The sequence below is a fragment of the Herbidospora mongoliensis genome, assembly GCF_001570545.1.
GTDB classification, from domain to species: Bacteria; Actinomycetota; Actinomycetes; order Streptosporangiales; family Streptosporangiaceae; genus Herbidospora; species Herbidospora mongoliensis.
This window is the reverse complement of record NZ_BBXD01000021.1, coordinates 110,623-166,829: the sequence shown is the minus strand read 5'-3', so window position 1 is coordinate 166,829 and position 56,207 is coordinate 110,623. Positions and strand designations below refer to the sequence as shown.

The 56,207-nt window shown below is 68.4% G+C and carries 49 protein-coding genes, 8 tRNA genes and 1 other RNA gene (2 of these 58 only partly in view); 26 read left to right on the top strand and 32 right to left on the bottom strand.

Annotated elements, in window-relative coordinates; translation table 11 throughout:
- A protein-coding gene (locus tag AW272_RS31395; protein ID WP_066373105.1) for an acetoacetate--CoA ligase crosses the window boundary here: on the top strand, window positions 1-1,828 show its 3' portion. It extends 56 nt beyond the left edge of the window; the window shows 1,828 of its 1,884 coding nt (coding positions 57-1,884); the start codon falls outside the window, past its left edge; it ends in the stop codon at window positions 1,826-1,828.
- Here AW272_RS31395 and AW272_RS31390 read toward each other — a convergent pair.
- The 5 genes from AW272_RS31390 to AW272_RS31370 form a co-directional block, all read right to left on the bottom strand.
- The gene (locus tag AW272_RS31390) at window positions 1,806-3,170 is read right to left on the bottom strand and encodes an FAD-binding oxidoreductase (RefSeq protein WP_066372934.1); all 1,365 of its coding nucleotides are present in this window, start codon (window positions 3,168-3,170) and stop codon (window positions 1,806-1,808) included. The two genes, AW272_RS31395 and AW272_RS31390, sit on opposite strands and share 23 nt — an antisense overlap.
- Window positions 3,171-3,232: 62 nt before the next feature.
- Window positions 3,233-4,693, bottom strand: coding sequence for an NADH-quinone oxidoreductase subunit NuoF family protein (locus tag AW272_RS31385; RefSeq protein ID WP_066372932.1), 1,461 nt, complete (start codon window positions 4,691-4,693; stop codon window positions 3,233-3,235).
- Window positions 4,694-4,696: 3 nt separating this feature from the next.
- Window positions 4,697-5,386 carry a hypothetical protein gene (locus tag AW272_RS31380; protein WP_066372931.1) on the bottom strand — a complete coding sequence of 230 codons (690 nt, stop codon included), beginning with the start codon at window positions 5,384-5,386 and terminating at the stop codon, window positions 4,697-4,699.
- A gap of 141 nt (window positions 5,387-5,527) precedes the next feature.
- The gene (locus tag AW272_RS43925; protein ID WP_066372928.1) at window positions 5,528-6,925 is read right to left on the bottom strand and encodes a DUF1996 domain-containing protein; all 1,398 of its coding nucleotides are present in this window, start codon (window positions 6,923-6,925) and stop codon (window positions 5,528-5,530) included.
- Between the two features lie 17 nt (window positions 6,926-6,942).
- Window positions 6,943-7,533: a DUF4142 domain-containing protein gene (locus AW272_RS31370; RefSeq protein WP_066372926.1), complete on the bottom strand. Its 591-nt coding sequence runs from the start codon at window positions 7,531-7,533 to the stop codon at window positions 6,943-6,945.
- A gap of 124 nt (window positions 7,534-7,657) precedes the next feature.
- On the opposite strand from AW272_RS31370, the gene AW272_RS31365 reads away from it, so the two are divergent.
- The 3 genes from AW272_RS31365 to AW272_RS31355 all read left to right on the top strand — a co-directional run bounded on the left by AW272_RS31365 (window position 7,658) and on the right by AW272_RS31355 (window position 13,514).
- Entirely contained in the window at window positions 7,658-8,218 is a 561-nt protein-coding gene (locus AW272_RS31365) for a sigma-70 family RNA polymerase sigma factor (protein WP_232320462.1), read from the top strand.
- On the top strand, window positions 8,218-8,400 hold the full coding sequence (locus AW272_RS31360; RefSeq protein WP_066372925.1) for a zf-HC2 domain-containing protein: 183 nt from the start codon (window positions 8,218-8,220) through the stop codon (window positions 8,398-8,400). Before AW272_RS31365 ends, AW272_RS31360 begins: the two co-directional genes overlap by 1 nt.
- Window positions 8,401-8,663: 263 nt before the next feature.
- Window positions 8,664-13,514, top strand: coding sequence for an NAD-glutamate dehydrogenase (locus AW272_RS31355; protein WP_066372924.1), 4,851 nt, complete (start codon window positions 8,664-8,666; stop codon window positions 13,512-13,514).
- A gap of 5 nt (window positions 13,515-13,519) precedes the next feature.
- On the opposite strand, the gene AW272_RS31350 is transcribed toward AW272_RS31355, so the two are convergent.
- The gene (locus tag AW272_RS31350; RefSeq protein ID WP_066372922.1) at window positions 13,520-14,527 is read right to left on the bottom strand and encodes a DUF8094 domain-containing protein; all 1,008 of its coding nucleotides are present in this window, start codon (window positions 14,525-14,527) and stop codon (window positions 13,520-13,522) included.
- A gap of 72 nt (window positions 14,528-14,599) precedes the next feature.
- Between AW272_RS31350 and prfB the strand changes: the two genes are divergently transcribed.
- The 8 genes from prfB to AW272_RS31310 all read left to right on the top strand — a co-directional run bounded on the left by prfB (window position 14,600) and on the right by AW272_RS31310 (window position 22,778).
- The gene (gene prfB, locus AW272_RS31345) at window positions 14,600-15,715 is read left to right on the top strand and encodes a peptide chain release factor 2 (protein ID WP_066372921.1); all 1,116 of its coding nucleotides are present in this window, start codon (window positions 14,600-14,602) and stop codon (window positions 15,713-15,715) included.
- Between the two features lie 346 nt (window positions 15,716-16,061).
- Window positions 16,062-16,751: a cell division ATP-binding protein FtsE gene (gene ftsE / locus AW272_RS31340; RefSeq protein ID WP_061299409.1), complete on the top strand. Its 690-nt coding sequence runs from the start codon at window positions 16,062-16,064 to the stop codon at window positions 16,749-16,751.
- Window positions 16,752-16,760: 9 nt separating this feature from the next.
- Window positions 16,761-17,660, top strand: coding sequence for a permease-like cell division protein FtsX (ftsX, locus tag AW272_RS31335; protein ID WP_066372919.1), 900 nt, complete (start codon window positions 16,761-16,763; stop codon window positions 17,658-17,660).
- 24 nt (window positions 17,661-17,684) lie between these two features.
- Entirely contained in the window at window positions 17,685-18,167 is a 483-nt protein-coding gene (smpB, locus tag AW272_RS31330; protein ID WP_066372918.1) for an SsrA-binding protein SmpB, read from the top strand.
- A gap of 3 nt (window positions 18,168-18,170) precedes the next feature.
- A complete protein-coding gene (locus AW272_RS31325; protein WP_066372917.1) occupies window positions 18,171-20,048 on the top strand; it encodes a penicillin-binding transpeptidase domain-containing protein in 1,878 nt (625 codons plus the stop codon).
- 88 nt (window positions 20,049-20,136) lie between these two features.
- Window positions 20,137-20,525: a transfer-messenger RNA gene (gene ssrA / locus AW272_RS31320) on the top strand.
- Window positions 20,526-21,233: 708 nt separating this feature from the next.
- Window positions 21,234-21,707: a hypothetical protein gene (locus tag AW272_RS31315; protein ID WP_157518914.1), complete on the top strand. Its 474-nt coding sequence runs from the start codon at window positions 21,234-21,236 to the stop codon at window positions 21,705-21,707.
- Between the two features lie 636 nt (window positions 21,708-22,343).
- Complete coding sequence (locus tag AW272_RS31310) at window positions 22,344-22,778, top strand: MmcQ/YjbR family DNA-binding protein (RefSeq protein ID WP_066372915.1); 435 nt, start codon at window positions 22,344-22,346, stop codon at window positions 22,776-22,778.
- Between the two features lie 415 nt (window positions 22,779-23,193).
- On the opposite strand, the gene AW272_RS31305 is transcribed toward AW272_RS31310, so the two are convergent.
- The 13 genes from AW272_RS31305 to AW272_RS31250 form a co-directional block, all read right to left on the bottom strand.
- On the bottom strand, window positions 23,194-23,913 hold the full coding sequence (locus AW272_RS31305) for a DinB family protein (RefSeq protein ID WP_066373104.1): 720 nt from the start codon (window positions 23,911-23,913) through the stop codon (window positions 23,194-23,196).
- Window positions 23,914-24,202: 289 nt separating this feature from the next.
- A complete protein-coding gene (locus AW272_RS31300) occupies window positions 24,203-24,388 on the bottom strand; it encodes a hypothetical protein (RefSeq protein WP_066372913.1) in 186 nt (61 codons plus the stop codon).
- A 304-nt stretch (window positions 24,389-24,692) separates the two neighbouring features.
- A complete protein-coding gene (locus AW272_RS31295; RefSeq protein WP_083958931.1) occupies window positions 24,693-25,211 on the bottom strand; it encodes an NUDIX hydrolase in 519 nt (172 codons plus the stop codon).
- Between the two features lie 95 nt (window positions 25,212-25,306).
- Complete coding sequence (locus tag AW272_RS31290; RefSeq protein WP_066372911.1) at window positions 25,307-26,038, bottom strand: alpha/beta hydrolase family protein; 732 nt, start codon at window positions 26,036-26,038, stop codon at window positions 25,307-25,309.
- A 135-nt stretch (window positions 26,039-26,173) separates the two neighbouring features.
- A tRNA-Arg gene (locus tag AW272_RS31285) sits at window positions 26,174-26,249 on the bottom strand.
- A 5-nt stretch (window positions 26,250-26,254) separates the two neighbouring features.
- Window positions 26,255-26,327 (bottom strand) — tRNA-Glu (locus AW272_RS31280).
- A 10-nt stretch (window positions 26,328-26,337) separates the two neighbouring features.
- Window positions 26,338-26,410, bottom strand: a tRNA-Glu gene (locus AW272_RS31275).
- Between the two features lie 5 nt (window positions 26,411-26,415).
- Window positions 26,416-26,507, bottom strand: a tRNA-Ser gene (locus tag AW272_RS42655).
- A gap of 11 nt (window positions 26,508-26,518) precedes the next feature.
- A tRNA-Leu gene (locus AW272_RS31270) sits at window positions 26,519-26,592 on the bottom strand.
- 1 nt (window position 26,593) lies between these two features.
- Window positions 26,594-26,669, bottom strand: a tRNA-Leu gene (locus AW272_RS31265).
- Window positions 26,670-26,673: 4 nt separating this feature from the next.
- Window positions 26,674-26,745: transfer RNA gene (locus AW272_RS31260), tRNA-Gln, on the bottom strand.
- Between the two features lie 5 nt (window positions 26,746-26,750).
- Window positions 26,751-26,821, bottom strand: a tRNA-Ala gene (locus AW272_RS31255).
- 347 nt (window positions 26,822-27,168) lie between these two features.
- Complete coding sequence (locus AW272_RS31250) at window positions 27,169-27,513, bottom strand: MerR family transcriptional regulator (RefSeq protein WP_066372910.1); 345 nt, start codon at window positions 27,511-27,513, stop codon at window positions 27,169-27,171.
- 50 nt (window positions 27,514-27,563) lie between these two features.
- Here AW272_RS31250 and AW272_RS31245 point away from each other — a divergent pair, with 50 nt between their 5' ends.
- Entirely contained in the window at window positions 27,564-28,268 is a 705-nt protein-coding gene (locus tag AW272_RS31245; RefSeq protein WP_066372909.1) for an SDR family oxidoreductase, read from the top strand.
- A 39-nt stretch (window positions 28,269-28,307) separates the two neighbouring features.
- On the opposite strand, the gene AW272_RS31240 is transcribed toward AW272_RS31245, so the two are convergent.
- Window positions 28,308-28,937: a DUF899 family protein gene (locus tag AW272_RS31240; protein WP_066372908.1), complete on the bottom strand. Its 630-nt coding sequence runs from the start codon at window positions 28,935-28,937 to the stop codon at window positions 28,308-28,310.
- A gap of 62 nt (window positions 28,938-28,999) precedes the next feature.
- Here AW272_RS31240 and AW272_RS31235 point away from each other — a divergent pair, with 62 nt between their 5' ends.
- Together AW272_RS31235 and AW272_RS31230 are read left to right on the top strand one after the other, a co-directional pair.
- Window positions 29,000-29,713, top strand: a complete 714-nt coding sequence (locus AW272_RS31235) for an SDR family oxidoreductase (RefSeq protein ID WP_066373099.1) — start codon at window positions 29,000-29,002, stop codon at window positions 29,711-29,713.
- Window positions 29,714-29,726: 13 nt separating this feature from the next.
- Window positions 29,727-30,596, top strand: a complete 870-nt coding sequence (locus AW272_RS31230) for an amidohydrolase family protein (RefSeq protein WP_066372907.1) — start codon at window positions 29,727-29,729, stop codon at window positions 30,594-30,596.
- Here the strand turns inward: AW272_RS31230 and AW272_RS31225 are convergent.
- The 3 genes from AW272_RS31225 to AW272_RS31215 form a co-directional block, all read right to left on the bottom strand.
- Window positions 30,569-31,408, bottom strand: coding sequence for an SAM-dependent methyltransferase (locus AW272_RS31225; RefSeq protein ID WP_066372906.1), 840 nt, complete (start codon window positions 31,406-31,408; stop codon window positions 30,569-30,571). The genes AW272_RS31230 and AW272_RS31225 overlap by 28 nt on opposite strands.
- Before the next feature lie 91 nt (window positions 31,409-31,499).
- Complete coding sequence (locus tag AW272_RS31220) at window positions 31,500-32,519, bottom strand: adenosine deaminase (RefSeq protein WP_066372901.1); 1,020 nt, start codon at window positions 32,517-32,519, stop codon at window positions 31,500-31,502.
- A 55-nt stretch (window positions 32,520-32,574) separates the two neighbouring features.
- A complete protein-coding gene (locus AW272_RS31215) occupies window positions 32,575-33,657 on the bottom strand; it encodes a S1C family serine protease (protein ID WP_066372900.1) in 1,083 nt (360 codons plus the stop codon).
- A gap of 246 nt (window positions 33,658-33,903) precedes the next feature.
- Here AW272_RS31215 and AW272_RS31210 point away from each other — a divergent pair, with 246 nt between their 5' ends.
- The 3 genes from AW272_RS31210 (at window position 33,904) to AW272_RS31200 (ending at window position 37,977) form a co-directional block, all read left to right on the top strand.
- Complete coding sequence (locus tag AW272_RS31210; RefSeq protein WP_066372898.1) at window positions 33,904-34,593, top strand: hypothetical protein; 690 nt, start codon at window positions 33,904-33,906, stop codon at window positions 34,591-34,593.
- A gap of 58 nt (window positions 34,594-34,651) precedes the next feature.
- Window positions 34,652-36,799 (top strand): acyl-CoA dehydrogenase family protein, encoded by a 2,148-nt coding sequence (locus tag AW272_RS31205; protein ID WP_066372896.1) that lies wholly within the window; start codon window positions 34,652-34,654, stop codon window positions 36,797-36,799.
- A gap of 77 nt (window positions 36,800-36,876) precedes the next feature.
- Window positions 36,877-37,977, top strand: a complete 1,101-nt coding sequence (locus AW272_RS31200) for an NAD(P)H-dependent flavin oxidoreductase (protein ID WP_066372894.1) — start codon at window positions 36,877-36,879, stop codon at window positions 37,975-37,977.
- Here AW272_RS31200 and AW272_RS31195 read toward each other — a convergent pair.
- Complete coding sequence (locus AW272_RS31195) at window positions 37,964-38,773, bottom strand: crotonase/enoyl-CoA hydratase family protein (protein ID WP_245657811.1); 810 nt, start codon at window positions 38,771-38,773, stop codon at window positions 37,964-37,966. The genes AW272_RS31200 and AW272_RS31195 overlap by 14 nt on opposite strands.
- 58 nt (window positions 38,774-38,831) lie before the next feature.
- On the opposite strand from AW272_RS31195, the gene AW272_RS31190 reads away from it, so the two are divergent.
- From AW272_RS31190 to AW272_RS31170, 5 genes are read left to right on the top strand one after another with little or no spacing between them, the layout of a single operon-like run.
- On the top strand, window positions 38,832-40,364 hold the full coding sequence (locus tag AW272_RS31190) for an acyl-CoA synthetase (protein WP_066372891.1): 1,533 nt from the start codon (window positions 38,832-38,834) through the stop codon (window positions 40,362-40,364).
- Window positions 40,354-41,205 carry a Zn-ribbon domain-containing OB-fold protein gene (locus AW272_RS31185; protein ID WP_066372890.1) on the top strand — a complete coding sequence of 284 codons (852 nt, stop codon included), beginning with the start codon at window positions 40,354-40,356 and terminating at the stop codon, window positions 41,203-41,205. Before AW272_RS31190 ends, AW272_RS31185 begins: the two co-directional genes overlap by 11 nt.
- Complete coding sequence (locus AW272_RS31180) at window positions 41,205-42,182, top strand: thiolase family protein (protein WP_066372889.1); 978 nt, start codon at window positions 41,205-41,207, stop codon at window positions 42,180-42,182. Before AW272_RS31185 ends, AW272_RS31180 begins: the two co-directional genes overlap by 1 nt.
- On the top strand, window positions 42,182-43,330 hold the full coding sequence (locus AW272_RS31175; RefSeq protein ID WP_066372888.1) for a thiolase family protein: 1,149 nt from the start codon (window positions 42,182-42,184) through the stop codon (window positions 43,328-43,330). The genes AW272_RS31180 and AW272_RS31175 overlap by 1 nt, the downstream gene beginning before the upstream one ends.
- A complete protein-coding gene (locus AW272_RS31170) occupies window positions 43,327-44,892 on the top strand; it encodes an acyl-CoA synthetase (protein WP_066372886.1) in 1,566 nt (521 codons plus the stop codon). The genes AW272_RS31175 and AW272_RS31170 overlap by 4 nt, the downstream gene beginning before the upstream one ends.
- On the opposite strand, the gene AW272_RS31165 is transcribed toward AW272_RS31170, so the two are convergent.
- From AW272_RS31165 to AW272_RS31155, 3 genes are read right to left on the bottom strand one after another with little or no spacing between them, the layout of a single operon-like run.
- Window positions 44,882-45,466, bottom strand: a complete 585-nt coding sequence (locus tag AW272_RS31165; protein ID WP_066372884.1) for a dihydrofolate reductase family protein — start codon at window positions 45,464-45,466, stop codon at window positions 44,882-44,884. The genes AW272_RS31170 and AW272_RS31165 overlap by 11 nt on opposite strands.
- A gap of 34 nt (window positions 45,467-45,500) precedes the next feature.
- Window positions 45,501-46,133, bottom strand: coding sequence for a LysE family translocator (locus tag AW272_RS31160; protein WP_066372883.1), 633 nt, complete (start codon window positions 46,131-46,133; stop codon window positions 45,501-45,503).
- 28 nt (window positions 46,134-46,161) lie between these two features.
- Window positions 46,162-47,016 carry a LysR family transcriptional regulator gene (locus AW272_RS31155; RefSeq protein WP_066373098.1) on the bottom strand — a complete coding sequence of 285 codons (855 nt, stop codon included), beginning with the start codon at window positions 47,014-47,016 and terminating at the stop codon, window positions 46,162-46,164.
- Between the two features lie 101 nt (window positions 47,017-47,117).
- Between AW272_RS31155 and AW272_RS31150 the strand changes: the two genes are divergently transcribed.
- Window positions 47,118-48,071, top strand: coding sequence for a threonine ammonia-lyase (locus AW272_RS31150; protein ID WP_066372882.1), 954 nt, complete (start codon window positions 47,118-47,120; stop codon window positions 48,069-48,071).
- 31 nt (window positions 48,072-48,102) lie between these two features.
- Here AW272_RS31150 and AW272_RS31145 read toward each other — a convergent pair whose 3' ends face one another.
- Genes AW272_RS31145 through AW272_RS31135 form a run of 3 tightly spaced genes read right to left on the bottom strand, consistent with a single transcriptional unit; the run spans window position 48,103 to window position 51,871 of the window.
- Window positions 48,103-48,774, bottom strand: coding sequence for a hypothetical protein (locus AW272_RS31145; protein WP_066372880.1), 672 nt, complete (start codon window positions 48,772-48,774; stop codon window positions 48,103-48,105).
- 37 nt (window positions 48,775-48,811) lie between these two features.
- The gene (locus tag AW272_RS31140) at window positions 48,812-50,473 is read right to left on the bottom strand and encodes a substrate-binding and vWA domain-containing protein (protein ID WP_157518912.1); all 1,662 of its coding nucleotides are present in this window, start codon (window positions 50,471-50,473) and stop codon (window positions 48,812-48,814) included.
- 57 nt (window positions 50,474-50,530) lie between these two features.
- Window positions 50,531-51,871 carry a M20/M25/M40 family metallo-hydrolase gene (locus tag AW272_RS31135; RefSeq protein WP_066372877.1) on the bottom strand — a complete coding sequence of 447 codons (1,341 nt, stop codon included), beginning with the start codon at window positions 51,869-51,871 and terminating at the stop codon, window positions 50,531-50,533.
- A 177-nt stretch (window positions 51,872-52,048) separates the two neighbouring features.
- Here AW272_RS31135 and AW272_RS31130 point away from each other — a divergent pair, with 177 nt between their 5' ends.
- A complete protein-coding gene (locus AW272_RS31130; protein ID WP_066372876.1) occupies window positions 52,049-53,428 on the top strand; it encodes an aspartate aminotransferase family protein in 1,380 nt (459 codons plus the stop codon).
- A 16-nt stretch (window positions 53,429-53,444) separates the two neighbouring features.
- Complete coding sequence (gene ald / locus AW272_RS31125) at window positions 53,445-54,560, top strand: alanine dehydrogenase (protein ID WP_066372873.1); 1,116 nt, start codon at window positions 53,445-53,447, stop codon at window positions 54,558-54,560.
- On the opposite strand, the gene AW272_RS31120 is transcribed toward ald, so the two are convergent.
- Together AW272_RS31120 and AW272_RS31115 are read right to left on the bottom strand one after the other, a co-directional pair.
- Complete coding sequence (locus AW272_RS31120) at window positions 54,557-55,957, bottom strand: SEL1-like repeat protein (protein ID WP_066372871.1); 1,401 nt, start codon at window positions 55,955-55,957, stop codon at window positions 54,557-54,559. The two genes, ald and AW272_RS31120, sit on opposite strands and share 4 nt — an antisense overlap.
- Window positions 55,958-56,015: 58 nt before the next feature.
- On the bottom strand, window positions 56,016-56,207 hold the 3' end of the coding sequence (locus AW272_RS31115; protein ID WP_083958882.1) for a sulfite exporter TauE/SafE family protein. It continues 627 nt past the right edge of the window; only the last 192 of its 819 coding nucleotides appear in the window; the start codon falls outside the window, past its right edge; its stop codon occupies window positions 56,016-56,018.

Below are 56,207 nucleotides of genomic sequence, written 5' to 3'. Positions count from 1 at the left end.
CCGGATCACCCGTTTCCAGGAGACGGTGGGCAGGCCCGGCTCCTACGACGGGCTGTGGTCGTGGTCGGTCGGGGAACCGGCCGCTTTCTGGACCGCGATCTGGGATTACTTCGGCGTCATCGGCGACCGCGCGGACGGGCCGGTCATTGATGGTGAAATGCCGGGAACGACCTGGTTCCCCGGCAGTCTTATCAATTACGCCGAAAATGCGCTAAAAGGCCCTGAAGATCGTCTTGCGGTGATTTTTCGGGATGAAACGGGCGTGCGGCGAACGTACACACTCGGGCAGTTGCGCGACGAAGTCGCGAAAGCGCGGGCCGGACTCGTCGAACTCGGAGTGGGGGCCGGGGACCGGGTCGCCGGTTATCTCCCGAACATCCCCGAAGCGCTGATCGCCTTTCTCGCCACCGCGTCGCTCGGGGCGATCTGGTCGTCGTGCTCGCCCGACTTCGGGGCGCCGTCGGTGATCGACCGGCTGACCCAGATCGAGCCGAAGGTTTTGATCGCGGTCGACGGCTACACCTACAACGGCAAGTACTTCGACCGGCGTGAGGTCGTCGCCGACATCGCGGCCCGGCTGCCCTCGCTCAACGCGACCGTCCGGGTCTCGGCGTGGGACTCCTTCGTCAGGCCCGGTGACCTGGCCTTCGACCGGGTCCCCTTCGACCACCCGCTCTGGATCCTCTACTCATCCGGGACGACCGGACTCCCCAAGCCCATCGTGCACGGCCACGGCGGGATCGTCGTGGAGCACCTGAAGGCGCTGACGTTCCACCAGGACCTCGGCGAGGGCGACCTGTTCTTCTGGTACACCACCACCGGCTGGATGATGTGGAACTACCTCGCCGGCGGCCTGCTGGTCGGCGCGACGATCGTCCTGTACGACGGTTCGGCCGCCCACCCCTCCACGAGCGCCCTGTGGGACATCGTCGCCGAGGAGGGCGTGACCTACTTCGGCACCGGCGCCCCCTACATCGTCGCCTCGATGAAGGCAGGCTTGAAGCCCGCCGGGCTCGACAGGTTGAAGGGCATCGGCTCGACCGGCTCCCCGCTCCCGCCCGAGGGTTTCGCCTGGATCTACGCCGACGTGTCGGATCGGGTCCAGCTCGGCTCGTTCTCCGGCGGCACCGACGTCTGCACCGGCTTCGTCGGCGCGGTCAGGACGCTCCCGGTCAGGGCGGGCGTCATTCCCTGCCGCTCCCTGGGCGCCCGGGTGGAATCCTTCGACGCCGAAGGGCGCCCCGTCATCGGTGAGGTCGGCGAGCTGGTCGTCACCGCGCCGATGCCCTCGATGCCGGTCATGTTCTGGAACGACCCCGACGGCCACCGCTACCGGGAGTCCTACTTCGAGGAGTATCCGGGCATCTGGCGGCACGGCGACTGGATCAAGATCCTCCCCGACGGGAGCAGCGTCATCTACGGCCGCTCCGACTCGACCCTCAACCGGGGCGGTGTTCGAATGGGCACCAGTGAGTTCTACCGCGTCGTCGAGCGCTTCGACGCCGTCGCCGACAGCCTCGTCATCGACACCGGCCGGCTCGGTCAGGAAGGCCGGCTGCTTCTGTACGTCGCCCTCACCGAAGGCCGCGAACTCGACGAGACCTTCGTCAAGGAGCTGAAAACCGCGCTCCGAACGGAACTGTCACCTCGGCATGTACCCGACGCGATCGTGGCGGTGCCGGGGATCCCGCGCACCCTGTCGGGCAAGAAGCTCGAAGTGCCGGTGCGCAAGATCCTTCAGGGGGTGCCGGTCGAGAAGGCCGCCAACCCCGACGCGATGGCGAACCCGGAGGTGCTGGCGTTCTTCACACCCCTTGCGGATGCCTGAAGAACCCGGCCGGGTCATAGGTCTTCTTCACTTGAGCCAGTCGAGGAGCGTTTGACCCGTAGTACTGGCTCTTATAGTCATTTATGCCTATATCGGGGTAGTTAATGTAGGCATGCTTGCCGAGCCTCGGAGTCATCGAATCGCGGGCCGAGCGCACCCACGGACTTGCGTTCTCGAAGTGGGCGTAGTACTGGAGGCTGAACAAAGCGTTGCGATGAGGGAAAGCGGTCGCGCCCGGAGCCACCCGGCCGACCGCTCCGCGCAGCGCGTCGATCAGAACGGTGTGCCGTCCGGGCCGGGCGACTTGGGCGATTAATGCCCGAATAGTCGAATCGCTCATTTCTGTGTACGCGAAATGCGAACTGGCGCTGAACCGGTCGCGCGGCCCGGTGTGGCAGGACGCCAAAGTCGAGCATCCGGCCATGAAATACATCGCCTGGAGATAACCCATGGATCTGACTGTTCGTGTAGGCGCGGTGAAACCCTTCAGGAGCGCCTCGCAACGCGATCTGGAGCCCAAATAGAGCCCAGTGATGGAGACGGAACGCCCAGGGTCCTGCGAGAGGTGCAAATTGGACCACAGCGCGTCAGGCGCCCCAGGAGCCCATTTCTGCCACTTCTTCACCACGGCGAACGCCTGCGACCAGGGCCAGCGCATCGTGAACACGGTGACGTCCTGGATGGGGTGGGTCTGGTAGGTGAAGGAGGTCGCGATGCCGAAGTTGCCGCCCCCGCCGCCTCGTAACGCCCAGAACAGGTCGGGGTGGCTGTTGGCCGAGGCCGTGATCAGCTTCCCGTCGGCGGTCACCAGGGAAACCGATTTCAGTACGTCGATCGTCAGCCCGTAGCGGCGCGAGACGACCCCGATCCCGCCGCCCAGCGTGAGCCCGGCCACCCCGACCGTCGGGCACGAGCCCGCCGGGATGCTGACGCCGCTCTTGGCGAGGGTCGAGTAGACGTCGATGAGCTTGGCCCCCGACCCGACGGTCGCCAGGCCGGCGGTGTGCTTCACGGCCTTGAGCTGCGAGACGTCCACGATCAGCCCCGAGCCGGTCGACCACCCGGCGTAGGAGTGGCCGCCCGATCTCGGGTGCACCACCAGGCCGTTGCGGCGGGCGAACCCCACGCACGCGGCCACGTCGGCGGCGGTGGCGCAGTAGGCGACGGCCCGGGGGGACGCGTTGTCGAAGGCCACGTTGAAGACGCGCTTCGCGGTGGCGTAGGTGGCGTCGCCGGGCCGTACGAGACGGCCCTTCAACGTCTTGTCCAGTGCGCGCCAGTCAGGCGCCGCGCCCGCGAACGGCGCGAGCGCCGCCGCGGACAGGAATACACGACGATCCACTGCAGATCACTCCCCGAGGTTCGGTACTACCTCGTGAGACGACCGCGAACATCACGAAACGGTCACCTTCGCGAGTCGACTCGCAGGGCGAGGGCCGGGCACATCTCGACTGCCCGCTGGGCCTCGCTCTTCGCCCAGGTCGGAACAGGGGCGTCCATGAACACCGGGAACCCGTGGTGGTCGAGTTTGACCAGGTCGGGCATGAGGTGCGCGCACAGGCCGTGGCCCTGGCAGCGGGTCCAGTCGACCACCATCCGCACATCGCTGGCCTCGGTGATCGGCATCGGCAGGGTGTTCTGCACACCCCGGCCGCACGAGCCGTTGATGATGTGCTCGTCGACGTCCTCGGCGAAGGCCTCCAGCGCCGACAGCACGAACCGGGTCGTCCCGTCGGGGTGGAAGCAGGCGCCGCGGCCCTTGACCGCGGTTGCCGCCGATTTCACCAGGTCGTGGGCCTGCGGGTCGCCCATCGTGAGGTCCGAGAGCGCCCTGGCCAGCGCCGGCAGGCCGATGCGGCACGGGCCGCACTGTCCCGACGACTGCTGGGCCAGGTACGCCGCGACCCGGACCGTCTCCCCGAGGGGACACGTGTCCGGGCCCAGCGGAACGATGATGCCCGCGCCGAGCTCACCGCCCGCCTGCTGCATGCCCCGGCGCGAGACGATCGCGCCGTAGGCGTCGGCCGCGCTGAGCCACTTGCCGTGGTAGCCGCCGATGAGGACGCCGTCGCCGACGTCCGCCTCGCACATGTCGAGCACCTGCGCCAGCGGCACCCCGGGCGTGACCTCCACGACCGACGGCGCCTTCACCGACCCGCTCACGCTGAGCAGGGTCGTGCCGGGCTCCTGCACGGTGCCGACCGCGCCGTACTCCTGCGGACCCAGCTCGGCCAGAAGCGCGAGCTGGGCGAAGGTCTCCGTGTTGGACAGCAGGGTGGGCAGGCCCCGGACACCGGCGTCGCTGGTCCGGACCTTGCGGCCGGACGGCTGACCCAGTTCGCCGTTCACCGCCCGGACGAGGGACCCGCCCTCGCCGGAGATGAACCGCTCCTGGATGCCGGCCACCCGGACGTACCCGATGAGCCCGCGCTCGGCCACGGCCGCGCGCATCGAGCCCTCTGCCAGCTCACCCGCGGGGGTGGCGATGACCACCTCTTTGGCGTCCAGCGCACTGGCCGCCAGCAGCGCGCCCTCGAGAACGAGGTGCGGCTTGCGGGTGAGCAGCATCTTGTCCTTCATGCTGGCCGGCTCGCCTTCGGCGGCGTTGACCAGCACGATCGTCTCTGAGTTGCGCGCGTTGGCCTGGACGGCCCTGAGTTTGCGCGCGAACGGGAAGGCAGCCCCACCGCGTCCCCGCAGGTCGACCTCTTCAGCCAGCGAGATCAGTGATTCGACGGTCTGGCCGTCGAGTTTGCCGTGGACCTCGTAGTGCGTGTCGAGGTCCATGCGGCGGTGCTCGTCCAGACCGGCGGTGAGCCGGGCCGGGCCGAGCCTGCGGATCTTGGAGACGCGGTAGGGAATCATGTCTTAGACAACCCTCCTTAGCTTCTGGGGCGCGGCGACTTCCTCGCGGTCGGCGAGCCTGGTCTTCTTCCGCTTGGCGTCCTCCTGCGGCATCGGCAGCGGCTCCATCTCGTCCACCATGGTCGTCTTCGGTCTGAGCGAGACGACTGCGCGGATCATGAGAGCGGTGCCGACGGCGACGATGCAGAGGATGTAGCTCCACGCGACCCAGGCGGCCGGAGTACGTCCGGCCGCCAGGCCGTGCAGGATCGAGACGGGCCAGGCCAGGTAGGCCAGGTCGTGCAGGCCGCGCCAGACCCAGGGGTGCACGGCCAGGGCGAACCTGCCGCGCATGACCCCGGTGGCGATGATCACGATGTACAGGTCCGACGCGATCGCGCCGGCCCCGACCGCCAGGCTGGTGGTGGGAATCACCGACCCGTATGAGGGGACCAGCCCGGCCGCGATCTTCATGCCGATGTGGACGACCAGGAATCCCACCCCGATCAGGGCGGCGCCCCGGTGCACCAACTGGGCCCGGACGCGCCACCTGATCGGCAGGATCATGCGCTCGGACGTGAGCAGTCCGAGCCCGACGGTCAGCGTGAGTGCCACGAGCGAGAAGACGCCCGCGTAGAACGTGAGGAACTCTTGCGCCATCGCGAGGACCTGAGTGCTCAGGCCCAGCCGGGCCCCGAGGAGAGACAGGGCCATGATGGTGAACGCGAGAGAGCCCAGGACGATCCGAACGCCGCGTTTCTGAAGATCGAAGCGCTCAGATCGTCGATGAGCCCGCCTTTTTGACACTGATTCCTCCGGTCAAGGGGGGATCTGCCGAGGGCTCGAAGCCGCCGGTCAGCAGCGGCGATTACGGTTGATGCAGTTGATCATGAAGTTCATGAGGTTGTTGGGCATGACGTTGTGGAAGTCGGCGTGGTCGGTGATCGGGTTGTGCTTCTGCTCGGGGAACGCGTCCACGGCGAAGCTGGCGCCCTGAGGAACCGCGTAGACCAGCGTCATGCGCAGCTGGGGAACGGCCCGGGTGCCCTGGGGGCAGCGGCCGCTCTGGTCCGGGAACACGATGTGCGTCCGGTGGTTGGCGCTGTCGGTGTTGGCGCCGTCCCAGCAACTCGGGAAGTCCAGGATCCGCACCACGCCGCTGCCTCTCGGGCAGATCGGATACTTGTCGGACGTGGCCCGGTTGGTGAAGCCGGTGCAGGTCCACTGGGCGCGGGCGTTGGCCGGGCCGTTGGTCGCCGCCTTGGCGTCACCGGTGATCACCCGCAGGAAGCGGGGCATCGCGACGACCCGGCTGAACCGGTTGCCGCGGAACTGGAGATTGACCTGACGCGGAGTCAGGATCCGGCCGACGTTGCCGTCGAGGAAGCCGCCGATCTCCGAACCGTCCTGGCCGGGCTGCGGGGGCTGGCCGGTCTGCTGGGGCTGCGGCTGCTGGCCACCGTTCTGGCCACCGTTCTGGCCACCGTTCTGGCCGCCGTTGTTCCCGCCATTGTTGTTGCCCCGGCGGGAGTTGGTCTGGGGCTGCGGCTGCTGCCTGCTGAAGGACTGCGCCTGCGCCGCGCCGTTGTCGGCGTTCGCTGCGGGCTGCTGGTTCTGCTGTTGCTGCTGCTGGCCCTGGTCGCCCTGGCCGGTGTTCCCTGCCTGGTCATTGACGGGCTGGTCGCCTTGCGCCGCCTGGTCATTGCCGGTCTGGTTGTTGGGATCACTCTGCTGCTGCTGGGCGTTGGGGTCCTGTTGCTGCTGGTTGGGGTCCTGCTGTTGCTGCTGCTGGCGCTGGTTGTTCTGGTTCTGGCCCTGCCGCACGATGTCCTGCCTGATGCGGAGGATAGGCCAGAAGTAAGCGGATTTGTCGCCGTTCCGGCAAGTCGTCCCGCCGGCGGCGAGCGACTGGTCGGTGGAGAAGCCGTTGGTGGTGAGGTTGCCCACGTAGTCGTGGACGTGGTGGGCGCCGTTCGTCACACCCGGGGCGACGATGTGGTTGTCGGAGTTGTTGTGCCGGTTCTCATTCCGGCCGCAGGACGACGTGAACGAACCGCCACCTGCGACGACGCCTTGGGCGCGGCCGACTCGGCGGATGTCGACGAAGTCGGTCAGGGCCGGGCCGAGTGCGTCGCACTCGGCGCCGCCGATCGCTGGATCACAGGCCGCGAGGGCCGGGGTGGGATACGTGGTCAGGGCCACGAGCGACCCTGCCAGCAGTGCTCCCGCCACCGCGATGGCGCGTTTACGCATGTTCTTCTTCCTCCTGGTTAAACCGGCGGGACCGGAAGCGCGGAGTAGTCCACCAGCCCGGTCTCCTCGAGCACGCGCATGTGCTTCATGACGACTTCGTTGGCGACCGCGGCGAAGGCGCGGATCTTGTCGTTCCTGGTCCCGGCGCGGATGGCGGCGACCGTGGAGAAGACCTTGCCGTGCGCGGCCCGTAGCCGATCGGCGAAGATCTGGTCGAACTCCGCGCCCTGCGCGTTCGACATCTCACCCAGCCAGCGCTGCTGGTCAGGGTTGGGTTCGTTGGGCATCAGCACGCCGAGAGCGGCGGCTTCCGCGCGGACCGCCTCATCGAGCTTCGCGTGGTCAGCCTCGAGATGCTGGCCCGCGATCTTGACCTTCTCGTTCTGCGAGCGCTCCTGTGCCCAACGGCCGGCGGGGATCTCCCAGAGACCTGCCCACCGCACCTTCACGAGAAAGTCCTTGTCGGCGGGGCTCAACGGGCCCCACCGGGTCGACGTGAACCCCTGGCTCGCCGTCGCCTGTTCCTGCGGCACGACGACGATGACGGCCACGGCCGCCGCGAACAGGAATACCGCGAAGACCACGAGCTCCCCGAACCGGAACCGCATGGCGTCTCCTCTCTTTCGGGGGGAGGTACGCGGCCTTGGTGCGGATGGTTCACGAATAGTTAGAAATGACGAGAGTTGTCAGAGTTGTGTACAGGCCACAAAGCCTGATGCAAATATGTGGCCTGTGCGCCGACAACTCGACAGCCGGTTCGAGCGTCTGGACCCCGACGTTGACCCTGATTGGGATGATCGCCTCATCAGGGAGCTCTATAACGAGTTCGGTGGTCCGTTGCTCCGTCAGGTCAGGCAGACGACCGGCAACGACCTTCAGTGGGCGGAGGACGTCGTTCAGGAGACGTTGCTTCGTGCCTGGCGTAACGCGGCGAAACTGACATGGGAGAGGGGCTTGCTTTGGGCATGGCTCCTCACCGTCTCTCGCCGCATCGTGATCGACGGCCGCCGCCGCCGCGGTGTCCGTCCTCGGGAGGTGGAACCGCCCGAAGCGGACAGCATCGCGGTGCCCGACGGCGCCGACAAGACCTTGGCGGCGATCGTTGTCGCCGATGCCTTGCGCGGTCTAAGCGCCGATCACAGAGAAGTTATCGAACAGACATACTTACGGGACCGTACGGTTAACGAGGCCGCAGTGATACTCGGGATTCCGCCGGGTACTGTGAAATCGAGGCTGTACTACGCTCTGCGTTCCCTCCGCGGGGTCCTGAAGGAGAGGGGAGTGGCCAGCTGATGTCCGAGTCGTCACACCTTGAAGTGGCGGCCTACGCCCTTGGGGTGCTTGACGACGGCGACGTCGAGGCCTTCGAACGCCACCTCGACTCGTGCAAGCGGTGCCAACAGGAGCTCAAGACCATGGCAGAGCTTCCCGGCCTGCTCGATGAAGCCAAGTTCTCATCGGAGCGAACCAACTAATCCGCGTGACGTGTTAACGCAGCAGCCGTCGACCTTGAGTTGACGGCTGCTGCGTTTTCGGCTGCTATGGGAGGCGGGTGCCCAAAAGCCGCCGGTCAACGGTGATCGGCGGAGTCGCCCCCAGAGGTCGCGTCCCCGTGTCGTGGATCTATCACCGCTTCACGGGAAGCGCTGTGCGATGCTGACACGACCGCCCTCCTCTTGCGGCTGACGTGAGGGCCCCCTCACGACTCACCACGGCTCACAAAGGAGTGAGAACCGCGATGCCGCTCGACCAGGCCGGGGAACTCGACGACCTGCTGCGCACGGCCGCCGCCGCGTGTGGCGACCAGAACGCCGACACCCTCGATTTCCTGCGGGAGTTCTACCGCAACGTCCCTCTGGACGACCTCGCCCACCGCGACCCCGCGAACATCTACGGGCCCGCACTCGCCCACCGCAAACTCGCCGCCGTGCGGCCACAGGGCCGGGCGCTGGTCCGGGTGCTGGCGCCCAACCTCGACGAGCACGGCTGCGACCCGGGCGCCTCGGTGGTCCAGATCGTCACCGACGACATGCCCTACCTGGTCGACTCGGTCACCAACGAGATCGAACGCCACGAGCTCGGCACCCATCTGATCGTGCACCCCCAGATGCGGGTGCGCCGCGACATGACGGGCAAACTGCTCGGCCCCGACGAGATGGACATCACCGGCCTCACCCTGGCCGAGTCGTGGATGTACATAGAGATCGACCGCCAGACCGATCCCACCGCGCGCACGCTGCTGGAGTCCGACCTCCTGCGCGTCCTCGACGACGTGCGCGGCGCGGTCGAAGACCAGGCGAAGATGCGCGCCCTGGCCGTCTCCACCGCCGACGACCTCGCGGTCAACCCGCCGCCGCTCGACCCGGCCGACGTCGAAGACAGCCTCGAGCTGCTCCACTGGCTGGCCGACGGCCACTTCACCTTCCTCGGCTACCGCGAATACCGGCTCGAAGACGACGACACGCTGACCTCCCAGCCCGGCACCGGCCTGGGCGTGCTGCGCCCCGATCGGGCCGGCTCGGGCAGCTTCGCCGCGATGCCGCCGGAGCTGCGCGCCAAGGCCCGCGAGAAGCAGGTGCTGATCGTCACCAAGGCCAACAGCCGGGCCACCGTCTCGCGCCCCGCCTACCTCGACTACGTCGGGGTCAAGCTGTTCTCGCCCGAGGGCGAGGTGGTGGGCGAGCGCCGCTTCCTGGGCCTGTTCACCCATGTCGCGTACAACGAGTCGATCTCCCGGGTGCCGCTGCTGCGGCGCAAGCTGGCCGCCGTCCTGGAGAAGGCCGGGCTGCCGCCCGAGAGCCACGACGGCAAGGACCTCATCGAGATCCTGGAGACCTACCCGCGCGCCGAGCTGTTCCAGATCTCCGCCGACGAGCTGCTGCCGATCGCCCTCGGCGTGCTGCGGCTGCGCGAGCGCAAGCAGGTCAAACTGTTCCTGCGCCGCGACGACTACGGCCGCTACATCTCCTGCCTCATCTATCTGCCGCGCGACCGCTACACCACCAAGGTCCGCCTGCTGATCCAGGACCTGCTGATGAAGGCGCTCAGCGGGCGCACCCTCGACTACAGCGCGATGATCGGAGAGTCGGCGCTGGCCCGGCTCCACGTCGTCATCCGCGGCGAGCGCGGCGTGCCGCTGACCACCGAGGGCGTCGACGTCGACGCTCTTGAGGCCAAGGTCACCGCCGCCACCCGCACCTGGGAGGACGACCTCGCGGTCGCCATCACCGACCTCTGCGACCAGGGTGACGCGCCGGGCCTGATCCGCCGCTACAGCGTCGCGTTCTCCGAGGGCTACAAGGCCGACTTCTCGGCCCGCGCCGCCGTCGCCGACCTCAAGCGCCTCGAACAGCTCAACGAAGACGACGCCGACGACATCGGGATGAACCTCTACGAACCGCTCGACGCCCTGGAGGGCGAACGCCGGTTCAAGCTCTACCGCCTCGGCGCGGCGATCTCGCTGTCCCACGTCCTGCCGCTGCTCGCGCGCATGGGCGTCGAGGTCGTGGACGAGCGCCCCTACCAGGTCGACCGCGACAACGACCCGCGGACCAAAGACGCCTGGATCTACGACTTCGGGCTGCGCTACACCCCGTCGGAGGCCCTCGCCCCCGACGACTTCAAGCGACTGTTCCAAGACGCCTTCGCCGCCCTGTGGAAGGGCCAGGTCGAGAACGACGGCTTCAACGCGCTCGTGCTCGCCGCCGGGATGACCTGGGAACAGGCCGAGGTGCTGCGCGCCTACGCCAAGTATCTGCGCCAGGCCGGGGCCACCTTCTCCCAGGACTACATCGAGAAGACGCTGCTCGGAAACCTGCGGCTGGCCCGCCTGCTGGTGCGCCTGTTCGAGGCCCGCCTCGACCCGCGCCTGCCGGAGCACTCCCGCCTCGACCTGTCGGACGCCCTGCGGGAAGAGGTGCTGGCCGCCCTCGACGAGGTCGCCTCGCTCGACGAGGACCGCATCCTGCGGGCCTACCTCGAATGCGTCTGCGCGACGCTGCGCACCAACTTCTTCCAGCACGACGCCGAGGGCCGGCGCAAGCCGTACACCTCACTGAAGTTCGACCCTCAGGCGATCAGCGTGCTGCCCCTCCCGAGGCCCAAGTTCGAGATCTTCGTGTACGGCCGCCGCGTCGAGGGCGTGCACCTGCGATTCGGCGCCGTCGCCCGAGGCGGGCTGCGCTGGTCCGACCGCATGGAGGACTTCCGGACCGAGGTCCTGGGCCTGGTCAAGGCGCAGATGGTGAAGAACACCGTGATCGTGCCGACCGGGTCGAAGGGCGGCTTCGTCGTCAAGCACCCGCCGCAGGGCGGCCGCGACGAGTTCCTCGCCGAGGGCATCGCCTGCTACCGGCAGTTCATCTCCGGCCTGCTCGACGTGACCGACAACCTGGTCCACGGCGTGGTCGTGCCGCCCGCCGACGTGGTGCGCCACGACGGCGACGACACCTATCTCGTGGTCGCCGCCGACAAGGGCACCGCGACGTTCTCCGACATCGCCAACGGCGTGGCCAAGGACTACGGCTTCTGGCTCGGCGACGCGTTCGCCTCCGGCGGCTCGGTCGGCTACGACCACAAGGCCATGGGCATCACCGCCCGGGGCGCCTGGGAATCGGTCAAATACCACTTCCGCACCCTCGGGCTCGACACCCAGACCACCGACTTCACCGTCGCCGGCGTCGGCGACATGTCGGGCGACGTGTTCGGCAACGGCATGCTGCTCTCGCCGCACATCCGCCTGGTGGCCGCATTCGACCACCGGCACATCTTCGTCGACCCCGACCCCGGCGCCGCCCGTGGCTTCGCCGAGCGGGAGCGCCTGTTCGCCCTGCCGCGCAGCTCATGGGACGACTACGACCGGGGTTTGATCTCCGCCGGGGGCGGGGTGTGGCCGCGTACCGCCAAATCCATCCCGGTCACCGGGCAGATGCGGGCCGCGCTCGGGATCGTCGACGGGGTCACCTCACTGGCACCCAACGACCTGATCAGCGCGATCCTCAAGGCGCCGGTCGACCTGCTGTGGAACGGCGGCATCGGCACCTACGCCAAGGCCACCGCCGAGTCCAACGCCGACGTCGGCGACAAGGCCAACGACGGACTGCGGGTCAACGCCGCCGACCTGCGCTGCAAGGTCATCGGCGAGGGCGGCAACCTCGGCTTCACCCAGCTCGCCCGCATCGAGTTCGCGCTGCACGGCGGCCTGGTCAACACCGACTTCATCGACAACTCCGCCGGGGTCGACACCTCCGACCACGAGGTCAACATCAAGATCCTCCTCGACGAGGCGGTCCGCGACGGCGAGCTGACCGAGAAGCAGCGAAATGGGCTGCTCGCCGAGATGACCGGCGAGGTCGGCGACCTCGTGCTGCGCGACAATTACTCCCAGAACGTGGTGCTCGCCGCCGCCCGCAAGCAGGCCGCCGACATGCTCCACATCCACACGCGCTACCTGCGGCGGCTGGAGCGCCAGGGCCAGCTCAACCGGGCGCTGGAGTTCCTGCCCTCCGACAAGACGCTGGCCGAACGCCGCCAGAGCGGGCTCGGGCTGACCGCACCGGAGTTCTCGGTGCTGCTGGCCTACACCAAGCTGGTGGTCGACCAGGAGGTCCTCGCCAGCGACCTGCCCGACGACCCGGCGCTGCGCGAATGGCTGATCTCCTACTTCCCTTCCGCGCTGCGCGAGACCTACCAGACCTACATGGACAACCACCCGCTCCGGCGGGAGATCATCACCACCGGCGTCACCAACGACCTGGTCAACAACGGCGGCACCAGCTTCGTCTTCCGGTTCCACGAGGAGCTCGGCGCCTCCACGGCCGACATCGCGCGGGCCTACCTGGCCGCCCGGCAGATCTTCGACCTGCCGGCCTTCCGCCGCCAGGTCGAAGGGCTCGAGAACAGGGTGGACGTCGACACCCAGCTGGCCCTGCTGCTCGAAGGACGCAAGCTGTCCGAGCGCGGCACCCGCTGGCTGCTCAACAACCGGCGCCCACCGCTCGACCTGGCCGCCTCGGCCCGGTTCTTCGCCGACGGCGCCGCCGCCCTGCTGCCCCACCTGCCCAAACTCCTGACCGGTCCCGACCTGGCCGCCTTCGAAGACCGCCGCGACCTGTTCATCGGCCGCGGCGTGCCCGACGAGCTGGCCGAACGGGTGGCCTCGATGGTGCCCGCCTACTCGACCTTCGACCTGGTCGAGATCGCGGCCGCCACCGACCGTCCGGTCGGCGAGGTGGCCGAGGTCTACTTCGACCTGGCCGACCGCGTCCAGCTCGCCCGGCTGCGTGAACGCGTGATAGCGCTGCCCCGCGACAGCCGCTGGAACACGATGGCCCGCTCGGCCCTGCGCGACGACCTCTACGGCGCCCACGCCAGCCTCACCCGCGACGTGCTGGTGCACAGCAAGCCGGGCGAGGCGCCGGAAGAGCGGCTGGCCCGCTGGTCGGAGGCCAACGAGGCGGCCGTGACCAGGTCCCGGCAGACCCTGTCGGAGATCTGGGAGAGCGACGTCTTCGACCTGGCGACCCTGTCGGTGGCCCTGCGCGCGATCAGGACGCTGGTGGCGACCAGCGGTCTCCCGCACGCCCGCTGAGAGCGTTATTCGGTGGCGCTCGCCTGAGTGATTCGCCCGTCGTAGGCGATGATCTCGGCGCGCGCCTCCGAGGTGCGGGGCGGGACCAGGGCCAGGAACTGCTGGGTCTCCTGGATGCGCCGGTCCTTGAGGATCTCGGTCGTCGTCAGGTCCCACTTGGCGTCGGCGGGGATGGGCAGGTGGCCGCCCAGGGCGTTGGGCAGCACCGGGATCCACTGGGTGGTCCGGGTCAGCGTGTAGAACAGCAGCCCGCCGCCGTCGGCGGTCCGGACCGCCTGCACCGGGTAGGAGGCCGCCGCCGCGAAGATCGAGATGTAGTCGTAGCCGGCCTTCTCGTAGATCTTCTTCTGCAGGGCGATGTCGTCGAAGAACCCGTTGGTCAGCGGGCCCGCCTCGATCAGACCCGAGGTGAACCCCTTGGGGCCCTCTTCGGCCACCGTCGCGTGCAGCGGGCCCAGCAGGTTGGGGCTGATCGCGATCGACTGGTCGCGGGCGTCGAGCAGGGTGGCGTAGCCCTCGGCGTCCGTCTCGACCTCGGGCAGGACGGCGTCGCCGTTCAGCAGCGTGGTGAACCCCCGCTGCCAGAACTGGCCCTCCTTCATGAAGGTCATGATCGAGGTCTGCCGCTCCTTGCCGTGCCGCCGCTCGGCCACCGCCGCGAACCAGGGCGTGACGCCCTTCGGCAGGCGCGGCACGATCAGTTTTCGCGGCCCCCAGGAGAATCGGATGGGTCTGTTTTCGGATGACCGATATTCGGCCAGTGCGAGCGGGTCCTGGCCGTCCCTGGCGCGTTCGAGGGCCATCCGGCCGTCGCCCATGCTCCGGATCACGTCGTCGGCGCCGAGGAAGACGTCGGCGGCCTCCGCGGCCTCGTCGATCGTGAGGGCGGGCGGCGCCGGGGTGGGGGAAGGCTTGGAAGTGGCCGCGACCGGGCTCGGCCTCGGCGCCGGTGCCTGGGTCGTGCACCCGGCGAGCAGCAGAACCACTGCGGAAAGGGTCAGCGCGCGGCGCATGTCAACCCCCTTTCCCTTGTGCAAAAGGGACCGTACCTGAGTCGGTCCGGTGTTCGCGTACCCTTTAGAAACGTGGCAGCCATCGATCCAGCAGAAGAGATCAACGAGCTTACCGGCACCCTGGACAGCATTCAGGACGTGCTCGACCTCGACAGCCTGCGCAAGCAGATCGCCGAGCTGGGCGAACAGGCAGCGGCCCCCGATCTGTGGAACGACCCCGAGGCCGCCCAGAAGGTCACGAGCAAGCTCTCCCACCTCCAGAGCGAGGTGAACAGGGTCGAGGCCCTGACCGCCCGCATGGAAGATCTCAACGTTCTCTACCAGCTGGCCGCCGAAGAGGGCGACGCCGACACCCTGGCCGAGGCCGACAAGGAACTGGTCTCCCTGCGCTCCGACATCGGCGCACTGGAGGTCCGCACCCTCCTGTCGGGCGAATACGACGCCCGCGAGGCCCTGGTGACGATCAACTCCCAGGCCGGCGGCGTCGACGCGGCCGACTGGGCCGAGATGCTCCTGCGCATGTACCTGCGCTGGGCCGAACGCAAGGGCTACGGCACCGAGGTCTACGACACCTCCTACGCCGAAGAGGCCGGCATCAAGAGCGCCACCTTCACGGTCAAGGCGCCCTACGCCTACGGCACCCTGCGCGGCGAGCACGGCACCCACCGGCTGGTCCGCATCAGCCCGTTCGACAACCAGGGCCGTCGCCAGACCTCCTTCGCCGGCGTCGACATCGTGCCCGTGGTCGAGCAGACCGACCACATCGACATCGTCGACGACGACCTCCGGGTCGACGTCTACCGGTCGTCGGGCCCCGGCGGCCAGGGCGTCAACACCACCGACTCCGCGGTCCGCATCACCCACCTGCCGACCGGCATCGTGGTGTCGTGCCAGAACGAGCGTTCCCAGCTCCAGAACCGCGCCTCGGCGATGACCGTTCTCCAGGCCAAGCTCCTGGAGCGCAAGCGCCAGGAGGAGGCCGCCGCGATGAGCGAGCTCCGCGGCGAGACCACCAGCTCGTGGGGCACCCAGATCCGCAACTACGTGCTGCACCCCTACCAGATCGTGAAAGATCTACGCACGGGGGTCGAGGCCGGCAACCCGACGGCGGTCCTCGACGGCGACCTCGACGACTTCATCGAAGGCGAGATCCGCTGGATGCGCCGCCTGGAGTCGGGTCACGCGTAAGCGACCTTCAGCGCCGTCAGCGCGAGGGCGAGCACGATCACGAGGGCCACCAGCAGCGGTGGTAGTCCGAGGAATCCGTGGTAGTGCACCTTCTCCCTGGCGGCACGGCAGGAGGGGCACCGACCCTCCACCACTGGCCCGGCGCACGCGGCGCAGATCAAGTGTTCGCAGCTCATCGGCCCTTTACCTATGCCCTAATCGTTTTGTTTCCGTTATGGACGTTCCATGCCAGTGTTACCCCTAGACTGAGCTCTGGCCAACCGGAACGTCGATCTGGAGCAAAGAGACCGGCGCCCCCCGGTATGGATGTCCCCCGCCCCCTAGACTGGCATGCCGTGATGCGCCCGTGATCCATTTCGATAATGTCACCAAGGTCTATGTGAACCAGAATCGCCCTGCGCTCGACCACATCTCGGTCGATGTCGACAAGGGCGAGTTCGTGTTTCTCGTAGGGCCGTCGGGCTCGGGAAAGTCGACGTTCCTCCGTCTGGTTCTCAAAGAGGAGAGGCCCAACTCCGGCGCCATCCACGTGGCCGGCAAAGACCTCGCCAAACTCTCCAACTTCAAGGTGCCCCACCTCCGGCGCCGCATCGGATGCGTCTTCCAGGACTTCCGGTTGCTGCCCAACAAGAACGTCTATGAGAACGTGGCCTTCGCCCTTGAGGTCATCGGCAAGCCGCGCCGCTTCATCCGTAAGGTCGTCCCCGAGGTCATCGAGCTGGTCGGCCTCGAAGGTAAAGCCCACCGGATGCCCGACGAACTGTCGGGTGGCGAGCAGCAGCGAGTGGCCATGGCGAGGGCCTTCGTCAACCGACCGATGATCCTGCTGGCCGACGAGCCCACAGGAAACATCGACCCCGCGACGAGCATCGGCATCATGAAGGTGCTCGACCGCATCAACAGGACCGGCACCACCGTCCTCATGGCGACGCACGACGCCGCCATCGTGGACTCCATGCGCAAGCGTGTGGTGGAGCTGGAGGATGGCAAGATCGTCCGCGACCAGTCGCGGGGTGTCTACGGCCAGGCTTACTAAGAAGGAAGCATGCGGGCGAATTTCATCTTCTCCGAGGTCTGGATCGGCCTCCGTCGCAACCTCACGATGACCATCGCGGTCGTCGTGACCGTTGCCGTCGGCATGGCGCTGCTCGGCATCGGGCTGATGATCAACTCACAGGTCTCGAGCATGACCAGCTTCTGGAGCGACAAGGTCGAGCTGTCGGTCTACCTGTGTAAGGAGAACTCCCCCTTCGAGGCGTGCACCGACAAGAAGGGCATCTCCGAAGAGCAGAAGGTCGCTCTCGAAGGCGTCATCAAGGGCTTGCCGGCGGTCAACGGCGTGGAGTTCGAAGACTCGGCCAAGGCCCTCGAGAACTTCATGAACAACGACTCCAACAACGTCTTCGCCTCGTTCCTCAAGGTCGAGGACATGCCGGAGTCGTTCCGGGTCAAGCTGACCGATCCGGCTCAGGCGACGGCGGTGACCGAGGAGCTGCAGGGCCAGGCGGGCGTCTCCAACATCATCAACGAGCGCCAGCTGCTCGACAGCTACTTCGGCTTCATGGACAAGCTCCAGTGGATGGCCCTGTCGGTCGCCTTCGCGATGGTGTTCGCCGCCACGCTGCTGATCGGTAACACGGTCCGGCTGTCGGCCTACAACCGCCGCCGGGAGACCGGCATCATGCGGCTCGTGGGCGCCTCCAACGTCTACATCCAGCTGCCGTTCGTGCTCGAAGGCGTCATCGCGGGCCTGATCGGCGGCGTTCTCGCGGCCGTCATGCTCATCACCTGCAAGATCTTGATCTTCGACGGCATCCAGACCTTCCTGCCCGAGGCACTCGGCTGGAACACCGTCGCCGGGATCATCTCCGGCACGATGGCCATCGGTGTGATCATCTGTATCCTCGCGTCCTTCATCACGCTCCGTCGCTATCTGCGGGTGTGACGAGCCGCCGGTAGGCTCTTGCCCATGCCTCGTGAGACCGGGCGCAAGGTCATCGCCCAAAACAAGCGTGCCCGCCACGAATATTTCATCGAAGACACCTACGAGGCCGGTCTGGTTCTGACCGGCACCGAGGTGAAGTCGTTGCGTGAGGGCCGCGCCAACCTGACCGACGGCTTCGCCGCCGTCGAAAACGACGAGGCGTGGCTCTACAGCGTGCACATCCCCGAATACACCCAGGGCACCTGGACCAACCACTCCGCCAAGCGCAAGCGCAAGATGCTCCTGCACCGCAAGGAGATCATCAAGATCAACGCGACGCTGAAGGAGAAGGGGCTCACCCTGATCCCGCTGGCCCTCTACTTCAAAGACGGCCGGGCCAAGATCGAGGTCGGCATCGCCCGGGGCAAGAAGGACTACGACAAACGCCAGACCCTCCGTGAGAAGCAGGACAACCGGGATATGCGACGGGCCATGTCGGGCGCCATCAGGCGCAAGGGGGGCCGCTAGGCCGTGTCTCCCCGTCGTCCCCTCCGGCTGGCGCTCGCGCTCGCTCTCGTCGCACCCGGGCTGACCGCGTGCTTCGAGGAGCCGTCCCCCCACGAGGCGATCCGTGACTTCCTCGTGGGCTGGCAGAGCGGCGACTTCGAGATGGCCGCCCGCCGGGCCGACACCGACCCGGCCGGCGTGGTCAAGGCCCTCGGCGACGTCGGGCTCCACCTCGACGCCGCCTCGATCCGGTTCGCGCTCGGCACCATCAGCCGCGACGGCGACACCGCGGCGGCCAACTTCTCCGCCGAGGTCAACCTGGGCGAGAACAACCCGCTGTGGACCTACAACAGCGTGCTGCCGCTGCGCCTGATCGACGGCCAGTGGAAGGTCCACTGGTCTCCGGAGGTCGTCCACCCCGATCTGCACGAGGGCCAGCGGCTCGCCGTGAAGATCGACCCCGAGGGCCGCCAGCCGATCATCGACCGCAACGGCGACACCCTCCAGGAAGACGACACCCAGTTCGTCGCCCAGGTGGTCCCCGCCAACCTGACCGACCCGGCCAAGATCTGCGAGGAACTCTCCAAGATCACCGGCTTCGCGCAGGACCGGCTGCTCAGCCGCATCCTGTCGGCCCCGCCGACCGACGCCGTCCAGCTGGCCACCTTCGGGCCCAACAAATATCGCGAGCTGGCCGCGAAACTCAAGGCGATCCCCGGCCTCACCATCGCCGAGGTCCACCCGCCGGTCGCCCCCAAGTCGCCCGCGCAGATCGTCGGCCGCGTCAACGCCGTCACCCCCGAGAGCGAACAGCAGCTCGGCGGCCCCCAGCGAGCCGGTGACACCGTCGGCCGCGACGGCCTCCAGAAGGCCTACCAAGACCAGCTCACCGGCTCCACCGAGACCCGCGTCGTCATTCTCGACACCAAGACGTGGGAGCAGGTGAAGGAACTCAAGTCGTGGCCCGGCCGCAAGAACACCCCGGTCCGCACGACCCTCGACACGGCCCTGCAGCACGCCGCGGACCTGGCCGTCGCCGGCACCCAGCCGGCCGCGCTGGTCGCCGTCCAGGCCTCCACCGGTGAGATCCGCGCCATCTCCACCAAGGGCTTCCACCAGCAGGAAGACGCCCTGGAGGGCAAATTCCCGCCGGGCACCGCGTTCTCGGTCGTCACCACCGACGCGCTGCTCAAGGCCGGCCTCGACACCCAGGAGAAGGTGCCCTGCACCGCCGACCGCACCGTCGGCGGCGCCCGGTTCCAGCAGGTCGGCGTCACCGCCGCCGCCCCCACCTTTGAGGCCGACTTCGCCCACGGCTGCGTCACCGCGCTGGCCTCCCTGGCCCGCATGGTCAAGAGCGACGACCTGCTCCTGAGCGCCAAGCAGTTCGGCATCGGCGCCAGCTGGACCCTCCCGCTCCCCGGCCGCAGCGGCCACGTGCCCGCCCCGGCCACCGACGCCACCCGGGCCAAGGTCATCGCCGGCACGACCGTCCAGGTCAGCCCGCTCGCGATGGCCCTGGTCGCCGCAGCCGTTCAGTCGGGCACCTGGCGCCCGCCGGTCCTGGTCACCAGCCCCGCCCTGCCCGACTCCAACACCGAGATCGTCACCCCCGCCACCGCTCCTGAGCCGATCAACCTCGACCCCGGGCGGGTCGCGACCCTCCGCACCCTCATGAGAGCCGGCGTGACCAGCGGCTCCGCCAAGGCCGCGTCCGTCGCCGGCTCCGAGGTCTACGGCGTGGCCTCCCACGTCGGGTTCGTGGAGAAGAAGCAGCGGCGGCAGCTGTCCTGGTTCGTGGGCTGGCAAGGTGACATCGCGATCGCCGTCATGGTCGAGACCCCTGTTCCCGGGGCGGCACCCGCCGTGGCGGGGTCGTTTTTCAGCGCCTTGGCGCCCTAGCGGGGAATACATGGTCGCGGCAGGGTGGTTGTACAGGTAAAGTTGCGGTGTCCGGGAGCTTGCGCGACCGGGTTTGACAACTTCACATGGGGGTGACCGGTTTCGACTTTGGCATTACAAGGCAGGGGAAGCGGGTCGAGGACGGCGGACATAACCTCGTTAACACTGTGTCCGCAAACAAATAAGTGCCAATACCAAGGCCACTTCGGTTAGCCAGGGTTCCCTGGCTCTCGCTGCCTAAGCAGAGAGTATAACCGTGTCAGCCCGAGACCGCCTCCGGCTCGGGATCTGGCATTGCTAGGAGGCTCCACCATCTTCGCCGGCCGCGGGGGAGGATGGGAAAACAAACAGCGGATGAGCCCGTCGGCGACTCGCCTGAGAGAGCGCCGGGGCTGAGAAAACGCTAATCAGGCTGCACCCGGAGAAGCCCTGGCTCGGTGCTGAAGGACGCGGGTTCGATTCCCGCCACCTCCACTGGCGAATGGATGGCTCGTGGTCGTTGCCCCTTCGGGGCAGCTTTCACGGGCCATTCGCCATTTCACCCGGGGGGACGACCCCCCGAACCCCCCGATACGAGAGGGCTTTCGCCCCCTCGCGCTCCCCCTGGCCGCTTGCGCGTCGCTTCGCTCCGGGTCGCGCTCTCGCTCCTCGCGAAGGGCTCCGCCCCTCGCGCTCCCTGGCAAGGCCTCGCTTCGCTCGGGTGGTTTCTCGCTTCGCTCGGTTTCTTTCTATAGCCTCGCTCGAATGCCGGCCTCAGAGCGTATTTTGTCGGCAGGGTTGCCAGAATGAATGGCATGAAGGAAGTCCTGTTCAGGCGGTACAGCCTGACGGAGAACCTCAGAGCCACATTTTCGAAGGTCGGTGACCGGATCGCCACGCCAAGCCAAAGCGCTGACTGACCTATAGAACCCTCTCGATCAGTTGGCTTGCTGACAGCGATGACGTTGATGACGTGATGGTGCTGAACCGACTTCCCACTGTCTGATCATTTAGTGGTGAGCGGCTGTCAACAGGGGGCGCCGTCGGCGAGCTCCCGCGAAACTCCCTGTGAATCAATGGACAAGCATGCTTATGACCTCTGTCATCTGGGTCCGGGAAAGATCACCAAGTTTCGACAGCAGGGGGAACACTGCCGTCCTCGGTGATCGTTGGCTGGCTGGTCGTGCTGGATATCGGGGGGATTCCATGAACGAACTGCCGCCGTCCGCCTTCAACCGTCGCCCGCCTGCCAAGCCTTTCGGGTGGTTCCTCAGGGGTCGGCGCAGCCTGTTTCGCAGAACCATGACGTTGGCCCTGGCCGTGGGGTTCGGCGTGGGCTTCGGTTACTCCTTCGGAATCGTCATTCAATCGGGTGTCTCCGCGCGAAGCCCGGTCTCGGTTTCGCCGGCCGCCATGGCGCAGGTGAATCCGCTCGCTCCAGTGGCCCTCAAAGTCGCCTCGGTCAGCGCGCCCCACGTCTCTCCGATGGACAGGGATTCGACGCCAGCCAAGCCGGCTGAGCAGCATCGGACACCGCTTGTCAGAGTGGACAAGAACGTTCGCCCGAGCAAGAAGGCGGAGCAGTCAGCGGTGAAGCGTCATAGCGCCGTCCGTCATTACCCGTGCGCTCGTTTCCACGGTTACAAGGCACAGGTGTGCAGGACGCTGTTCAAGCGCTAACGGGCTGGGCAAATGCGCGTAGTTCTTCGGCGTCGGAGGTCGGTTGATTTCAGGGGTGAGAGCTGGCTCCACCTACCGGCGAGTTTTGGCCCCATTTAGCGATCTTGGGGGTCTTGATCACGGGTGAGTTTTGGCCCCACCCGAGGCGTAGCTGAGGCCTTGATGGCGGGTTGAGCCCGTGACGATCGCTGGCTGTGGCTGATGGCCGGGGGGTTGCCGGGGCGATCGGCGCCGCAGGACCTCCTTCGTCGGCTCGATGGTTATCTTGGGTTCTCGAGCGACTTCGCTGGTCAGTGGTCTGCAGCGCTGTAAGGCAAGTGCGGCAAGTGGACCGATCTCGGCCGCTGTCGAGTGGCGTTCCAAGAGGCCGCCACGTGCCTCACCCGGGCTCTAAGGTCATGGCGAGTGGCGTTCGCTCAGGTGTTGATCAAGTCAGCGAGAGTGCCACCTGACGCTGATGCATCACTGAAGGTCTCCGCCGCCTGCCTCAGGGTCTTGAGCGTTCCGGCTGTTCAGCGGTTGATGATCGGTAAGGCATGTCAGGCAAGTGGGTCAGCCGCCAGGACGATGTCGACGTGGTTCAGGCTCATGGCGGGGCACCATGCACGAGAGCACCGACAATTTTGGGAGACGCCGATGCCGGACAGCCCCGACGTGCCGGACGACGTCCTCGACCGCCTCCGCGCGCTGTGCCTCGCACTCCCCGGCGTCTACGAGGAACAGGCCTGGGTCGGCACCCGCTGGCTGGTCCGCAAGAAGACCTTCGCCCACGTCCTCGGTATCAGCGACGAGTACCCGCCCGCCTACACCCGCGACGCGCCGTTCGTCGGGGATGCCACCGTCCTGACCTTCCGCTCCGACGGTGCCGAGCTCGCCGCGCTCGTCGGCACCGGCCACCCGTTCTACAAACCGAGGTGGCACCCGCAGGTCGTGGGCATGGTGATCGAACCGGACGCGGACTGGGACGAGATCGCCGAGCTACTCATCGAGAGCTACTGCCTGCGGGCGCCGAAGAAGCTGGCGGCACAGGTTCCCCGGCCAGGTCCATGTCGGCCGCCCGAACGGCGATGACCGCGATGAAGGACATGCACCGCGCCACCACCTACGAGGCCGATTGTTTTCTGGGTTCTCAAGCGAACTTGCTGGTCAGCTGTTTGAGGGGCTGTCAGTCACGTTAGGCAAGTAGGCTGCCCGGATCGGCTTCGGTGGTCATGTTGGGCAGTGGGCTCGTCCCGCTGGTTTCGTTCGCGTGACCTGACCGCGGTTGTTCGTCGGCTGTGACCGCGGGCATGGTTGGGCGAAGTCGTTGTTCGTGGGATTCGACCGCACTCATGGACCGCATCGCCGGCCTCCAGGGCAGCGCACCTCTACGAGCTCGCTGACGTCCGGGCGGCCGCCCGTTATCAAAGGTGCCTGCGGAGCATCAGGCATGTGAGGCAAGTACCGCCGGATGCTCGAGAAGTACCCCGTGAGTCCGTGGCCGGTCCTACTCAGCGTCCTGTGCCTCGATCAGGTCGAGGTCGCGGACGCAGAAGCCGTGGTGCTCGAAGGTCTCGTTGAGCACCGTGCCGAGGCACCGCCGCACCGAGCGGCCCCGGGCGTACGGCGGCCAGACATCGTCGTCGGGCACCGGCGCTCGCCCGGCGAGCTGCCCAGCGGTGACCCCGTCGAGCCAGGCCTCAAGCTCGGAGGCCTGTGCCTCACGCACGCTCACGATCTCGTCGAGGGACGGATCGAGCGAGAGGTCAAGCCCGTGCGCTCCACGGTAGGGCTCGACGGTCGTCCCGATGCCCATCGGCGTGAACAGCTCCGTCGAGCCCAGGCAGCAACGGCGGAACCACGAGTCGTGGACGAAGACCAGGTGGCGCATCGTCTGCACAGCCGACCACTCGTCGTTCACGCTGCGGCGCTCGATGCCGGGCGTACGACGGATTCGCTCGATCGTTGCGGACCAGCCGGTATGGAGCTGACGCGCTGCCTCGCGCAGATCGGCAGGGTCCTCGGAGCGGATCAGCAGCCGCACCGGATTACGCCGGTCGAGCTCTGCCTCGACGTACTCGGTGACCTCGACCCCGTTCACCACGAGGTTGGTGATAAGCCCGTCGATCACGGCGTCCTGCATGACGACGCCGATCAGGCGTGCCCCGGTCAGATCGCACTCGCGGAACTCTGCACCGTGCAGGTCCTCGTCGACATATCGTTGCATGCTGCGCATGCTAGGGCCGAGCACTGACAAACCAGCCCCCCTGACCCCGCGACCTCCACCCCATTGGTGCGGTCGGCTCTCCCGAACATTGATCATGGTCCCAGCCCTCAAGTGCGGTCAGAACTCACGAACAAATGCGGTCACTTCTCACGAACGAAACCAAACGCACGGCCGTCGATGGCATCGGGTGGCGTGGATGGTCGGAGGCTGGGACTCAGGCTCCGCTTGCCTGGCGTGCGCGTGTCTGTGCGAGTCGGTAGGTCGGGGGCGATCACCGGACCGTGGGCGCTCAGGTCGGCGATGGTGTCATCCACATCGACGCGCTACCGGCCATGGGGTGGATCAGCAGGTGGGTGGGGCCATCCTGGGTCTTACCGGCGCTCAGGTAATGGACCTTGGCGCCGGAGACATCGATCATCTGGCTGCGGATTCCGGCCCACCGTGGGGAACGTTCGCCCCAGTCTGCGTACCGCATTCCTTCAGCCTGGCACACCGGGTCTCAGGAGCCCATAGATCCGGATTGGGGCGTCCGTGACGGCTTTTTGCCAGGCAGGTGGCGGTCGCGAGCGCATTGAACACGTTGGGAGCGGCGACTGCCTGGACGACGCCGGTCCTTGGCTGCTCGGGGTGAAAGGGTCACGGGCAACGCAGACACGCACTCTGTGCCGATGAGCCCTGGGAAGCCGTGGCCTGGGGCCGCCTGCCTACTGCAACCTACGAGTGAAAGGCGGTGCGGGTCCCTCTTCGAAGCGGCCTCTGATGCAGGGGAGAGCGTTCGCTCAACCGGGTCGCTGGCCCAGGCGCTGAGCGTGTGAACGGATCCGTTCGCGGTCGTCGGGGAAGACGCTGTCCCAGTCGGCGTCCAGGCTGAACCACGCCGGCGGCTGGCCCGGCTCTCCGCTTAGCGGCAGGTCGCGGGCGGCGATCGCGGCGTAGGACAGGCTCAGTGTCGGGGACCGGTCGGCCTGGTAGGAGCGCACCATCACGGCGGCAGGTTCGGGCAGCAGTTCGGGCTGTAGCCCGGTCTCCTCCAGGCACTCGCGGACCGCCGCCGCACGCGGTCCCTCGCCCTGCTCCACCTTTCCTCCGGGTGGCACCCATCCGCGCCAGGGGTGTCTGACCAGCAGTACATGCTCGAAAGTCGGGTCGGTGACCCAGACCTCCACCCCCAGCGGCTCCATCGGGCGTTGGCGGGCTTCCCTCAGCCAGGCTCGGGCGTCGTCGAACTCCTGGATGGCGAGGCGGGCGTCGGCCGCGACCTCGTCCAAGATCATCTGGTCGACATCATCGTGGCTCATCGACTCCACCCTAGGACGGTGAAGGGCCGGCCCAGTTGTTCTCCCGGGTCATGGGGTGGCTGCCGGGGATGTGCCTCGGCAGCCGACCCATGGTGCTAGCTCAGATGGCGGGCGAAGAAGTGGAGGGTGTCGTCGAGTTCGAAATCGGGGACCTCGCCGTGTTTGCCGGGGTTGGCGTGGAGGGTTTTCTCAGGAGAGGCGAAGGCGCCGTAGAGGGCCAGAGCCTCGGGTCTCGGGACCCGTTCGTCGTCCCATTGCAGCAGGAAGGCGATCGGTACGGTGATCTTCCTGGCGGTCTCCGCTGAGGCGGATGCGCCGCCCAGACCGACGACCGCTGCTGCGACTCTGGGTTCGGCCGCGATGAACGGGACGCCCAGGCCGCAGCCCAGCGACACGCCCCAATAGCCCACCGGGCCACGGCCTACGTGGGGGAGATCTTGGACGACGTCCAGAACCCCCTGCCATTCCGGGACGGTCTGGTCGGCCACCAACGCTTGGAAGGCGGCGATTAGGGGTGCCGGGTCCTCGCCGGCCTCGATCCTTGCCTGGTTCTCGGTGGCGATGCGGTCGTAGGTCTCGTCTGTGGGGCGGTCGCCGTGGCCGGGGACGTCGGCTGACGTGACCGCGTAGCGCTGTTCGGTGACGAGGCGGTGAGCGAGGGCGGCGATGTCCGGGGCCTTTTTGTGCCGGCCGCCGCCGTGGCCCAGGAAGATGAGCGGGCGCGGGGTGGTGGCGTCTTCCGGGGTCCACAGGACGCCGGGGACGTCGCCGACGGTGAAGAGTTGTTCGCGGACGCCCTCGGACGAAGTGTCTGAGGTGAAGTGCATGGCTGTGCCAGCCTTTCGGGGTGCCTGCGGGCACTCCCTAGGCCATGCGGGGGAGGGAGGCCCGATCTGTCATCGTGTTGATCGGTCTCACCTCCTTGGTGCGTTTTGGTGCACGGCGCTGCCGAAGGTATCACTTGGTGGCCGCAGCAGGACTCGAACCTGCGCCGTCCGGTTTCGTAAACCGGCGCTCTGTCCACTGAGCTATGTGGCCGTGCGTACCCCGTACCGGATTCGAACCGGCGTTCTCTCGGGTGAAAGCCGAGCGTCCTGACCGCTAGACCAACGGGGCTTGCCTGTCGTGACCCGTACCGGATTCGAACCGGTGATCTCCTGATTGAGAGTCAGGTGTCCTCACCACTAGACCAACGGGCCCTGCGCGGAGGGGGCGAGGGTCGAACTCGCACGCGCCCTCGCGGGCGCCAACGGTTTTCGAGACCGCGGCCGTCGCCATCTGTCGGCTGGCCCCTCCTCTGTCCTGCGTGCCGCCCCGGGGATTCGAACCCCGACTGCCCGTGTCCTGAGCACGGTGCCTCCTGCCGTTGGGCTAGAGCGGCTTGGTACGTCCGGTGGGAGTCGAACCCACAACCTCCGGCTCCTCGGGCCGGTGCCTCTTCCGTTGGGCTACGGACGTCCGGCTGCCAGAGCACGATTCGAACGTGCATTTTCCCGGTTCAAAGCCGGGCGTCCTGCCGTTAGACGATCTGGCATGGGATGGACCGACAGGATCTTGAAACCTGAACTCCTGCTTGCAAGGCAGGTGTGATGCCTTTTCACCATCAGCCCATGTCGTTTGTTCCCTATTGAGTTTTGGGCGTGCTTGTATTCGGAGTTGCGTTTCTTGGCAATGAAAAAGCCGCCGGGGTTCCCTGGCGGCTTCGTGGGTGTTCCCCTTGGTCTAGCTGGGGAGACGCCGGTGCCGCAGGATCAGGGCGCGCAGGGATCGCGACTCTAGCGAGCGGAGGCTGCGGGCCTGTTCCTGCCGGGCTTCGTAGCTCACTGGAATCTTCCTTCCCTGCTTGGTTCGAGCGGCTTGCTTGCTGTTGAGAACCGTAGCCGCTGGGTTCGACGGGTGCGACTTATTTATTGTGCCCATTGTTTTGGCAAATGTGCCAGAGAGGTAACCCCTTGGCTCAAGGGTGGGTGTCGGTGATGGCGATGACTTCGTCCAGGCGGGTCAGGGCGGCTTGGAGGCGGGTTACCTGGGTGTCGATGCGGGTGCGTTCCCGGTGCAGGAGGTGGCGCTGGTCTTCGTCGGTGTGGCCGGAGTCGACGCAGGGGAGGAGGGCGGCGATGGTGCGGCTGGTCAGGCCGGCGGCGTACATGTCCTGGAAGAAGTGGACCCGGTCGACTGCCGCTTCCGGGTAGTGGCGCTGGCCTGAGGTGCTGCGTTCCGGGGTCAGGAGGCCCTGTTCCTCGTAGTAGCGCAGGGCTCGGACGCTTACTCCTGAACGGGTGGCCAGTTCACCGATGCGCATGGAAATCCGCCCTTGCCTCTGACGTCAACGTCAGGTTTTAGGTTACCCGCATGGACATCAACGGATCTGTCGCCCTGGTGACCGGGGCGAATCGTGGGCTGGGGCGGGCTTTCACGCAGGGACTGCTCGATCGGGGTGCGCGCAAGGTCTATGCGGCGGCACGGCGTACCGAGGACATCGATCTCAGTTCGGGGCGGGTGGAGGCGATCACCCTCGACATCACCGACGCCGACCACATCAGCCAAGCGGTGGAGCTGGCCCGGGACGTCACGCTGCTGGTCAACAACGCCGGGACCAACACGTTCACCGACCTCGTCACGGGCGACCTGGACAAGATCAGGCTGGACCTCGACACCCACTTCTACGGCACGCTGGGCATGGTGCGGGGGTTCGCGCCGACCCTGGGTGCCAACGGGGGCGGCGCGATCGTGAACGTCCTGTCGGCCATGTCGTGGTTCGCCTATCCGGGCGCCAACGCCTACCACGTCGCCAAGGCGGCCGAATGGGCGCTGACCAACGCGGTGCGGCTGGAGCTCGCCGGTCAGGGCACGCTGGTGACGGGGGTCCACCTCGGGCTGGCCGACACGGACATGACCGCGGGGCACGATGCCGACAAGCTGCCCCCGGCCGAGGTGGTGCGGGCCGCTCTGGACGGTGTCGAGGCCGGCACGTGGGAGGTGCTCGTGGACGACTGGAGCACGCATATCAAGAAGTCGCTGGCCGAGGATCCCCGGGCTTTCTACGCCCAGGGATGACGCGGCAGGGGGACACGACGTCGTTCGGGCACGGATGGGTCAGCCGTAGGTTGGGAACTGCGGCCAGCCTTCGGGTGAGTTCTCCCAGTCTTCCTGGCGGCCCCACGGGGTCAGGTCGAGGAAGGAGTGGGTGAAGACCAGGCGGTCGACGCCCCGGGACGTCGTGTTGTACGTCCGGTAGACCTTCTCGCCGTCGCGCAGGAAGACGCTCAGCATGAAGCCGCCGCCCGCGCCGCAGTCGTCGGAGAAGGTGGTGCCGTTCGACGACAGGAACGGGACGGTCCAGCCTCGGTCGGCCTTGTAGGGCAGGCTCTGCGACAGGGGCATGTTGGAGATCGTCGCCCAGCTCACGCCCTTCGCGGCCAGGGCGGGGAGGGCGGCCGCCGGGATGTTGTCGGTGAACTTGGTGCAGCCGGGGCAGAAGTGACCCGGGCCGTTGTTCATGAACTGGTAGACGATCAGCTGGTCGCGGCCCTCGAAGAGATCCAGGAGGGTTCGGGGGCCGTCGGGACCGTCGAAGACGTAGTCGGATCGGAACTCGACCATGGGGAGGCGACGGCGCTGGGCGGCCAGGGCGTCTTCGGCCCTGGTGATCTCCTTTTCGGCTTTCAGGAGGTCTTCGCGGGCGCGTTGCCACTCTTCGGGTGATACGACTGGTGGTTTGGTCATAGGCGGATTCTGCCCGGTGGGTATGACAGAAACCGGGGGTGCCCAGGTCAAGGGGGATGTACATGGAACTGGACGGGCAGCGGGTGGTTGTCCTTGGGGGCACCTCGGGCATCGGGCTGGGAGCGGCCCGGATCGCGGCGGCGCATGGGGCCGAGGTCGTGGTGGTCTCCTCGCGGGAGGAGAACGTGCGGGCGGCGCTCGACGGGTTGCCCGATTCCGCGTGGGGAGATGTCGCCGACTTCAGCGATACGAACACCATCGAGGATGTCATCGGGCGGATCGGGCGACTGGATCATCTGATCTACACCGCCGGTGAGCCGCTCTACATCTCGCCGGTCGAGCACCTCGACGTCTCCATGGCCTGCGAGTATTTCCAGATCCGGTTCTTCGGGGCGCTGGCTGCGGCGAAGGCGGCGCGGTCCCGGATACCCGACTCCGGGAGCATCACGGTCACGGCGGGGGTCGCCAAGGACCGGCCGGGGTTCGGGTGGGCGGGGCCGGCGTCCATCTCGGGGGCGCTTGAGGCGTTGACGAAGGCGCTCGCCGTGGAGTTCGCGCCCGTGCGGGTCAACTGTGTGGCGCCGGGGGTGATCCGCTCGCCGTTGTGGCAGGGGACGTTGCACGTCGAGGACATGTACCAGCAGATCGCCGACACGAGTCTGGCCGGGCGGGTCGGGGAGGTCGAGGACGTGGCGAAGGCGTACCTCTATCTGATGACGCAGGAGTACTCGACTGGGATGGTGCTCACCGTCGACGGGGGCATCACTCTGGTTTGAGACACTGTGCGGCATGTCAGTGGAAGAGGTCTGGCGGGGCCTGGGGCTGCCGGGCATCGTGGATGTTCATACACACTTCATGCCGCAACGGGTGCTCGACAAGGTGCAGGCCTATTTCGCCGGGGCCGACGCCTATCTCGGGTTCCCGTGGCCGATTTCTCATGGCAATGACGCTCAGGAGCACGTACGGGAACTGCGGGGGTTCGGGGTGGTGCTTTTCACCTCGATGATTTATCCGCACAAGCCTGATATGGCGGCGTGGCTCAATGAGTGGGCGCGGGAGTTCGCCGCCGCCACTCCCGATTGCGCGCTCACGGCGACCTTTTTTCCCGAGGAAAGCGCTCGGGAATACGTACAGGATGCTCTGGAAAGAAACACCCGGGTGTTCAAGGCCCATCTGCAGGTGGGGCAGTACGACCCTCGTGATCCGCTGCTCGACCCCGTCTGGGGGATGATCGCCGACGCGGGGGTGCCGGTGGTCACCCACTGTGGCTTGGGGCCGGTGCCTGGGCGGTTCACCGGAGCGGGACCGATGACCGAGGTGCTCGTGCGGCATCCGCGGCTGAAGATCGTGGTGGCGCACATGGGGCTGCCCGGCTACGGCGATTTCCTCGATCTCGCGGGGCGTTTTCCCGACGTCTATCTCGACACGACCATGGCGTTCACGCGGTTCACGGAGAAGGCGTGGCCGTTTCCGTCAGCGGAACTGCCACGCCTTCTCGACAAACAAGATCGCATTCTTTTCGGGAGCGACTTTCCCAACATTCCGTATGACTACGCGGAGGCGGTCGACGCGCTGGTCCGGCTGGACCTCGGTGACGACTGGCTCCGGGCGGTGCTCTACGGCAACGGGGTTCAGCTCTTGCGGCCGACCGCGCCGTAGGCGCCGTGGATGCGCTGCGAGAGCAGCGCCGGGTCTTCGTCGGAGCGCCAGGTGGCGAGCGCGACGAGGCCGGGCTCGGCCAGCTCGAAACCGGTGAAATATTGGCTGATCTGGTCTTTCGTCCGGGGGGTGAAGCCCAGGGCGTCGGAGTTGTACGCGTCGGCGGCGTCGGCGATCGTCTTCGGGAAGAAGTCGGCCGTCACGTGGCTGACCGCGAAGTAACTGCCGGGGACGAGCGCCTCGGTGAACTGACGGACCAGGCCGAGCGGGTCTTCCTTGTCGTTGATGAACATCAGGGTGCCCACGATGACCAGGGCCAGCGGCTCGCTGAAGTCGATGACGCCCTTGATCTCCGGGTGGTCGATGATCGACCTCGGGTCGCGCAGGTCGGCTTCGACGTAGGTGGTGCGGCCCTGGCGGGTGCTGCGGAGCAGGGCGCGGGCGTGCGTCATCACGATGGGGTCGTTGTCGACGTACGCGATCCTCGCGGCCGGGTTGACCTGCTGGGCGACCTCGTGGGTGTTGCCCTGGGTGGGGATGCCGGTGCCGATGTCGAGGAACTGGGTGATGCCCTGTTCCGCGATGTATTTCACGGCGCGGCCCAAGAAGGCGCGGTTGTCGCGGGCGCCCTGGACGATCCCCGGCGAGGCGGTCTTGGCGGCTTCGGCGACCCTGCGGTCGGCCTCGAAATTGTCTTTGCCGCCCAGCCAGTAGTCGTACACGCGAGCCGAATGAGGGATCGACGTGTCGATTTTCGGGGCGTTCTCGTCACGCGGGGACGCCCACGGCAACAGGTTCTTCGGCTCCGACATCGGGACTCCAAGGAAGGCTCGGCTTCGAGTCAGCTTAGACCCAGTGATCGCGAACAATGCCTAAGAAACCGTTATTTCCCGACGGGATCCTTTAAAGACGGGCGCAGTCTGCTATTTCGGCTAGCAAAGAGCGCTTGCTCGGCTCGTCCATGAATGACGCCTGAACCGCGTTTCCGGCCAGGTCGGCGAGACCTGAGCGGTCCAGGCCGAGCAGGTCGGCGGCGACGGCGTACTCCTTGTTCAGGGAGGTGCCGAACATCGGCGGGTCGTCGGAGTTGATGGTGACGAACACGCCGGCCTTCACCAGTTCGGGCAGCGGGTGCTCCTCCAGCGACGCGACGGCCCTGGTGCAGACGTTGGACGTCGGGCAGACCTCCAGCGGGATCCGGTGCTCGGCCAGGTATTCCATCAGTGCGACGTCGCGGGCGCTGCCGATGCCGTGGCCGATGCGCTCCGCCGAAAGGTCGCGCAGCGCCTCCCACACGGTCTCGGGGCCGGTGGTCTCGCCGGCGTGCGGGAGCGAGTGGAGGCCCTCGGCGCGGGCGGCGTCGAAGTAGGGGGCGAACTGCCTTCTCGGCACGCCGATCTCCGGGCCGCCGAGGCCGAAGCCGATGAGGCCGTCGGGGCGCTGGTCGAGGGCGACCCGCAGGGTGCTCTCGGCCGCCGGGATGCCCAGCTCGCCGGGGATGTCGAAGATCCACTTGAAGGCCAGCCCGTGATCCTTCGCGACGGACGCGCGGGCGTCTTCGATGATCTCGCAGAACTGCTCAGGGGCGAAGCCGTTGATCAGGTGGGTGTACGGCGTCACGGTCAGCTCGACGTAGCGCGCGTTCTGCGCCGCGAGATCCCGGCCCACCCCGTAGATCAGCTGCCACAGGTCCTCGGGGTCGCGGATCAGGTTGAGCACCGCGACGTACACCTCGATGAAGTGGGTGAAGTCGCGGAAGGTGAAGAATTCGGCCAGCCGCTCGGGGTCGGCGGGCACGGGGGTGCTGCCCTCGTGGCGGGCGGCGAGCTCGGCCACGACCCGGGGGGACGCGGAGCCGACGTGGTGGACGTGCAGCTCCGCCTTGGGCAGACCGGCGATGAAGGTATCCAGATCTGATGTCACGAGCCCGACCGTAGCGCTGAGCCCTGGAAGAGGGCCAACTTCTTACACGGAATTGTCAGTTTCCTCCGGGAAGCTCGCCCAGGGTGACCTGGACGGTCGTCTTCGTGCCGTCGGAGTGCTGCACCGCGACGGGCACCTTCTGGCCGGGCTTGAGCGTGGCCAGCACCTCGCTGAGGTCGGCCGTGTCCTTGGTGGGCTTCCCGTTGACGCTGGTGATGACGTCGCCGTTGCGGATCCCCGCCTTCGCGGACGGGCCGTTCGGGGTGACCGCGCCGACCTGCACACCCATCGGTTCTCCGTCGTCGCCGATGGCCGTCCCGACCTGGACGCCCAGAGCCGCCCGCCGCGTGTTGACCACCCGGCCGTTCGTGATGATCTGCTTGCTGATGTCGGTGGCGGTCGCACTCGGGATGGCGAAGCCGATGCCGTCGGCGGGGCCCTGCTCCGGGTCGTTGGCGCCCAGCGTCGGGATGCCGATCACCTCGCCGCGCAGGTCGACCAGGGCGCCGCCGCTGTTGCCCGGGTTGATCGGCGCGGAGGTCTGGACGGCGTTGGTGATCGTGCTGCCGGGCATGCCGCCCTCCCGGGGACCGGAGACCGTCCGGCCGAGCGCCGACACGATGCCCGAGGTGACCGTGCCGGAGAAGCCCAGCGGGTTGCCCATGGCCAGCACGATCTGGCCCACCCGGAGTTTGGTGGAGTCGCCGAACGTCGCCGGGGTGAGGCCGCGGGGGTCGTCGACCTTGATGACGGCCAGGTCGCCCGCCGGGAAGGAGCCGACGAGGGTGGCCTTGCGGGATGGGCCGCCCGTCGGAAGAGTGACCTGGAAGGTGCGGGACTCGCCCACCACGTGGGCGTTTGTCACGATGTGGCCCTGGGCGTCGTAGACGATGCCGGATCCCAGGGCGTTTCCGGTGGTGATCTGCACGATTGACGGCAGCACCCGGTGGATGACGTCTTCGTAGGCCGACTGCAAGCCCAGGGCCCCCTGTGGCGGGGACGCCGGCGTGCTCGCGCTCGCCGAGGCGGAGGGCGCGGGGGTCGCCGTCGTCGTACCGGGTGACGAGTTCGAGCAGCCGGGCACTGCCGCGAGGCAGGCGAGAACGGCGATCCGGCTGATGACCGGCGAGAATTCCATGCGAACCTGTCTACCCAGGTAGATCACCGGATGCCAGCACCGTTGGCCAAAGTATTGGACCGTGCCATCGTCCGGCTTCGATCATGAATTTTGACGTAATCTGCCGTCATGGCGGACGAACACGGCACCCCAGCCCGGCCGTCGGCACGCTCCTACGACGCGCCAACCACCCCATTACCGATTTATCGCCCTCCCGTCGAAGAGGTCCCCGCCCCGGTTCCGCCACCACCGCGCAAAGGCAACCGGATGCGGATCCTGTGGACGATCTTCGCCGCGCTGGTCACCGTGGCCGCGGTGGTGTTCGCCTTCTCGGCGTTCTCCTCCGACGAGCCGTCGCGCGAGGTGGCCGTCCTGCCCGCCGCCGAGTCGGCCACCGCGCCCTCCCCGAAACCGAAACCGTCGCGCACCGCGCTCTCGCTGCCCAAACCTCCGGCGCAGAAGGCGCCGGCCGCCTATTCCGGGGCCGGCACACCGACGGCGGGCCTCATCGACGACCGGCGTTCCGGGATCGTGTACGCCGCCTTCGCCGACCCCTGGGAGCAGATCAAGCCCGACCCCTTCCAGTTCCGCCAGCGCGCCGGTCAGGCGATCATCGCCTCGGGCCCGATCCCCGGCGCGAATCCCGGCACCCCCAAGACGGCGCCCAAGTGGCGTGACCTGACCGCCAAGGCGGCCCGCTGGACGGTCACCCGCTACCAGCCCAAAGAGGCGACGTTTGAGTGGACCGCCTCGCAGAAGATCCCCAACGGCACCGGATGGGTGCTCGGCTACCGGGTGGCCTGGGAGACCGGCGGCAAAAGGCATACCGCCGAGGCGATCGTGGTGCTCGTGGCGACATCGGGAAAGCCCGCGATGCTGTTCGCCTCGGTGCCCGATTCGCGGAAGGAGCTGCGAAAGGACCTGAACGTGCTGCTTGAGACGGTCCGTCCCCGGTAGCCTCGAAGCTTCTTCTAGAATATGATTCTGTCCACATTGCCGAGTGTGGAGGGGCCAAATGGCGATCGGGCTGAGCGAAGAGCACGAAGCACTGCGTGAGTCGGTGACCGGCTGGGCGGGCCGGTTCATCACGTCGCAGGTCGTGCGCGCCGAATCGGACGAGCGACCCCCCTTCTGGTCCGGCCTCGCCGATCAAGGACTGCTCGGCCTGCACCTGCCTGAAGACGTCGGCGGCTCCGGCTACGGCCTGCTGGAGGCCGCTGTGGCGGTCGAGGCCCTGGCGGAGAAGATCGCGCCCGGCCCCTACGTGCCGACCGTGCTGGCCAGCGCCGCGATCCACGCCTCCGATGAGAAGTCCGACTTGCTGGCCGGGCTGGCCGACGGCACCAAGACCGGCGCCCTCGCCCTTGACGCCGCGCTGACCGCGTCAGGTGACGGGACCGTCTCGGGTGTGGCCGAGCAGGTGCTGGGAGCCGCGCAGGCCGACATCCTGGTCCTCCCGGTCGGCGAGTCGTGGATCGTGATCGACGCCTCGGCCGCGACCATCACCCCGATCCCGGCGCTCGATCTCACCAGAGGCGTCGCCCGCGTCGAACTGTCCGGCGTCGAGGGGCGCACCCTCGACGGTCTGACCAGGGAGACCGTGCACCACCTGGCCGCCGTGCTGCTGGGCGCCGACGCCATCGGAGTCGCCTCCTGGTGCGTCACCGCAGCCGCCGACTACGCCAAGGTCCGGGAGCAGTTCGGCCGTCCGATCGGCCAGTTCCAGGGGATCAAGCACAAGATCTCGCGCATGCTGGTCGTGCTGGAGCAGGCCCGCGCGACCGTCTGGGACGCCACTCGCGCCACCGGTTCCGAGCGTGACTACGCCGCCGCGATCGCCGGGGTGGTCGCCCCCGATGCGGCCGTGCAGTGCGCCAAGGACGCCATCCAGACCTTCGGCGGCATCGGCTACACCTTCGAGCACGACGCCCACCTCTACTTCCGCCGCGCCCTCACGATCCGGGCGCTCCTGGGGTCGTCGGCCGACTGGAAGGAGCTGGTCGCCGGGCAGAGCCTGGCCGGGGTGAGCCGGGAGATGCGGCTCGACCTGCCGGCCGACGCCGAGCCGCTGCGCGAGCGGATCCGCGCCGAGTTGGCGGAGATCGTCGCGATCGAGGGGATCGAGCAGAAGCGGGCGCTGGCGGCCTCCGGGTTCGTGATGCCCCACCTGCCGCGGCCGTGGGGCCGGAACGCGTCGCCGCTGGAGCAGGTGCTGATCCAGCAGGAGATCAAGGCGGCCGGACTCAAGATGCCGCAGATGATCATCGGCGCGTGGGTGGTGCCCTCGATCGCCGTGTACGGCACCGAGGAGCAGCAGCAGCGCTTCCTGCCGCGCACGCTCAGCGGGGAACTCATCTGGTGCCAGCTGTTCTCCGAGCCCGGCGCGGGGTCCGACCTGGCCAACGTCCAGATGAAGGCCGAACGGGTCGAGGGCGGCTGGCGGCTCAACGGGCAGAAGATCTGGACCAGCGTCGCGCACGTCGCCGAGTGGGGGATCCTCATCGCCCGCACGTCCAGCGAGGGGTCCAAGCACGACGGCATCACCTACTTCATCGTCGACATGAAGACCGACGGCGTGACGGTCCGGCCGCTGACCGAGATGACCGGCGAGAACCTGTTCAACGAGGTCTTCTTCGACGACGTGTTCGTGCCCGACGAGCTCGTGGTCGGCGAGGTGAACCAGGGCTGGAAGGTGGCCCGCAACACGCTGTCCAACGAGCGGGTCTCGCTGTCGTCGGGCGCGGGCGGCACCGGGGCGTCGGTCCCCGACCTGGTGGGGCTGGCCGGGCGGCTCGGCCGGGAGCTGACGCCGGTGGAGCGGCAGGAGTTCGCGAGCGTCGTCTGCGAGGGCCACTCGATCAACGCGCTGTCGCTGCGGGTCACCCTGAAGCAGCTCGCCGGGACCGAGCCGGGCGCCGACGCGTCGGTGCGCAAACTGCTGTCGACCTCGCACGCGCAGCACGTCTCCGAATGCGCGGTGAACCTGCTCGGCCCGGCCGCGGTGACGGCGGCCGACTGGAAGCTCGGCGACGCCGGCTACTGGAACCGGGCGATCCTGGCCACCCGGGCCATGACGATCTACGGCGGCACCACCGAGGTGCAGCTCAACATCATCGGCGAGCGCATGCTGGGCCTGCCCCGCGACCCCGAGCCGGGGAAGTAAAGAACATGTTTCATAAACCTGTTCCGGGCCTGATTCAAGACCTGGAACAGGTTGCAGTTCAGTTGTAGCGTCGGGGCATGCGGACGCGCGCGGCCGACATGTTCGGCCTAGAGTTCCCGATCTTCGCCTTCAGCCACTGCCGCGATGTCGTCGCGGCGGTCAGCAGGGCCGGGGGCATGGGCGTCCTGGGCGCCCTCTACTTCACGCCGGAGGAGCTCGAGACCGAGCTCAACTGGATCGACGAGCACGTCGACGGCAGGCCCTACGGCGTCGACGTGGTCATGCCGGCCTCCTACGAGGGCGCCGACTTCGCGCCCGAGGAACTGGTCGGGCGGCTCCAGGGGATGATCCCCGAGGGGCACCGGAAGTTCGTCGACGACCTGCTGGCCCGGCACGGCGTGGCCGAGTCGGAGACCGCGGCCGGGCGGGTGCTGCTCGGCTGGACCGACGCCACCGCGCGGCCCCAGGTCGAGACCGCTCTCAAGCACCCGATAGCGCTGCTCGCCAACGCGCTCGGGCCGCCGCCCGCCGACGTGGTCGAGCAGGCCCATGCCAAGGGCGTGAAGGTCGCGGCGCTCGCGTCCACCCCCCGGCACGCGATCAAGCAGGTCGAGGTCGGGGTCGACCTCGTGGTGGCGCAGGGTACCGAGGCGGGCGGGCACACCGGCGAGATCTCCACGATGGTGCTGATCCCGCAGGTCGTCGACGCGGTGGACGTGCCGGTGCTGGCCGCCGGGGGCATCGGCGACGGGCGGCAGGTCGCGGCCGGGCTCGCGCTCGGGGCCGAAGGGGTGTGGACGGGCTCGATCTGGCTGACCGTCGAGGAGGCCGACACCCCCGAGATGGCCAGGCGGCGGATCCTCGCGGCCACCTCGCGGGACACCGTCCGGTCGCGGTCGTGGACGGGGAAGCCGGCCCGGCTGCTCAAGAACGAGTGGACCGACGCGTGGGAGGCCGCGGACTCGCCTGGCACGCTGCCGATGCCGCTCCAGTTCATGCTGGTCAGCGACGCGATCCGGCGCATCGGCCGGTCGGACGCGACCGAGCTGGCCACCTTCCCGGCCGGTCAGATCATCGGCGCGATGAACGACGTCAAACCGGCCAGGCAGGTGATCTTCGACCTCGTCGAGGGCTACGTCGAGGCCATGGACCGGCTGCGGGCCATCAGTGACCGGTGAAGCGGGCGGGCCGCTTCTCCCGGAAGGCCAGCGCGCCCTCCTTGGCGTCCTGGCTGCCGATGACCGGCCAGCCGAGGGCGTCGGAGATCTTCAACGCCTCCTCCTCCGGCAGCCCGACCGTGTCGCGGTGGGCCCGCAGGATCGCCTGGACCGCCAGCGGGCCGCTGGCGGCCACGGCGTCGGCCAGTTCGCGGGCCTTCGCCAGGGCCTGCCCGTCGGGCACGACCTGGTTGACCAGGCCCATCCGCTGCGCCTCGTGGGCGCCGACCGCACGGCCGGTGAGCAGCAGGTCCATCGCGAAGGCGTAGGGGATCTGACGGGTCAGCCGGATCGCGCTGCCGCCCATCGGGAACAGCGCCCGCCTGGCCTCGAACAGGCCCAGCGTCGCGCTCTCGGCGACCACCCGCAGGTCGGTGCCGACGAGCAGCTCGGTGCCGCCCGCGACCGCGTAGCCCTCGACGGCGCAGACGATCGGTTTGGTCGGCATCGCCTCGCGGAGCAGGCCGCGCCAGTGGTAGTTGGGGATCTCGGCGGCCCGTTTGCGGACCTGTTCGTCCGCGCTGGGGCCGGCCATGGCCTTGAGGTCGGCGCCGGCGCAGAACGTGCCGCCCGCGCCGGTCAGGATGCCGACCCTGACGTCTTTTTGGTCGGATATGTACGCCCAAGCGTCCGCCAGCCCGACGAGCATGTCGGTGGAGAGCGCGTTGCGCGCCTCCTGGCGGTCCATGGTCACGATCACGACGTGGCCGTCGCGGTCGACTCGGCAGTGCGGGGTGCTGATCGGCAAGCGTTCCACGTACGTACTGTCCGACGCCGACCTCCGGAGATCAAGCGCTTGCTTGGAAGGAACGCCCATGGGATCACTCGGATTCTGGCGCCTGGCGCAGGCCGACCCCGCCTGGATCGCCGCGATCGACCCCGACGGCACGGAGCACAAGGCCGGTGACCTGCTCGCCCGCGCCAACCGGCTGGTGCACGGGCTGCGCGACCTCGGCCTCAAGCCGGGGGACGGGATCTGCGGGCTGGTGCCCAACGGCGCCGACGGGCTGACGCTCTACCTCGCCGCGCTCCAGGCCGGGTGGTACTACACCCCGGTCAACTGGCACCTGACGGGGCCGGAGATCGCGTACATCGTCGAGGACAGCGAGGCCAAGGCCTACTTCGTGGACGAGAGGTTCGCCGCCGAGGGGATCAAGGGCCGGGCCGGGCTGGGGCCGGAACGGTGCTTCGCGTTCGGGGAGGTCGAGGGGTTCTCGCCGATCCCTTCCGGGCCGTCGAGCCTGCCCACGGGCAGAACCGCGGGCGCGACCATGCACTACACGTCCGGGACGACCGGCCGCCCCAAAGGGGTCAGGCGCGGACTGAGCGGCCTCGATCCTGACGACATGGCCGAACTCATGACCTCGCTGCTCAGGCTGTTCGGCATCACGGAAGGGCAGCCCAACGCCCACCTCGTCACCGCGCCCGCCTACCACACCGCGGTCACCCAGTTCGGCGGCAGCGCGCTGCACATGGGCCACACACTCGTGCTGATGGACAAGTGGGACGCCGAGGAGACGCTGCGGCTGTGTGAGCGCTACCGCGTCACCAACTCCCACCTGGTCCCGACGCACTTCAAGCGGCTGTTGTCGCTACCGGAGGAGACCCGGAACCGCTACGACCTGTCGTCGCTGCGGTGGATGATCCACGCCGCCGCGCCCTGCCCGGTGCCGGTGAAGTCGGCGATGCTCGACTGGTGGGGCGACGTCGTCTGGGAGTACTACGCCGCCACCGAGGGCGGCGGGACCATCGCGTCGCCGGAGGACTGGAAGAAGCATCCCGGCACGGTCGGCAACGCCTGGCCCATCAGCCAGCTCCTGATCGTGGACGACGACATGAACCCCGTCGACCAGGGCACCCCCGGGACGATCTACATGAAGATGGGCGCCGCCGCGTTCGAGTACAAGGGCGACCCCGAGAAGACCCAGGCCAACCGGCTGCGCGACTTCTTCACCGTCGGCGACATCGGCTACCTCGACGCTGACGGGTTCCTGTTCCTGTGCGACCGCAAGGCCGATCTGATCATCTCGGGCGGGGCCAACATCTACCCCGCCGAGATCGAGAACGAGCTGCTCATCCACCCCAAGGTCGCCGACGTCGCCGTGTTCGGCATCCCCGACGACGAGTGGGGCGAGCAGATCAAGGCCGTCGTCGAACCCGCCGAAGGGGTGATTCCCGGGCCGGAGCTCGTGGAGGAACTGCTGGCCTCGCTCCAGGGGCGGCTGTCGACCATGAAGTGGCCCAAGACCATCGACTTCATCGAGGAGATGCCGCGCGAACCCAACGGCAAGCTGCTGAAACGCAAACTCCGGGCGCCTTACTGGGAGGGCCGGGCCAGTGCCATCTGAACCTAACCACGTGCTGGAGTTCCCGGGTGGCTACACCCGGTCGACCGGGCCGGTCATCGGCCGCTTCCTCACCGAGTTACGCGCCGGCCGGATCGTCGGGGTGCGCACCGCCGCGAAGAAAGTGCTGGTGCCGCCGCTGGAGTACGACCCGCTGACCGGCGAGCCCACGCTCCCCGAGTTCGTCGAGGTCGGGCCCGCCGGGACCGTGCGCGAGTGGACCTGGGTCGACGCGCCGCGCAAGAACCACCCGCTCGACCGGCCGTTCGCGTGGGCGCTGATCAGGCTCGACGGTGCCGACACGTCATTGGTGCACGCGGTGGACGGCGGGTCTTTGAAGGCGATGCGCACCGGATTGCGAGTGTGGCCGCGCTGGCGTCATGACCGGGTCGGCTCGATCACCGACATCGAGTGTTTCGTCCCGGAAGTGACCACGATCGTGGCGAACGTGCGGACCGAGTACACGGTGACGCCCGGTGCCGCGCTCGCCCGCTATCTCGACGCTCTGACCAGGAACGTCTTCCTCGCGGGCCGGTGTCCGTCGTGCCGGAGCGTCTACGTGCCCTACCGGCTGTCGTGCCCGCAGTGCGGGTCGGTCATCGAGGAGGAACTCGAGGTCGGGCCGTCGGGCACGGTCACCACGTTCGCGATCAACAACCTGCCCGATCCCCGGGCGCCGCAGGTGCCGTTCGTGTCGGCGTACATCCTGCTCGACGGGGCCGACATCCCGATCATCGCGCTGCTGGCGGAGATCCCGGCCACGGAGGTCGTCGAGGGGATGCGGGTGCGGGCCGTGTTCGAGGGCGGGGCCGTGAAGTGGTTCGCGCCGGAACGGGAGGCGTGATGAGACCGGTCGCCGTCGCGGCGTTCGCGCAGACCACGCACACCGGCCACGACACCGGGCTGGCGGAGGCGGAGCTGATTCTCCCGATCATCCGCTCTGTACGCGAACAGTCAGGCCTCCAGGAATTCGGCTTCACCTGTTCGGGGAGCTGCGACTACCTGGCCGGGGCGCCGTTCTCGTTCGTGTCGGCCCTCGACGCGGTCGGCGCCTGGCCACCCATCCAGGAGAGCCACGTCGAGATGGACGCGGCCTTCGCCCTCTACGAGGCGTGGGTGCGATTACAGCACGGCGACCTCGACTCGGCCCTGGTCTACGGCTTCGGCAAGTCGTCGATGGGCGACCTGCGCGAGATCATGACCCTTCAGCTCGACCCGTACTACCTGGCGCCGCTCGGCCTCGACCAGCTCTCGTACGCGGGTCTCCAGGGCAGCGCCGTCAGCAGCGACGTCAAGAAGATCGCCCGGCGGAGCTGGGAATCCGCTCAAACCAATGAGTTCGCGCTCAGGCTTCCCGAACCCGTGGAAACCGCGCCGATCACGGACGGAGCCGCCGCGATCGTGCTGGTCGCGGGCGATCTGCTCCGGGAGCGCACGAACCTCGCGTACATCAATGGCATCGCCCATCGCATAGACCCGCACTATCCGGGCATGAGGGACCTCGCCCTGTCGGCCTCCGCCGCCGCTGCCGCAACGGCGGCGGGGGTCGGCAAGGGCCATGTCGACGTCGCCGAGCTGCACGTCCAGTTCGCCCACGAGGAGACGATCCTCGTCAAGGCGCTCGGCCTCGGGGCCGGCACCGACATCAACCCCTCCGGCGGGCCGCTGGCCGCCAACCCGGTCATGGCGACCGGGCTCATCCGCATCGGCGAGGCCGCCCGGCGGGTCATGGACGGCACCGCCGCCAGGGCCGTCGCCCACGCCACCAGCGGGCCCTGCCTGCAGCAGAACCTGGTCGCCGTCCTGTCCCGGGAGTCGTGATGGGCAATCGTTGCGCGGTCATCGGGGTCGGCCAGACCCACTACACGACCCGGCGCCGGGACGTCTCCATGGCGGGCCTGGTCCGCGAGGCGGCCCTGCGCGCGCTCGAAGACGCCGGTCTGACGTTCGCCGACATCGACGCCGTGGTCATCGGCAAGGCGCCCGACCTGTTCGAGGGCGTGATGATGCCGGAGGCCTATCTCGCCGACGCGCTCGGCGCGGCCGGGAAACCCGTGACGCGGGTGCACACGGCCGGCAGCGTCGGCGGGTCGACCGCCCTGGTCGGGGCCTCGCTCATCCAGGGCGGCGTGCACGATCGGGTGCTGGTGGTGGCGTACGAGAAACAGAGCGAATCGAACGCCACGTGGGCCCTGTCGACCCATCTCCCCTTCACGTCGTCGCTGGTCGTGGGGGCGGGTGGCTACTTCGCGCCGCACATCCGCGACTACATGCGGCGGTCGGGGGCGCCCGATCACATCGGCGCGCTGGTGGCGGTCAAGGACCGGTTGAACGCTCTCAAGAATCCCTACGCCCACCTCAAGATCCCCGGGATCGACCGGGCCATGGTCGAGTCGACGCCCATGCTGTGGGAGCCGATCCGCTACCTGGAGACCTGTCCGTCCTCTGACGGCGCGTGCGCGATGGTGCTGTCGTCCGAGAAGGCGGTGACGGGCACGCCCGCCTGGGTGCACGGCGGCGCGATGCGCTCGGAACCGATCTTCCGGGCGGGACGGGACACGGTCAGCCCGCAGGCCGGCATCGACTGCGCCGCGGACGTCTACCGTCAGGCCGGCGTGACCGATCCCCGCCGCGACCTGGACGTGGCCGAGGTCTACGTGCCGTTCAGCTGGTACGAGCCCATGTGGCTGGAGAACCTCGGGTTCTGCGGCGTCAACGAGGGCTGGAAGCTGACCGAGTCGGGCGCCACCGCGCTCGACGGAGACATCCCGTGGAACGCCTCCGGCGGCGTGCTGTCGAGCAACCCCATCGGCGCCTCCGGGCTCATCCGGTTCGCCGAGGCCGCGCTCCAGGTCCGGGGCATGGCCGGCGAACACCAGGTCGAGGGGGCCAGGAAGGCCCTCGGGCACGCGTACGGCGGAGGCGCGCAGTTCTTCGCCATGTGGATCGTCGGAGCGGAGAAGCCATGAGGTTCCACCACGCGGACCTTTTCGAGGGCATCGCCGACGCCATCGGCGACCGGACGGCTGTGATCTGCGGCGACGACCGCATGACCTACGCCGAACTCGACGCCGCCGCGACCCGGCTCGGCAACCACCTGGCCGCACACGTCGATCCGGGGGAGCACGTCGGGATCCACCTGTACAACGGGCTCGAATACGTGACCGCGCTGCTGGCCGTTCTCAAGATCCGCGCGGTGCCGGTGAACGTGAACTACCGGTATGTGGCCGAGGAACTGCGGTACCTGTACGACGACTCGGACATGGTCGCCCTGGTCTACTCCTCGGAGTTCGACGACAGGGTCACCGCGGCGCGCACCGATCGGATGCGGCACCTGATCGCGGTGGGGGATTCGGGGATCGCGGACGCGGTGCCGTACAGAACCGCGTTGGAAGGCGCGTCGGAGCGAAACTTCGGGCCGCGCGACGGCGCGGACCTCTACATCATCTACACCGGCGGGACCACCGGCCTGCCCAAAGGGGTGATGTGGACCCACGAGGACCTGTTCATGGCCTTCGGCGGCGGCAACCCCTACGGCCCGCCGCACACGACGCCGGAGGCGGTGGTCGAGCAGGCCCGCGCCGGCGGCCCGCTCACCATGATGGCGGCCGCGCCGCTGATGCACGGGGCCGCGCAGATGGGGACGTTCATCGCCTTCTGGATGGGCGCCACGATGGTGTACGTGCCGCGCTTCGACGCCGACGCGGTGCTGCGGGCGATCGGCCGCGAGAAGGTCATGTCGATCAACATCACCGGCGACGCGATGGCCGTCCCGCTGGCCGACGCCCTGGCAGATGGACTGGAGACGGGGGCCTACGACCTGTCGTCGCTGTTCGTCTTCAGCTCGACCGGCGCGATCCTGACCGGCACCGTCCGCGACCGCCTGCAGGGGCTGCTGCCGACCGTCATGATCATGGACAGCTTCGGCTCGACCGAGTCGGGCTACACCGCCTCCGCCGTCGCCGGATCATCGCCGGAGGCGGGCCTGAAATACCAGCCCAACCCCAACGCGACGATGGCCGTCCTCGACGGCGCGCTGCGCCCGGTCGGCCCCGGCGAGATGGGCGTCGTCGCCAAGACCGGACGGATCGCGCACGGCTACTACAAGGACGCGGCGAAGACCGCCGAGACGTTCGTGACCGACGCCGACGGCGTGAAGTGGCTGCTCACCGGCGACCTCGCCAAGGTTGAGACCGACGGGACCATCCGCGTCTACGGTCGCGGCTCCCAGTGCATCAACACGGGCGGCGAGAAGGTCTTCCCCGAAGAGGTCGAAGCGGTGCTGAAGGGTCATCCGGGTGTCTTCGACGCCGTGGTGACGGGATTACCCGACGACCGCTGGGGCCACCGGGTCGCCGCCGTCATAGAACCCCGGACGAAGGACCTCACGGAGTCGGACCTCGACGCCCACTGCCGCGAACGGCTGTCGGGCTACAAGGTCCCCCGGCAGTACGCCTTCGTCGACCTGCTGGTCAGATCACCGGCGGGGAAAGCGGACTATCGCTGGGCCCGCGAGCAGTTCAGCGCCTGATGTCGTAGGTCAGGTGGGTCGCCAGCGGCGAGTGGCGGCAGTCGACCAGGTCGAGGTCGGACTGGAAGGTGCCGTCGAACAGCGGGGTGCCCGCGCCGAGGACCAGCGGTGCGATGTGGATGCCCAGGCGGTCGACCACGCCCATGCGCAGATACTGCCTGATCACGTCGGCACCGCCGCCGATGGCGATCACCCCGTCGCCCGCCTTCGCGCGAGCCTGTTCCAGGGCTTCGGATGCGCCGGTGACGTAGGTGAAGTCGGTCGGCAGGTCGTCGGTGACGCGGTTGGTCAGGACGAAGACCGGGCTGCCGAATGGGTTGGCGCCGCCCCACTGATCGCCCGCGTCGAACATGCCCCGGCCGACGATGACGGCCCCCGCGCCCTGAAATTCGGCGAGGACTTCGGCGTCGACGGGGTGCTTCTCGCCCTCGAACGCGGGTTTCTCGTAGCTCCACGGCCCGCCGAACACCCAGTAGTGGAGGCGCTCGCCACCGTCGCCGAGACCGCGACCGGGAGCCCAGTCGGGGCCTGCGACGAAGCCGTCGAGCGAGATCGTGATGTCCGCGTGAATCATGCCGTCATCGTGCCGGACGGCACCGACATAACCGCTACTTCGACGGCTCGCCGGTGAACGCGGCCACCGCGCCGAGCCCGATGTAGACCACGCCGCTGCCGACGTCGAGCCGTCGACGGGCCTTCGCCGAGCTCTTGACGCGTCCGGCCAGGGCGGATGCGGCCAGGGCGTAGGTGCCGTCGCTGGCCATGCCGAGGACGATCCAGATCATGCCGAGCAGCACGATCTGCGGGGCCAGCGGGCCGGCGTGCGGGTCGGCGAACTGCGGGAGGAAGGCCAGGAAGAAGATGGCGGTCTTCGGGTTGAGGACGTTCACCACGAAGCCCTCGCCGAACAGGCGGCTCTTCGGGGTGGTCGTGACGACGGCCTCCTCGGCCGAACTCCGGTCCATGAGCTTGCGGATGCCCAGGTAGACGAGGTAGGCGGCGCCGGCGTACTTGACGATGGTGAACGCGGTCGCCGAGGCGGCCAGGATCGCGCTGATGCCCAGCGCGGCGGCGGCGATGTGGACGAGCGAGCCGGTGTGCACGCCGAGGACCGACACCAGCCCGGCCGCACGGCCCTGGGCGACGCTGCGGGTGACGATGTAGACCACGGCGGGGCCGGGTACGAGCAGCAGCGCCAGGGTGGCGACGGAGAAGACGGCTAGCGTCGACAAATCGGGCATGCGGTGAGGATAGGGATTTACGCCGCTGTCAGGCCAGCGGTTTTGACAGCGCTTCCAGTAGTGCCAGGGTGGCCGGTGGATCGGGCGGGGCGCCGTAGGTGGCGGCGTACACGTGCCGGATCGAGCCTGGCAGTTCGGCCGTCCGCACCTTCGGGTGCCGGTGGGCGCGCAGCGCCAGCGACGGCAGCAGCGCCACGCCGAGCCCGGCGGCGACCATCGCCTGGACGGCGACGTAGTCGTCGGTGGTGAAGGTGATGTTCGGGGTGAAGCCCTCTTGGGCGCAGATGTCGAGCAGGTGGCGGCGGCAGCGCTCGCATCCGGCGATCCACTGGCCGTCCTTGTGGTCCTTGAGGGTCGGGCCGTCGAGGTGGACCAGGTGGCCGGGGTCGTCGAACAGGTGCCGGGTGCGGATGTCGGGCTCTTCGCCCGGGCCGTAGCCGAAGACCACCGCGACGTCGGCCTCGCCGGACCTGATCATGTTCAGCGCCTCGGGCGGCTCGGCCTCGACGATGTGCAGTTCCACGCCCGGATACGCCTCGGCGAGCCTGATCCCGGCCTCGGGGACGAACGTGCCCATCGCCGAGGGGAACGCGGCCAGCCGGACGCGGCCGGCCCTGAGCTGGATGAGCGCCTCGAGTTCGGCGGCGGCGGAGTCGAGGCGGCCGAGGATCTCGGCGGCGCGTTCGGCCAGCAACCTGCCGGCGTCGGTCAGCCGGACGCCGCGTCCGACGCGTTGCAGCAGCTTGGCGCCGGTCTCGGCTTCCAGGCGGGCGAGGTGGTGGCTGACGGAGGGCTGGGCGTAGTGGAGTTCCTTGGCGGCCGCGGTGAGCGAACCGGTGCGGGCGACGGCGACGAGTACCCTCAGGCGAACGGGGTCCAGCACCCCATCGATGCTACCCGTCAGGGACATATCGACGCCGTCTATGGGTTTTGCCGCAAACCCCTATTGGACCTATCAATGCAGGTGGGTTCACGCTGGTCTGCATGACGGACATGCGTGACATCCTCCGGGCCGCCTCCCTCCTCGCCGGGCACATCCCGCCGACGCCTATGTGGAGCTACCCCGTGCTCAACTCGGTCGCCGGGGCGGAACTCTGGGTCAAGCACGAGAACACCCAGCCGATCGGCGCCTTCAAGGTGCGCGGCGGCATCACCCTCCTCGCCGCCCTGCCCGACCGGGACCGTGGAGTGGTGGCCTACTCGACCGGGAACCACGCCCAGTCGATCGCCTTCGGGGCGCGGCTGTTCGGGGTGCCGTGCGCGATCGTGATGCCGGAGAACCCGAACCCGTCCAAGGTCGCCGCCGTCGAGGCGCTGGGGGCGACGGTCGTCGTCGGGGGAGCGACCATGGTCGAGGCGGCCGGCGCGGCCCGCGCGGAGGCCGACCGCCTCGGACGCCGTCTCATCAGCCCGGCGGACGAGCCCGAGATCATCGCCGGGGTCGGGACCCTCTACCTGGAGATCCTCCGTGCCCAGCCGGACCTCGACGCGATCGTGGTCCCGGTCGGCAGCGGAACCGGCGCCGCCGCCGCCTGTCTGGTGGCGCGGGCGCTCGCCCCCGGGTGTCAGGTGATCGGCGTGCAGTCCTCCGCCGCCCCGGCGGCGCACGATTCGTGGCGGCTCGGCGAGATGGTGCTGCGCCCGATGAAAACGCGGGTGGACGGTCTGGCCACCGGCTCCGCCTACGCGCTGCCGCAGGCGGTGATGCGCGAACTGCTGACCGACTTCCTGCTGGTCACCGACGACGAGATCCGCGACGCCCAGCGCCTCCTGCTCACCCACGCCCACACCTTGGCCGAAGGAGCGGGCGCGGCGGCGCTGGCGGCGGTGCTGGCGCGGCGTGAGGAGTTCGCGGGCAGGAAGGTCGCCATCGTCGTGTCGGGCGGGAACGCGGGCCCGGCGGAACTAGCGGCGATCTTCCAGGAGAGCGGAGCATAAGCCGAAATTTCCGGCCGGAGGCCGGATCAGGTCAGGTCAGGTCGTCGCGGGTTGACTGGTCGAGTTCGTGCAGGCTCTGGCGGGTGATCTCCAGGTCGGCGGTCAGTCGGTCGAGGGCTGTCGAGGTGTCTGCGCCGCTGGTCACGTCCATCGCCGACAGTTCGATCACCCGTGCCACCAGCCCCTCCAGGATGATCACGGTCGACTCCAGCCGGACCAGCAGGCGTTCCCGCGTCGAGGACAGCCGGGCGTGCACCTGTTCCTGCGCGGTCAGGGCGCTGATCGCGCGGTCGAGTTCGTCGGCGATCTCCGGCCGGGCCGACTCCCGCGCGTGGGTCAGCCGTAACCGTTCCTGGCGCAGGAAGTCGGCGTCGAGGCGGCCGAGCGCCGCCGTCGTGACCGACGTGTGAGCGGCCAGCCGGCGCAAGGTGGCCACGGTGTCGTCGACCTGCGGTTTCATCGCCGCCACCGGATCCATCAGCAACCGGCCGCGCATCGACTCGGTCAGCTCGGCGAAGGTGGCCGCCGCGCGTTCGGCCCTGACCAGGGCGCGGTCCTCCGCGCTGCCGCCGGTGACCGGTGCGGGCGCGACGGGTTCGTCGGCGTCGGGGGAGGACAGCAGGGTGACCGTGAGCCAGCCCACCAGCGCGAGGACGGCGGCGGCCGGGATGGACACGCGGAGGGCCAGTGCGGCGAAGCCCATGGCGGCGGCCAGCAGGAGCGCCCACGGGTTGGCGAACCTAGAAATTGGCGATCACCTCCGTGAAGATCCGGTCGATCACGCCGGGGTCGCGGGAGTCGTAGGAGGTCGCCCGGGTCGTCTCGGAGATGGTCTCCAGGGTCTCCAGGTCGGCGTCGGCGCCGTAGGCGATGGTGAAGACCCGCACCGGGTCCTCCCCGCGCAGACCCTTCAGGAGGTGGTCGAGGGAGATCGACTGCTGGACCTCGTTGCGTCCGTCGGTGAGGAGCACCACGGCGTTGATGGTGTCGCTTCGAGCCTGTTTCTGTACGTGTTCGACCGCCGCCAGGGCCGTGTCGTACAGACCCGTGGCACCACGGGGACGCAGCCGGTCGATCTCGGCGCGCAGGTCGTCGTGGGTGCCCGCGGCGACGGGGACGAGCTCGTCGTATCCCGTCGAGAACGACCACAGCCCGACCCGATCCCGTGGCCCGAAGTCGCCGACGGCCCGTTTGGCCGCCGCCTGGGCGAGGGCGAGCTTCGACTTGCCCGTACCGGATGCGGACGCCTCCATCGAACCGGACACGTCCATGACCATCAGCACGTTGGCCGGTTTGCGTAGTTCGGCCCAGCTCGCCAGGACCGCGTCGAGCACTTTGGGCGCCGGCACCTGGAGGATCTTCGCGGGCAGGGTCTCGTCGAACCGGTGGAAGCCGTGGTCGGTGAAGGTCTTCTGCTGCGACGGCGCCCGCAGATACGTCAGGAAGTCGGCCGCCACCTGGCGCTTGGCGGCGGAGGTCCATTTCAGTACGGCGTAGGGGTTGTCGGACAAGAGCGTGCCCTCTTTGGGGTGGATGGCGACGAGCGGCACCTTCGGTTCGTCGTGCTGCCCCAGAGTCGCCGGGTCACCCGTCGGATTGCCCTGGTTGTAGTCCCAGACCGATTTCTCTTCGACGGTCACCGCGGAAATGTACGACATGGCCGCCCCCGCGTCGTCGGCCCGCAGCAGATTGGAGAGAAAGGTGAGCGTCGTGTCCCCGTAGTGGACGATCGACCGCTCCACCCCCTGCACGAATCGCCGCACCGCCGGAGAGGCCACGTCGCGTGTGGTCAGATCGCCGGAGAGCCCCGTCGCCGCGACATACGCCCCGATGGTCGCGTTCAGCCCCGACGTGGAGAACTCGGGATGCGTCTTGCCGAGCCGGAAGGCGCCCCACTCGGGGTGCGCGTGCCGCGCCCACCCCTTCTCGTCGGAGGCCAGCTTCAGCACGTCACCCCACCCGAGCGCCTTCTCCGGCCACCCCAGCGCCTGGGCCATCGGCTCGGGCATCGCGATGACCAGCGGCGTCTTGGTGATCGACGGGTTCTGCGCCGCGACGGGCGCCGAGGGGGAACGCTGCCGCAGCAGGGTCAGCCACCCGGACGCCGCCGGGCTCCACACATCCGGCCGTGCGCCGTCGCCACGGGACCATCCGTCGGCGATGGCGTCCAGAGCGGCTCCGGACGCCATCGTCACCACGGTCACCTTGCCGCAGCCCTTGAGCGAGTAGTCGGCCGCCATCTGACGTAACAGCTCGGCCTTCTCGCTCGACGCCGCGATCCGCAGGCCGGCCTTCGAGGGGGTGCACTCCGGTCCGGCCTGGACCGTCCGCACCACCACGACGAACGCGCCCGCGACGATGGCGGCGACTAGTAAGGCCGAATAGCGGGTTCGACGGCGCACACGGGCCTCCCACGAGTGTCGGTATATATCCCGACGAATGGGGACCCGCCAAAGTTCTTACGCCGTGCCGTACTCCAAAAGGAACAGCGCCTCGCTGGTGGCGACGCGGCGCAGCTCCTCGATCACGACGCGCTCGTTGGGCGCGTGGATGCGGGCGGCCTCGTCTTCGCAGCCGAAGAGCAGGAGTTCGGCGTCGGGGAACTGGCGCTGGAGGGTGGCGACCAGCGGGATGCCACCGCCCTGACCCACGTCGCGCGGCTCACGGCCGAACGCCCGTGTCATGGCCCGGTCGAGCGCCTTACGCGCCGGGCCGCCGGCCGGAGCCTGGAAGCCAGAGCCCACCGAGACGTCGGAGAAGGTCACGTGCGCGCCCCAAGGGGCGTTCGCCTCCAGGAACGCGGTCACGTCGGAGAGAGCCGTTTTCGGGTCGTTCGAGGCCGGGACGCGGATGGTCACCCGGGCCCGTGCCACCGCCTGGATGGCGTTGACCGCGCCCGAGACCGTCGGCACGTCGAGGCCGGTCACGGTGATCGCGTAGGAACCCCAGATGCGGTCGGCGACCGAGCCGGTGCCGACCAGGGAGACCCCGTCGAGCACGCCCGCGCCCTCGCGGAACTCCTCGTCGGTGCCGGCGTCGCCGTCGAAGACACCCTTCTCGAGGCCGGGGACGCGCAGGTCGCCGTTGTCGTCGTGGAGGGCGACCAGCATCCGCATCAGCGCCGACAGCGCGTCGGGGGCGGGCCCGCCGAACGAGCCGCTGTGCAGGGCGTCCTGAAGGGTGCGCACCTCGACGGTCACGGCCGCCATGCCGCGCAGCGAGGTCGTCACCGCCGGGTCGCCCACGGCGGGGTTGCCACAGTCGGCCACGATGATCGCGTCGGCCCTGACCAGGTCGGGGTTCTCCTCGACGAACGCCTCCAGGCGCTCACCGGCGTACTCCTCCTGGCCCTCGATGATTACCCGCACGCCCACGGGGAAGCGGCCGTTGAAGGCGCGCAGCGCGGTGAGGTGGGTGATGATGCCGGATTTGTCGTCGGCGGCACCACGGCCGTATATGGCGCCGTCGATCTCGGTGGGCTCGAACGCCGGGGTGTTCCACAGGGCGGGGTCGCCGGGCGGCTGGACGTCGTAATGGGCGTACAGCAGAACGGTCGGGGCGCCGGGAGGCGCCGGGGCCTCGGCGTAGACGGCGGGGAAGCTCCCCGCGACCGGGATCTGCCGGACGGTCGGCAGCCCGGCGTCGCGCAGCAGCGACTCCACGGCCGAGGCGGCCTTGAGCACGGCCTCCTCGGGATGCCCGGGGAACGCGACCGACGGAACAGAGACCAGCGCCTTGAGGTCCTCCACCGCACGGGGCATGGCGGCGGCGACGGCGTCTTCGATGTCACCAGGAGTCATGCGCCCCATCGAACCACAAACCCGGCACGGTCCAGATGTCCGACGAATTTCGTTGTCTTTACACGTAGGTATCGCGGAATCCGAAGCTCTTTCAATTTGCTACCACGTTTTCGCTTGGCAGATGTCCGGGAGGCAATGCACACTGAAGCGGAGCTCAGACACCTAGGGAAGAAGCAGATGACGCACCCGGAAGACCTGCAGAGAGCCGCTCACGACAACCTCTGGATGCACTTCACCCGCCACGGCGCCTATGAGAAGTCCGACGTCCCCATGATCGTCCGGGGCGAGGGTTCCTACATCTACGACGTCAACGGAAAGCGCTACCTCGACGGCCTCGCGGGCCTCTTCGTCGTGCAGGCCGGTCACGGCCGCAGCGAACTGGCCGAGGCGGCCGCCAAGCAGGCCCAGGAACTGGCCTTCTTCCCGCTCTGGTCCTACGCCCATCCCAAGGCCGTGGAGCTCGCAGCCAGGCTGGCCGAGGCCGCCCCCGGCGACCTCAACCGGGTGTTCTTCACCTCAGGCGGCGGCGAGGCGGTCGAGACCGCCTGGAAGCTGGCCAAGCAGTTCTTCAAGATGACCGGCAAGCCGCTCAAGCACAAGGTCATCAGCCGCCAGATCGCCTACCACGGCACCCCGCAGGGCGCCCTGTCGATCACCGGCATCCCCCTGTTCAAGCAGATGTTCGAGCCCCTGGTGCCGGGTTCGGTCCGGGTGCCGAACACCAACTACTACCGGGCCGACGAGATCACCGGCGTGCCCGGCATGACCCCCGAGCAGTTCGGCTTCTGGGCCGCCGAGCGGGTCGCCCGCGCGATCGAGATGGAGGGCCCCGACACGGTGGCCGCCGTTTTCGTCGAGCCGGTCCAGAACGCCGGCGGCTGCTTCCCGCCCCCGCCCGGCTACTTCAAGCGGCTGCGCGAGATCTGCGACGAATACGACGTTCTGCTCGTCTCGGACGAGGTCATCTGCGCCTACGGCCGCCTCGGCACCATGTTCGCCGGGGAAAAATTTGACTACGTACCGGACATCATCACGTCCGCGAAGGGTCTGACCAGCGGGTATTCTCCACTTGGAGCGATGATCTGCTCCGACAGGCTCTTCGAGCCGTTCAAATCGGGGACCGAGATGTTCGCCCACGGCTACACCTTCGGCGGACATCCCGTCTCGGCGGCCGTGGCACTCGCCAACCTCGACCTGTTCGAGCGCGAAGACCTGCTGGGTCACGTGACCCGCAACGAGGGCGCGTTCCGCGCCACCCTGGAAAGGCTGCACGACCTGCCCATCGTCGGCGATGTGCGGGGCAGCGGGTTCTTCTGGGGCGTCGAGCTCGTGAAAGACAAAAACACCAAAGAGACCTTCACCGCCGACGAGTCGGAGCGCCTCATCCGGGGCTTCCTCTCCAAGGCGCTGTTCGAGGCAGGACTTTACTGCCGGGCGGACGATCGCGGCGATCCCGTGATCCAGCTCGCCCCGCCGCTCATCTGCGGCCAGAAGGAGTTCGACGAAATCGAATCCATCCTTCGCGGAGTCCTCACCGAAGCCTGGGCTCTGCTCTGAGAAAGGAACCGGGAAGATGAAGATCGGCGTGCCCGCCGAGGTCAAGAACCACGAATATCGTGTCGCCGCGACCCCCGCGGGCGTCCATGAGCTGGTTCACCACGGTCATGACGTCCATGTGCAGCGCGGTGCGGGCCTCGGTTCGCACATCCCCGACGAGGAATACCTGGCGGCCGGCGCGAAGATCGTCGAGACGGCCGACGAGGTGTGGGCCGAGTCGGAGATGATCCTGAAGGTCAAGGAGCCGATCGCCGAGGAGTACCACCGCCTCCGCGAGGGCCAGGTGCTCTTCACCTACCTCCACCTCGCCGCCTCCCGGCCGTGCACCGACGCGCTGCTCGACAGCCGCACCACGGCCATCGCCTACGAGACGGTCCAGGTCGGCGGCTCGCTGCCGCTGCTGGCCCCGATGTCCGAGGTGGCCGGGCGGCTGGCCCCGCAGGTGGGGGCCTACAACCTGATGCGCTTCAACGGCGGCCGGGGCGTGCTCCCGGGCGGCGTGCCCGGCGTGGCGCCGGCGAAGGTCGTCGTCATCGGCGGCGGCGTCTCGGGCCTCCACGCCGCGCAGATCGCGGTCGGCATGGGCGCCGAGGTGACCATCCTCGACGTCAACATCGACCGGCTGCGCTTCATCGACGCGATCTACCAGGGCCGCTTGAAGACCCTGGTCTCGACGTCGTACGCCATCGAGAAGGCCTGCATCGAGGCCGACCTGGTGATCGGCGCCGTGCTGATCCCCGGCGCCAAGGCCCCCCAGCTCGTCTCGAACGCGCTGGTGTCCCGCATGAAGGCCGGTTCGGTGCTCGTCGACATCGCCATCGACCAGGGCGGCTGCTTCGAGGACTCCCGGCCGACCACGCACGCCGAGCCGACCTTCACGGTCCACAACTCGATCTTCTACTGCGTGGCCAACATGCCGGGCTCGGTGGCCAACACCTCCACCTACGCCCTCACCAACGCCACCCTGCCCTACGCGGTCAAGCTGGCCGACCAGGGCTGGAAGGCGGCGCTGGCGGGCGACGCCGGGCTCGCGCTCGGGCTGAACACCCACAAGGGCCTGGTCACCAACGAGCCGGTCGCGGTGGCCCACCAGCTTCCGTACACCCCGGTCGGCCAGGTCATCGCGGCCTAACTGAGGCCCAGCCTCTTCCGCAGTTCCCGGGCCGTCTCCAGGACCCGCTCCACTTCGATGGGCGCGGGCCAGGGGGCGGTCCCCGGTCGTAGCAGGGTGGCCCGGACCGCCGCGAGGTGTTCGATCGCGGTGGCGTGCAGGCCGCTCTTGTCGGTCAGCCAGGTGATCGGGTCGATGGGCTCGCGCAGCCGCCGGGTGACCATGTCCCAGGTGCCGAGGATCTCGCTGAGCTCGGCCACGTCGAGGGTGGTCTCGCCGCGGCGTCCGGCCGCCGCGACGGCCAGTTCGGCCCGCGCGGCCAGTTCGGGCTCGGCGGGCCGGTCCCAGCCGGGCGTCTTCGGCAGGTGGCTCCACCGCTCGGCCTCGATGGCGCGGTCGGTGGCGGTCAGCAGCGTCGCCAGTTCCAGCGCGGCCCGATAGTGGCCCTGCGCGGCCGCCTGCCGCAGCCAGTGCTCGCCGCCGCTCATGTCGGCGTGCTCGGCGATCAGCAACAGCCCGAAGTTGTACGCGGCCTCGGCGTCCCCTGAAGCCGCCGCCCGGCCGAACCAGTGGGAGGCCGCGCGCGGGTCGTCCAACTCCACGCAGACGAAGCCGGCCATCCGCTGGTCGTCGACCCTGCCCGTGCCCGCCGCCCGTTCGAACCAGGCGCGGGCGGTACGCAGGTCGCGCCGGGCCAGCGCGAGGTTGCCCAGCTGGGAGGCCGAGCCCGGGTGGTCGTGCTGGGAGGCCAGCCGGTAGAGCACCTCGGCGCCCTCGGGGTCGCGCAGCGCGTGCAGCAGCAGGCCCAGGTGGTAGGCGGCCTCGGCGTGGCCGCAGCGGGCGGCGTACTCCCACCAGTGGCGGGCGTCGCCCTCCTCTCCGGTCGAATAGCCCAGGAAGCCCAGGTCGTGGGCGCTGGTCAGGTCGCCGTCGAGGGCGGCCCTGCGGTGCCAGTCGCGGGCCCGCGTCAGTTCTCCGGCGTCTTCGCAGAGCAGCGCCAGCCGCCGCGACGCGCGCCGTGATCCGGCGGTGGCGGCCGTCTCGTACCACTGCCAGGCCGCGGGGGCGTCGCCCTTCTGCTCCAGCAGCAGGGTGGCCAGGTTGGCGGCGGCCTCGGCGTCGCCGGCGCCGGCGGCCAGTTCGTACCAGCGCAGGGACTCGTCGAGAGACCCGTGCTTCTCGTGCCATTTACCGAGGTTGAAGGCGCTGTCGACGTTTCCGGCCCCGGCCGCGCGCTCCCACCAGTGGCGGGCCGCCGAGCGGTCGCCGCGCTGGGCGTAGAGCCGGCCGAGCAGGTGGGCCGCGCGGGCGTCCCCCGCCTGAGCGGCGGCGTGCAGATCGTCGCCCTCGCCGTCGGCGGCGGGGCGGGGTGGCGGGACCTGTGCGGTCCTGGCCGACACCTCAGGCCACATTGTCATGGCGGACAGAGTCGCATGTAACAGACCGGTCACGGAGGGTGATTACCAGTTTCTTACTTCAGCGGATGCTGATGAATCCCGAGAACATGCCCATGCCGCACGAGTATCTGATCGTCCCCGGGGCTTTTGCCGTCAGGTGCACCGTGACCTGGCCCGTTTCCGGCAGGGCGATGTCTCTGCCGTCGATCGCGACCGTTCTGGTGCAGCTCCGATTTCCCTCTGTACGGAAAATCACCGAGATCTCCCCATG

Excerpts from the sequence above, each read along its gene's own strand:
- AW272_RS31350 (WP_066372922.1), bottom strand. The coding sequence starts at position 14,527 with ATGCGCCGCGCGCTGACCCTTTCCGCAGTGGTTCTGCTGCTCGCCGGG.
- AW272_RS31225 (WP_066372906.1), bottom strand. The coding sequence starts at position 31,408 with ATGTCGGAGCCGAAGAACCTGTTGCCGTGGGCGTCCCCGCGTGACGAG.
- ftsX (WP_066372919.1), top strand. The coding sequence starts at position 16,761 with ATGCGGGCGAATTTCATCTTCTCCGAGGTCTGGATCGGCCTCCGTCGC.
- AW272_RS31245 (WP_066372909.1), top strand. The coding sequence starts at position 27,564 with ATGGACATCAACGGATCTGTCGCCCTGGTGACCGGGGCGAATCGTGGG.
- smpB (WP_066372918.1), top strand. The coding sequence starts at position 17,685 with ATGCCTCGTGAGACCGGGCGCAAGGTCATCGCCCAAAACAAGCGTGCC.
- AW272_RS31290 (WP_066372911.1), bottom strand. The coding sequence starts at position 26,038 with ATGCACTTCACCTCAGACACTTCGTCCGAGGGCGTCCGCGAACAACTC.
- AW272_RS31135 (WP_066372877.1), bottom strand. The coding sequence starts at position 51,871 with ATGACTCCTGGTGACATCGAAGACGCCGTCGCCGCCGCCATGCCCCGT.
- AW272_RS31130 (WP_066372876.1), top strand. The coding sequence starts at position 52,049 with ATGACGCACCCGGAAGACCTGCAGAGAGCCGCTCACGACAACCTCTGG.
- AW272_RS31170 (WP_066372886.1), top strand. The coding sequence starts at position 43,327 with ATGAGGTTCCACCACGCGGACCTTTTCGAGGGCATCGCCGACGCCATC.
- AW272_RS31215 (WP_066372900.1), bottom strand. The coding sequence starts at position 33,657 with ATGGAATTCTCGCCGGTCATCAGCCGGATCGCCGTTCTCGCCTGCCTC.
- AW272_RS31235 (WP_066373099.1), top strand. The coding sequence starts at position 29,000 with ATGGAACTGGACGGGCAGCGGGTGGTTGTCCTTGGGGGCACCTCGGGC.
- AW272_RS31180 (WP_066372889.1), top strand. The coding sequence starts at position 41,205 with ATGAGACCGGTCGCCGTCGCGGCGTTCGCGCAGACCACGCACACCGGC.
- AW272_RS31175 (WP_066372888.1), top strand. The coding sequence starts at position 42,182 with ATGGGCAATCGTTGCGCGGTCATCGGGGTCGGCCAGACCCACTACACG.
- AW272_RS31150 (WP_066372882.1), top strand. The coding sequence starts at position 47,118 with ATGACGGACATGCGTGACATCCTCCGGGCCGCCTCCCTCCTCGCCGGG.
- AW272_RS31355 (WP_066372924.1), top strand. The coding sequence starts at position 8,664 with ATGCCGCTCGACCAGGCCGGGGAACTCGACGACCTGCTGCGCACGGCC.
- AW272_RS31190 (WP_066372891.1), top strand. The coding sequence starts at position 38,832 with ATGGGATCACTCGGATTCTGGCGCCTGGCGCAGGCCGACCCCGCCTGG.
- AW272_RS31200 (WP_066372894.1), top strand. The coding sequence starts at position 36,877 with ATGCGGACGCGCGCGGCCGACATGTTCGGCCTAGAGTTCCCGATCTTC.
- AW272_RS31310 (WP_066372915.1), top strand. The coding sequence starts at position 22,344 with ATGCCGGACAGCCCCGACGTGCCGGACGACGTCCTCGACCGCCTCCGC.
- AW272_RS43925 (WP_066372928.1), bottom strand. The coding sequence starts at position 6,925 with ATGCGTAAACGCGCCATCGCGGTGGCGGGAGCACTGCTGGCAGGGTCG.
- AW272_RS31315 (WP_157518914.1), top strand. The coding sequence starts at position 21,234 with ATGAACGAACTGCCGCCGTCCGCCTTCAACCGTCGCCCGCCTGCCAAG.
- AW272_RS31250 (WP_066372910.1), bottom strand. The coding sequence starts at position 27,513 with ATGCGCATCGGTGAACTGGCCACCCGTTCAGGAGTAAGCGTCCGAGCC.
- AW272_RS31360 (WP_066372925.1), top strand. The coding sequence starts at position 8,218 with ATGTCCGAGTCGTCACACCTTGAAGTGGCGGCCTACGCCCTTGGGGTG.
- AW272_RS31240 (WP_066372908.1), bottom strand. The coding sequence starts at position 28,937 with ATGACCAAACCACCAGTCGTATCACCCGAAGAGTGGCAACGCGCCCGC.
- ald (WP_066372873.1), top strand. The coding sequence starts at position 53,445 with ATGAAGATCGGCGTGCCCGCCGAGGTCAAGAACCACGAATATCGTGTC.
- AW272_RS31300 (WP_066372913.1), bottom strand. The coding sequence starts at position 24,388 with ATGCGGTACGCAGACTGGGGCGAACGTTCCCCACGGTGGGCCGGAATC.
- AW272_RS31305 (WP_066373104.1), bottom strand. The coding sequence starts at position 23,913 with ATGCAACGATATGTCGACGAGGACCTGCACGGTGCAGAGTTCCGCGAG.
- AW272_RS31230 (WP_066372907.1), top strand. The coding sequence starts at position 29,727 with ATGTCAGTGGAAGAGGTCTGGCGGGGCCTGGGGCTGCCGGGCATCGTG.
- AW272_RS31205 (WP_066372896.1), top strand. The coding sequence starts at position 34,652 with ATGGCGATCGGGCTGAGCGAAGAGCACGAAGCACTGCGTGAGTCGGTG.
- AW272_RS31370 (WP_066372926.1), bottom strand. The coding sequence starts at position 7,533 with ATGCGGTTCCGGTTCGGGGAGCTCGTGGTCTTCGCGGTATTCCTGTTC.
- AW272_RS31145 (WP_066372880.1), bottom strand. The coding sequence starts at position 48,774 with ATGGGCTTCGCCGCACTGGCCCTCCGCGTGTCCATCCCGGCCGCCGCC.
- AW272_RS31210 (WP_066372898.1), top strand. The coding sequence starts at position 33,904 with ATGCGGATCCTGTGGACGATCTTCGCCGCGCTGGTCACCGTGGCCGCG.
- AW272_RS31295 (WP_083958931.1), bottom strand. The coding sequence starts at position 25,211 with ATGAGCCACGATGATGTCGACCAGATGATCTTGGACGAGGTCGCGGCC.
- AW272_RS31385 (WP_066372932.1), bottom strand. The coding sequence starts at position 4,693 with ATGATTCCCTACCGCGTCTCCAAGATCCGCAGGCTCGGCCCGGCCCGG.
- AW272_RS31120 (WP_066372871.1), bottom strand. The coding sequence starts at position 55,957 with ATGACAATGTGGCCTGAGGTGTCGGCCAGGACCGCACAGGTCCCGCCA.
- AW272_RS31165 (WP_066372884.1), bottom strand. The coding sequence starts at position 45,466 with ATGATTCACGCGGACATCACGATCTCGCTCGACGGCTTCGTCGCAGGC.
- AW272_RS31380 (WP_066372931.1), bottom strand. The coding sequence starts at position 5,386 with ATGGCCCTGTCTCTCCTCGGGGCCCGGCTGGGCCTGAGCACTCAGGTC.
- AW272_RS31160 (WP_066372883.1), bottom strand. The coding sequence starts at position 46,133 with ATGCCCGATTTGTCGACGCTAGCCGTCTTCTCCGTCGCCACCCTGGCG.